The organism is Bacillus sp. X1(2014), from assembly GCF_007678255.1.
The window spans coordinates 173014-226807 of record NZ_VEED01000009.1; the positions used below are offsets into that span (position 1 = coordinate 173014).

General features: G+C 35.9%; 48 protein-coding genes (1 of these 48 cut by a window edge). 6 read left to right on the top strand and 42 right to left on the bottom strand.

Going from position 1 to position 53794, the window contains the following annotated elements:
* The 18 genes from FS608_RS17710 to FS608_RS17795 form a co-directional block, all read right to left on the bottom strand.
* Positions 1-16: the 5' end (the start) of a P-loop domain-containing protein gene (locus tag FS608_RS17710; RefSeq protein ID WP_144553383.1), read on the bottom strand. Its footprint begins 3182 nt before the window's first position; only the first 16 of its 3198 coding nucleotides appear in the window; the start codon lies at positions 14-16; its stop codon lies beyond the left edge, outside the window.
* Positions 17-22: 6 nt separating this feature from the next.
* Complete coding sequence (locus tag FS608_RS17715; protein ID WP_144553385.1) at positions 23-841, bottom strand: hypothetical protein; 819 nt, start codon at positions 839-841, stop codon at positions 23-25.
* 98 nt (positions 842-939) lie between these two features.
* On the bottom strand, positions 940-3522 hold the full coding sequence (dpdF, locus tag FS608_RS17720) for a protein DpdF (RefSeq protein ID WP_144553387.1): 2583 nt from the start codon (positions 3520-3522) through the stop codon (positions 940-942).
* Positions 3506-6829 (bottom strand): SNF2-related protein, encoded by a 3324-nt coding sequence (locus FS608_RS17725; RefSeq protein WP_186328789.1) that lies wholly within the window; start codon positions 6827-6829, stop codon positions 3506-3508. Before FS608_RS17725 ends, dpdF (FS608_RS17720) begins: the two co-directional genes overlap by 17 nt.
* Positions 6830-6951: 122 nt before the next feature.
* The gene (gene dpdD, locus FS608_RS17730) at positions 6952-9198 is read right to left on the bottom strand and encodes a protein DpdD (protein WP_144553391.1); all 2247 of its coding nucleotides are present in this window, start codon (positions 9196-9198) and stop codon (positions 6952-6954) included.
* A complete protein-coding gene (gene dpdK / locus FS608_RS17735) occupies positions 9191-9727 on the bottom strand; it encodes a phospholipase D-like domain-containing protein DpdK (protein ID WP_144553393.1) in 537 nt (178 codons plus the stop codon). Before dpdK ends, dpdD begins: the two co-directional genes overlap by 8 nt.
* Positions 9724-14262: a protein DpdJ gene (dpdJ, locus tag FS608_RS17740; protein ID WP_144553396.1), complete on the bottom strand. Its 4539-nt coding sequence runs from the start codon at positions 14260-14262 to the stop codon at positions 9724-9726. The genes dpdK and dpdJ overlap by 4 nt, the downstream gene beginning before the upstream one ends.
* Before the next feature lie 20 nt (positions 14263-14282).
* Positions 14283-14993 carry a hypothetical protein gene (locus FS608_RS17745; protein WP_144553398.1) on the bottom strand — a complete coding sequence of 237 codons (711 nt, stop codon included), beginning with the start codon at positions 14991-14993 and terminating at the stop codon, positions 14283-14285.
* On the bottom strand, positions 14983-18054 hold the full coding sequence (dpdH, locus tag FS608_RS17750; protein ID WP_144553400.1) for a protein DpdH: 3072 nt from the start codon (positions 18052-18054) through the stop codon (positions 14983-14985). Before dpdH ends, FS608_RS17745 begins: the two co-directional genes overlap by 11 nt.
* A gap of 2 nt (positions 18055-18056) precedes the next feature.
* Positions 18057-18926: a protein DpdG gene (dpdG, locus tag FS608_RS17755; protein ID WP_144553402.1), complete on the bottom strand. Its 870-nt coding sequence runs from the start codon at positions 18924-18926 to the stop codon at positions 18057-18059.
* On the bottom strand, positions 18923-21475 hold the full coding sequence (dpdF, locus tag FS608_RS17760) for a protein DpdF (protein WP_144553404.1): 2553 nt from the start codon (positions 21473-21475) through the stop codon (positions 18923-18925). The genes dpdG and dpdF (FS608_RS17760) overlap by 4 nt, the downstream gene beginning before the upstream one ends.
* 4 nt (positions 21476-21479) lie before the next feature.
* Positions 21480-24770: a protein DpdE gene (gene dpdE, locus FS608_RS17765; protein WP_144553407.1), complete on the bottom strand. Its 3291-nt coding sequence runs from the start codon at positions 24768-24770 to the stop codon at positions 21480-21482.
* Positions 24771-25340: 570 nt separating this feature from the next.
* Positions 25341-26165 carry a hypothetical protein gene (locus tag FS608_RS17770; protein ID WP_144553409.1) on the bottom strand — a complete coding sequence of 275 codons (825 nt, stop codon included), beginning with the start codon at positions 26163-26165 and terminating at the stop codon, positions 25341-25343.
* Positions 26166-26252: 87 nt separating this feature from the next.
* On the bottom strand, positions 26253-26444 hold the full coding sequence (locus tag FS608_RS17775; RefSeq protein WP_144553411.1) for a hypothetical protein: 192 nt from the start codon (positions 26442-26444) through the stop codon (positions 26253-26255).
* A gap of 470 nt (positions 26445-26914) precedes the next feature.
* On the bottom strand, positions 26915-27097 hold the full coding sequence (locus FS608_RS17780) for a hypothetical protein (RefSeq protein ID WP_144553413.1): 183 nt from the start codon (positions 27095-27097) through the stop codon (positions 26915-26917).
* 124 nt (positions 27098-27221) lie between these two features.
* The gene (locus tag FS608_RS30850) at positions 27222-27362 is read right to left on the bottom strand and encodes a hypothetical protein (RefSeq protein ID WP_222127374.1); all 141 of its coding nucleotides are present in this window, start codon (positions 27360-27362) and stop codon (positions 27222-27224) included.
* 539 nt (positions 27363-27901) lie between these two features.
* A complete protein-coding gene (locus FS608_RS17790; RefSeq protein ID WP_144553417.1) occupies positions 27902-28120 on the bottom strand; it encodes a hypothetical protein in 219 nt (72 codons plus the stop codon).
* 130 nt (positions 28121-28250) lie between these two features.
* Positions 28251-28475, bottom strand: a complete 225-nt coding sequence (locus tag FS608_RS17795; protein ID WP_144553419.1) for a hypothetical protein — start codon at positions 28473-28475, stop codon at positions 28251-28253.
* Between the two features lie 199 nt (positions 28476-28674).
* On the opposite strand from FS608_RS17795, the gene FS608_RS17800 reads away from it, so the two are divergent.
* Entirely contained in the window at positions 28675-29319 is a 645-nt protein-coding gene (locus FS608_RS17800) for a helix-turn-helix domain-containing protein (RefSeq protein WP_144553426.1), read from the top strand.
* A 642-nt stretch (positions 29320-29961) separates the two neighbouring features.
* On the opposite strand, the gene FS608_RS17805 is transcribed toward FS608_RS17800, so the two are convergent.
* The 12 genes from FS608_RS17805 to FS608_RS17855 form a co-directional block, all read right to left on the bottom strand.
* The gene (locus FS608_RS17805) at positions 29962-32661 is read right to left on the bottom strand and encodes a hypothetical protein (protein ID WP_144553428.1); all 2700 of its coding nucleotides are present in this window, start codon (positions 32659-32661) and stop codon (positions 29962-29964) included.
* The gene (locus tag FS608_RS17810; RefSeq protein ID WP_144553430.1) at positions 32658-33401 is read right to left on the bottom strand and encodes a hypothetical protein; all 744 of its coding nucleotides are present in this window, start codon (positions 33399-33401) and stop codon (positions 32658-32660) included. Before FS608_RS17810 ends, FS608_RS17805 begins: the two co-directional genes overlap by 4 nt.
* Positions 33401-34294, bottom strand: a complete 894-nt coding sequence (locus FS608_RS17815; RefSeq protein ID WP_144553432.1) for a tRNA-guanine transglycosylase — start codon at positions 34292-34294, stop codon at positions 33401-33403. The genes FS608_RS17810 and FS608_RS17815 overlap by 1 nt, the downstream gene beginning before the upstream one ends.
* 111 nt (positions 34295-34405) lie before the next feature.
* Positions 34406-35206 carry a DNA sulfur modification protein DndB gene (locus FS608_RS17820; RefSeq protein ID WP_144553434.1) on the bottom strand — a complete coding sequence of 267 codons (801 nt, stop codon included), beginning with the start codon at positions 35204-35206 and terminating at the stop codon, positions 34406-34408.
* 51 nt (positions 35207-35257) lie between these two features.
* Complete coding sequence (dpdA, locus tag FS608_RS17825) at positions 35258-37318, bottom strand: tRNA-guanine transglycosylase DpdA (protein WP_144553436.1); 2061 nt, start codon at positions 37316-37318, stop codon at positions 35258-35260.
* 157 nt (positions 37319-37475) lie between these two features.
* Positions 37476-37661 (bottom strand): hypothetical protein, encoded by a 186-nt coding sequence (locus FS608_RS30855; protein ID WP_144553438.1) that lies wholly within the window; start codon positions 37659-37661, stop codon positions 37476-37478.
* A 688-nt stretch (positions 37662-38349) separates the two neighbouring features.
* Positions 38350-38517 (bottom strand): hypothetical protein, encoded by a 168-nt coding sequence (locus FS608_RS30395; protein ID WP_186328791.1) that lies wholly within the window; start codon positions 38515-38517, stop codon positions 38350-38352.
* Between the two features lie 165 nt (positions 38518-38682).
* On the bottom strand, positions 38683-38904 hold the full coding sequence (locus tag FS608_RS17835; protein ID WP_186328792.1) for a hypothetical protein: 222 nt from the start codon (positions 38902-38904) through the stop codon (positions 38683-38685).
* 455 nt (positions 38905-39359) lie between these two features.
* A complete protein-coding gene (locus FS608_RS17840; protein ID WP_144553442.1) occupies positions 39360-39911 on the bottom strand; it encodes a competence protein ComK in 552 nt (183 codons plus the stop codon).
* A 714-nt stretch (positions 39912-40625) separates the two neighbouring features.
* A complete protein-coding gene (locus FS608_RS17845) occupies positions 40626-41045 on the bottom strand; it encodes a hypothetical protein (RefSeq protein ID WP_144553444.1) in 420 nt (139 codons plus the stop codon).
* Positions 41046-41107: 62 nt separating this feature from the next.
* The gene (locus FS608_RS17850) at positions 41108-42346 is read right to left on the bottom strand and encodes a replicative DNA helicase (protein WP_260871732.1); all 1239 of its coding nucleotides are present in this window, start codon (positions 42344-42346) and stop codon (positions 41108-41110) included.
* A gap of 2 nt (positions 42347-42348) precedes the next feature.
* Positions 42349-43368: a DnaD domain protein gene (locus FS608_RS17855; protein ID WP_144553512.1), complete on the bottom strand. Its 1020-nt coding sequence runs from the start codon at positions 43366-43368 to the stop codon at positions 42349-42351.
* 495 nt (positions 43369-43863) lie between these two features.
* Between FS608_RS17855 and FS608_RS17860 the strand changes: the two genes are divergently transcribed.
* On the top strand, positions 43864-44097 hold the full coding sequence (locus FS608_RS17860; RefSeq protein WP_144553448.1) for a DUF3892 domain-containing protein: 234 nt from the start codon (positions 43864-43866) through the stop codon (positions 44095-44097).
* A gap of 195 nt (positions 44098-44292) precedes the next feature.
* Here FS608_RS17860 and FS608_RS17865 read toward each other — a convergent pair whose 3' ends face one another.
* Together FS608_RS17865 and FS608_RS17870 are read right to left on the bottom strand one after the other, a co-directional pair.
* Entirely contained in the window at positions 44293-44751 is a 459-nt protein-coding gene (locus FS608_RS17865; RefSeq protein ID WP_144553450.1) for a DinB family protein, read from the bottom strand.
* 91 nt (positions 44752-44842) lie between these two features.
* Positions 44843-45262 (bottom strand): GNAT family N-acetyltransferase, encoded by a 420-nt coding sequence (locus tag FS608_RS17870; RefSeq protein ID WP_144553453.1) that lies wholly within the window; start codon positions 45260-45262, stop codon positions 44843-44845.
* A gap of 459 nt (positions 45263-45721) precedes the next feature.
* Between FS608_RS17870 and FS608_RS30400 the strand changes: the two genes are divergently transcribed.
* Positions 45722-45868: a hypothetical protein gene (locus FS608_RS30400; protein ID WP_186328793.1), complete on the top strand. Its 147-nt coding sequence runs from the start codon at positions 45722-45724 to the stop codon at positions 45866-45868.
* A 611-nt stretch (positions 45869-46479) separates the two neighbouring features.
* Here FS608_RS30400 and FS608_RS17875 read toward each other — a convergent pair.
* The 4 genes from FS608_RS17875 to FS608_RS17890 all read right to left on the bottom strand — a co-directional run bounded on the left by FS608_RS17875 (position 46480) and on the right by FS608_RS17890 (position 48221).
* The gene (locus tag FS608_RS17875) at positions 46480-46824 is read right to left on the bottom strand and encodes a short-chain dehydrogenase (RefSeq protein ID WP_186328794.1); all 345 of its coding nucleotides are present in this window, start codon (positions 46822-46824) and stop codon (positions 46480-46482) included.
* Between the two features lie 117 nt (positions 46825-46941).
* Positions 46942-47430 carry a hypothetical protein gene (locus FS608_RS17880; protein ID WP_144553457.1) on the bottom strand — a complete coding sequence of 163 codons (489 nt, stop codon included), beginning with the start codon at positions 47428-47430 and terminating at the stop codon, positions 46942-46944.
* A 137-nt stretch (positions 47431-47567) separates the two neighbouring features.
* Complete coding sequence (locus tag FS608_RS17885) at positions 47568-47843, bottom strand: DUF3986 family protein (RefSeq protein WP_144553459.1); 276 nt, start codon at positions 47841-47843, stop codon at positions 47568-47570.
* 162 nt (positions 47844-48005) lie between these two features.
* Positions 48006-48221 (bottom strand): hypothetical protein, encoded by a 216-nt coding sequence (locus FS608_RS17890; protein ID WP_144553461.1) that lies wholly within the window; start codon positions 48219-48221, stop codon positions 48006-48008.
* Positions 48222-48443: 222 nt separating this feature from the next.
* Between FS608_RS17890 and FS608_RS30405 the strand changes: the two genes are divergently transcribed.
* Positions 48444-48602, top strand: coding sequence for a hypothetical protein (locus tag FS608_RS30405; protein ID WP_186328795.1), 159 nt, complete (start codon positions 48444-48446; stop codon positions 48600-48602).
* Between the two features lie 217 nt (positions 48603-48819).
* On the opposite strand, the gene FS608_RS17895 is transcribed toward FS608_RS30405, so the two are convergent.
* From FS608_RS17895 to FS608_RS17905, 3 genes are all read right to left on the bottom strand, one after another.
* Positions 48820-49317, bottom strand: coding sequence for a CDI toxin immunity protein (locus FS608_RS17895; protein ID WP_144553463.1), 498 nt, complete (start codon positions 49315-49317; stop codon positions 48820-48822).
* Between the two features lie 192 nt (positions 49318-49509).
* Positions 49510-49713 carry a cysteine-rich CWC family protein gene (locus FS608_RS17900; RefSeq protein ID WP_144553465.1) on the bottom strand — a complete coding sequence of 68 codons (204 nt, stop codon included), beginning with the start codon at positions 49711-49713 and terminating at the stop codon, positions 49510-49512.
* Positions 49714-49766: 53 nt separating this feature from the next.
* On the bottom strand, positions 49767-50189 hold the full coding sequence (locus tag FS608_RS17905) for a hypothetical protein (RefSeq protein WP_144553467.1): 423 nt from the start codon (positions 50187-50189) through the stop codon (positions 49767-49769).
* Between the two features lie 268 nt (positions 50190-50457).
* Between FS608_RS17905 and FS608_RS17910 the strand changes: the two genes are divergently transcribed.
* On the top strand, positions 50458-50673 hold the full coding sequence (locus FS608_RS17910; protein ID WP_144553469.1) for a hypothetical protein: 216 nt from the start codon (positions 50458-50460) through the stop codon (positions 50671-50673).
* 659 nt (positions 50674-51332) lie between these two features.
* On the opposite strand, the gene FS608_RS17915 is transcribed toward FS608_RS17910, so the two are convergent.
* The gene (locus tag FS608_RS17915; protein ID WP_144553471.1) at positions 51333-51596 is read right to left on the bottom strand and encodes a hypothetical protein; all 264 of its coding nucleotides are present in this window, start codon (positions 51594-51596) and stop codon (positions 51333-51335) included.
* Entirely contained in the window at positions 51580-51726 is a 147-nt protein-coding gene (locus FS608_RS30860) for a hypothetical protein (protein WP_222127375.1), read from the bottom strand. The genes FS608_RS17915 and FS608_RS30860 overlap by 17 nt, the downstream gene beginning before the upstream one ends.
* 239 nt (positions 51727-51965) lie before the next feature.
* Between FS608_RS30860 and FS608_RS17920 the strand changes: the two genes are divergently transcribed.
* Complete coding sequence (locus FS608_RS17920) at positions 51966-52712, top strand: AAA family ATPase (protein WP_144553473.1); 747 nt, start codon at positions 51966-51968, stop codon at positions 52710-52712.
* Between the two features lie 414 nt (positions 52713-53126).
* On the opposite strand, the gene FS608_RS17925 is transcribed toward FS608_RS17920, so the two are convergent.
* The gene (locus tag FS608_RS17925; RefSeq protein WP_144553475.1) at positions 53127-53465 is read right to left on the bottom strand and encodes a hypothetical protein; all 339 of its coding nucleotides are present in this window, start codon (positions 53463-53465) and stop codon (positions 53127-53129) included.
* Between the last annotated feature and the right edge of the window lie 329 nt (positions 53466-53794).

Below are 53794 nucleotides of genomic sequence, written 5' to 3' on the forward strand. Positions count from 1 at the left end.
ATTGTTTACTATCCATTTTCTATCAACCTTTCACCATGATTTCGGTTACTTGATTCGTTATTTCATGCGTAGGAACATCCCATAAATACCATATGTCTTCCACATCTCGTGTATTTTTTAAGGTAATGACATTTAAATCATGTAACGTTCTTAAACCAAGAGATAACGCAAATGAAAGTTGTTGAACAGCAATCTGTTCATTGTATTTAAGATTTAATTTCCCACCATCCAACTCAGGGCAGTTTTCACCAAGCCATTTCATAAACGTTTTAAATGGGATAAAATCTCCTTTGCGAAGTTTCTCGTCAGATTCTAAGATACGTTGAATTCTTATGGCTGGATTACCGATAAACCTACCATCCATAGTATGTCCAAGCCCAAAATAATTTGCCCAAGTCATCCAAGCAGTTATATTTTCTGTGTTAAATTCATTCGTTAACTGAACTTTTTTTGTCACTTCATTAAAAAAGCTTTCAGCTAATTCTTCCTTTGATTCATTCATCGCTTTCTCGCTTCTTGTAATAAACCAAGCAGAAAATCGACCGAAAATAAAATCTGTATTATGGAAGGCCTTAACCGCTAAATAACGCTCAAATCGCTTAAGATCACGGACATCCTCTTCAGGTACATTCAAATGGGCAAAATTCTGTTTATCTACAGTGATTAAACCACCATTTTTTGCAAGATTCATCACTTCATTTGCTTGAATTTTATCAGCAGAATTTGGCTGAACAAATTCCTTTACTGTATCCACGTGATACGATCCCAACAGTAAAAACTTGCATAATGCGTGTACCCTTCCAGGTGTCTGCATATTTTTCATCCTGTTATCAAATGGCATATTCCACCATCCTCTCTATTATCAACTTTCAATTTAAATATCCTTAGATTCACTTTAACAACATGGTCAATAAAGTAAGAAATCTAAGGATATCATCTTTACATAAACTCAGAAATAAACATGTCATCCTGTCGTTCGAGAAAATCATGGAGATCTACTGCTATATTATCGATTATGCTGTCTAGTGTTTTTCCCTCTGAAGGAATCATGATGTCCGGAACTGAAATATGGACCACTTTTCCAAGTGGATGTCTTGCTAGAAAATTCCTTGACCAAAGGAATAACCTATCATTTTGCTTTTCATCACTTCTATAGAAAATGGCAACCGAACCTTTTAATAGGCCTAATGGATAAGTGGCTAATTCTTCAGCCGTTAAGAATGTATAATTAATCGTTCCTTCACCTGTTGGGGCTTTCTGAACCACCTCTGTCAAGTCCAATCCATTTTCATCTGGTAAAATCATCGAGGATACGTTGCTATCCGTTAATTGCTGAATAACCTTAACCAACTCTTCTGAGTTCCATTGGTTTTCGTTAACCTTTAAGATAATCTCCTGGAATCCGCCCGAGAATTCTTGCAAGCTGCCTGTTAATTCGCCATTTGCCACCATAATTTGATTCGTAAATGGAATCGAAAGTTTTGGACGGTGATACCGGATATCGATTCCTTGTGCACGGCAGGAAGGACAACCGCCACATGCTTCTAGTGCATATGTGTAGGTGTCAATAAAGTATTCAGAAACACATTCTTCTTCTCTATCAACTACCAGTTTTCTTATTTGTCTAAGATTTTTATTTACACTTTTTCGTTCCTTATCACGGTCAGGTCCTAGAATGTGGATAAACTGTTCCTTATCGTTAACCATGGAGAAGTGTAAGATCTTCACCAATAATCGTCTAAAGGATTCACCCGTTTCATACCAGGTATCGAGAATCTCGATGACACCATGTCTTGCCAACATGAGACAAACGGCTTCATTCCATGCAGCATTACTTTTACCTGATTCTCCAGAGAGACCTTTATGCTGCGAATTCATATACAGCCAAAATTCATCTGATTTCTTTGATGACTCTCTCCGTTCAAACATCGCATGCCAACGATCCCATAGCATATCGATGGTTAGGACCGACTGGGAAGTCAAGTTATTTTGAACAGCTGTATCATACTCATATACATAATTTAATAAACTAATTGACCCGAATCCATCGCGCCCTCCTCTACCTACTTCCTGATAGTATCTATTGACACTTTCAGGAAGACAGCAATGGATGACCGTGCGGATATCTCGTTTATCTACGCCCATTCCAAATGCGGAAGTAGCAACGATCATGTCAATTTCATCATTGTTCCATCTTCGAATAATTCGTTCGCGTTCAGTATCGGATGTATTGCCAGAAAAAGTTTCAATACTTTTATAGCCTTTTTCGTGCAACATAACTTTCCAAAGTCTTGCGTCTTCCAATTTTGAAACATAGAGAATAATCGGTCGCGGCAAGTAAGGAATGATTTGGGTAATTTTTCGATATCTCTCGGGATTTGATCTGCTCTCACTAATAAAATAAGTAGGTTCTAAGCGCAATTCGTCCCCGCGAATTTCTGTATATTTGTCATTGTGAGAAAAAAGATGCCTTAGTAAACTGGTCGCATCATCTGTCAACGTGGCCGACAAAAGAATGGTTTTCAACTTTCCTTTTGTCGCCTTCAGCAACCGTTTTTGGAATACTGTTAAAAGTTGAAAATCTGTTCGGAAGTGACTCCCCCAATCGAGCACGATATGAGCTTCATCAATAACGAACCGAGTGATATTCCCTCGCCAACCAGCATCTTCGATTACAGTGGCCAATGATCCATTGACGATTGACTCAGGGTTGGTATATAAAATGGGTAAAGAACCTTCTCGTAGTCCTTCTAAAATGATCTGCTTTTCTTCAATCGGCATTCCACCATAGTAGGCCTGGGGATGAAATTTTTCTTCCCGGGCATTAGGGAAAAATTTTTGTGCCGACATTTTTTGATCCAATGCTAACGCTACAGTAGGAACTACAACAATGGTCGTTCCTGCTGTTTCTCTTAGTGAACCCACGATGGTCCCGCCTTCTGTTTCATAGAAAGAAGGAAGTAAGAAAACTAAACTTTTGCCTCCTCCTGTTGGTAAGGCAGCCACTAACGTCTCGCCTTCTTCCATGTTCAGGCAAGCCTTCACCATCACTTTCTGCGCCTCTGAGCGATAATTTGTGAACCCCGCCATGTGGTGTAAGACCCCGTCCCCAATGGGTGCATTTACCACTCGTCTTTCAGGTAAGCGGTAAATCTCATGGATTTTCTCCATATCTGGGAGATGTTCAGGGTATTCGGTGTTCACTTCTCCATCCGACCTCACATATAAACCAACTTGGTCGGCAATTCTCATGAGTTGATCACGTAATGCATAGGAAACCTGGACCTTCTTCTGAAACATAAGAATAAATTGACGTAAATGTCCTGCAAAATCGAAAATCGATGTTTGCTTATGGTTGGAATATAGTTGTGTAAGACAACGAAATAAACGCTTCACGCAACTAGCGGTAGATTGTAAACGAATATCGGCATTTTCAAGCAGATGATTCAATTTTTCGATGCCTTCATCCATATCCATTTCCTCAAGCAAGACCCTCTGCGTTAAATCATATATTTTTTCCAACCATGTTCACCATCCTTATAAAGGCCACAGATTCCAATCGGAAAATTGGATTCTCAATCCCTTCCTGAACAGCATTATAGATTTTTTTCAAATACTTAACATTGCTATCATCTTGGTAACCGTAATAAAGGTTTGATGCTTTTAGTGAGTTAATTCGTTGTCCAAAATCTTCTTTTGCTTGTTCAACATGAACTTCTAATGTAAAGTGGTCCCTTACCTTTTGTATACTGCGTTCGTAACTCGTTTCAATCATATTTTCCCAGATGTCACGCGGATACTCTTCTACAAACTGTTTGAAATTTCCTCCGCCACGTTTCCCCATATGGCTCAATACTTTATCCGGCAAATGACCAGACATTACCGAAAGAATCGTTCTTTCATCAACCTCATCTCCACCGACCTGCTCCACCGTTTTAAAGTGCTGCAATGGCAGATAGCCTTGTGCATGATAAAGATGATCCATACTTTCATCGATTTCAATCAACGGTTTCGGATTTAACGAAATCGACCAAGTAAAAAGGAAACCTTCCCAATCCACACTATTGGTTCGAATTTCAAGGGCTGTTGACCGTCCGGCGTAAAGTTCGTAGGCATTGTTCACGATGGAATCAAATAGTAAATCACCTGGAGCGAAAAACATAAGGTCTTCTCGTTCAATCGCTTTTTTCCGGATGAAGGTACCTCGTAATTGCTGTGAACGTAACGCTCTTTTCCTGGCTTCATTTAAATTAGGCACAAAATATTGAGCATTGTTCATGGATTTAAAATTAAATGATTTTGGTGAGTACATCACAGCTGTTCCGTTTTCGACACTTTCTCCGTGTAAACCGCATAATGCCGACCAAGTCATCATTGTAGAAGCCAGAACCCCGCCATCATCCTCATCAAATTGCTCAATTAAATATAGCAGTTGTTGTTCTACCGATTGATCTAATTGCCTTGCTACATCAAAGAAACGTTCTTCTTCAACTTTTTCTCTCATTTTCGCGAGAGATGCGTTAATTTCCCCTAACTTTTTGCTTAAACCATTTTCTAAATTGGAGGTAATTGCATTGGTAATGGAATTTTGAATCTCATATAGGGCAATTTCAATCCCGCTTAAACTTTCATCAAATACTTGTAACCCTTCATCCCATAAACGGAATAATTCTTCTTCAATCGTTTCTTCGGAGCAAAAGACAACAGACAGCACATCTTTTTCCCGATTTAAACGGTCAATCCGGCCAATACGCTGTTCAAGGTCCGTTGGCGACCATGGGATATCAATATGGACGAGAAAATCTGCCATTTGGAAATTTCGTCCTTCCCCACCTAGCGGGTCGCAGACCATAAACCGACAGTCTGGTTTACTCTGGAAATCGTCAACTGCTCGCTGAAGTTCTTCTTCATTTTTACCATGGTAAAAGCTACGAACAGTGGCCTCACCAAATCGAGATACAAGTAGTCGTTCTAACTGAGCAATCGTTTCTTTCCATTGCGAAAAAATCACGACCTTTTTATTTTCCGCATTTTCGGTTAAGTAGTCTAAAACATACATTAATCTTCCCTTAATTAAATCAGGATCATTGTAGAGATCTTCCGTTTTGCTAAATTCTACTTCTGCTTGTCTTTTCCACCTGTTTGTCAAGGCTGATAATTCATGTAAATAATGTTCCTCGTCAGGTGTTGCAGGCAATTGCAATAATGGTTTTAATGCCTCCCTATCGACGGTTATGTTATTTTTTAAGAACTCAAGCCGTTTTGTAATGATGGAATCCAATGCCCAAGGTGAACTATACATGCCGGATAAGAAGATCCGGTGGTAGGCACCTTTTAATTTGGCATCAAAACCTTGTCGATTGATACTATCTAAGTAATTCAGTAAGGTTTCGTTTACATCAGCTTCATAATAGAGCATATCTGAGCCTTGCATTTGATAGGTGACAACCTCTTTATATCGCTTAGGAAGTTGCTGCTCTAACTCTTTTCTGCGATGACGGATGACCTTACGCTCAATTTGGTAATTTTCCGCTAGATAGGCAAGCGCTAATTTAACTTGCTCCAATCCTTGGTCTTGTGAATCAGCATCAATCTTGTCAATTAATTGATCAAATATATCATCATCTAGGCGTTTTGAGATTTTCTCAAAATTATCAATAAAATCGTCCACTAACTCATCTTCTTGATAATCCGAGAGCTCTTGCATCATTTGATACACACGTCTACGGATGTAGGATTGTTTTTCTAATAATTCATCGAAATGACTTTCTGACATCGTTAAATATTTATTCGGTTCAAGCAAGCGAACAAGTTTCAAAAACTCATTTGGACGTGATTGAATCGGCGTTGCACTCAATAGTAAAAGGTTTTCAACCCGCTCGCTGACTTGGAGTAATTTTTCGTATTCTTCATCCAGAAAGAGCAAGCGGTGTGTTTCATCCACAATTACCAGGTCCCAATTTCTCCTCATGACCTTATCACCTATTGCTGTATTTACCTTCTCTAACGGAAAGAGCACATTGGAGTGATCACCTAGACCATTCGTTTCACCGTACACGTGAAAATTTGACCAGAACTTAAATGATAATTCATTTCTCCACTGGTAAAGTAGGGATTCCGGTGTAACAATTAAAATTTTCATATCGCCAATACGTTTTTGAAGCCCTTTCATAATGACGATCGCTTCAATCGTTTTCCCGAGACCTACCTCGTCAGCCAACATAAAACGACATGGTCTTTCTGAAATCGCTCTCACAATGGTATCCACTTGGTGCTTTAACAAATAAACGCGGGAGCCTACCAATGTATCAAAACCAAATGTTGCATTCTTTAATGTATGGAGCGAGTTGGTAACGATTTCACGTTTCATGTACCATCTCGGATTGTTTAACTCATAATGCAGGATCTGGTTTACTGGATCTACATCTGCTCGGTTAAATGAGACTGTTAGTCCTGATTCACAAAGAATCTTGATTCTCTTTTCTTTACCTGATGGGACTACAACGTAGTACCAGTAATAACCCTTTTCATCTTCATGTGAAAATTGTATGATCTTAACTTCTTGATTCAGATTGTGAAGCTCCGCCCTAGTATCTGGTAGAATCTTAACGTGTTCCACTTGGGTCACGTGATACTTCTCTTGTTTAGGGACTTTATATAGAGAAAAATAATCAAATTGCTTATCTAAATTAAAAAACTGCACAGAAACCTGTTCTTCATATGTATTTATGGAATCTGCCTGTCCTAGGGCGAATCTCCTAGGTGTGTCTGGATGCTCATAATCTATACTACATCTAATATACATACCAACTTTGATTTCCCCAACCACAGCAATCAACACCTTATTACAAATTATGACATACTTTAAATTTAACATATATGCATTTAGTATTCCTTTTTAAAGTTTTATTTCATCAGTTTTCTAAAAAATGAGATGCAATGAATTGCATCTCACATTTTTTCAATATGCTTTTCAAGTTCTCTTATCATACTTGAACTTCCCTTTGCATGACAAAAAATTAAAGGTAATTTACTTGGTCGTTCATCTTGTATAAACAATGTCGCTGCATGCTTAGCACTAGCTGTAGCTACAATTAAAATATCTGTAGACTTTGAAAGAATTCGCAAGGCATCGGTTCCCACCTTGTCATTATTGGTTTGAACATGAATATTATTTTTAACTTTTGAATCAAGATAGGATTTAACACGTTGAGAAACCCGATCCATAAGAGTATAAATCCCAACTGATTTTCCCTCTAATTTATCCCAAAAGGATTCATTAGCTGCGTCCTTAACATTCTCTTTTGTCCAATAGGCTTCATTGATCCCTTTCCATGCTTCAATCTCATTCAGATCCATATGCAAGAGTTTAATCATTTCCCAGTCGCTAGTCTTCATAAATCTAGAGAAAGTACCCAAATGCTGATTGAGTTCCTTTAAAAAGGCTATTCTCTTTTCTTCGTTTAAGCAGGGATAAAGGATTAATGCCTCAATCACATCGATTGCCCAACTAAGATTCGTGTAAGAAGCCGCAATTTTCCATAAGCTTATACCAGAGGAAACAACATCGTCATATTCCTTCTTCGACAAGCCAACCGATAAAACAGCTATCAATAGATCTTGATAAATCGAAAGTTCCATTTCTCCTATTTCCTCGGAAAGAGTCAACAATTCCAACAAAGTCAGATAAATCGTCTTACACTCTTTTCTTGGCCACACAGGATCATTTTTAAAGAAATCAAGAAGATGTGGATAGCTATAATACAGGTTCTCTAAAGTATATTGTTCAGCGATGCAGTCTTCTAACTTTAGTTTAAGTGTTTCAATGCCATCCTTTTGTGCAAGAATGTCATCTACACTCCATTCTTGTGCACCTTTTTGCGCCAATTGGATGTTCTCCCGGTGAGAACGTTGGTTAATTTGTTCGAGCCAAACCACCCAATTGGTTGGAACCTCAATTGAAGGTTCATTATTGGTTTGTGATTCTTGATTCGATAAATAGTCAAGAAATTCTTTATTTCTTCTACTTTTTAAGAACAATTGTTGTTCCTCAGCAGCCAACAACTTAAACGATTGTAACGCCAATCTTTCTGACTCTAATGACTGAATTTCATAGGTACAATCAAAAAGTAGCATTGTTTTTTCAACCGACTGTGGCAAGGATTGAAGTATATTAAACGCCTCTTCAAAATTCCCTTCATAAATTTCCTTTCTAACTAAGTCAAAGCTTACTGGTTCCTTTTCTTGAGGTTCGACTGTAACTTTCCCAGCAATTTTAGATAAGAATCGGCCAAACTCATCATCAGCATCTACCTGTTCCAAAATCGATTGAATCCAGTCCTTTTTCTGTGGTTCAATCACTACCGCACGAAGCCAGAAACAGGTGATCGCTTCACGACTTGAAAAGTTTCGCTTATTTGTAAATAGACTTTGATAAAGAGGATAAATTTCCTCTTTAAAAGTTTGCAGAAGTCCCGCAATATCTTCAAGTTTTGGGACGAGATGGACATGGTATACCGCTTTAATCATTGCCTCTGTTACTGCTGGTGGTCTGCGCATATTCATTAATTCAGGAAAACGTTTTAAGTGTAGAATATCCTGCCAGCGTCTAAAAGCTACAAGCATTTCAACTTCTAAAAATAAAATGTTTTTTGAATCTAAATAATGGCCTTGTTTTAATTGTTCAAGTTCTTTTTCCGCAATAGCGCGATTGCTCGTCTGCAGGGCAAGATGAAAATCCCTTAGTAATTTCCCCAAACTTCTAATGGTTTGGACTTCAGTTTCAGGCTTTTCACCCCATAATTTTCTCATCGTTTCTAAGGTATCCCAAATGTATTTATTATCAGCTTGAAAACGATAATAACGCCCATTCGATAACCTATTAACCTCTTGGTCTATCAGATTATTATGGATGGGCACTGCACGAATTCCACTGAAGTCTGAATACGTAACACCTAGAAAATGAACCAGATGTTCACCTAAACGACGGAATTGGAGATCAGAAAAAGCAATCCCATACCAGATTACTTCATTCGTTTTTGGAACAATGACAGGTAATAGTGTTTCTTTGGGCTCGTCTCGACGGATTCTTTCCACCCAGGGTAAAATTTTGTGCTGCGCGTTACCTTCTGTATGGATTTTTTCAAGTGAACACTTGTTATCACTTCCAAAAAACACATCTAAAAATGGCTTAACCAAGGTGCTCGTCCCCCCAGCGGTTGGCAAATTCAATTCGATTTTGCGAAATATCCTGTGGGTCCGTGATCAATTGGACAGATTCCTCGTTAACCGTAATCCCATTAAAGGTGAAATTCATCGAACCATTTAAATAAAATTGATCACCAAGCAGCCCCTTTGAATGAAGCAAATAGCTAGAATAGATATGCACACGGTCCTCGTATTCTTTCGTTGCTGCTTTAAGTTTTTCCAGAAATCGATTATTATGTGGGTCTGGCCGGGTGGCGAGACGGATGACCGTTCCATTCTCAACCAATTTCACCAGCACCTCTGAAAAGGTAACCTTTTTCCTGGACCAATGAGGTTCAATCGTTAAAAATTGATTCGCTTCATTGTAGATAATCGGAATATCGGATATCCAAGGAGAAACAATCCAGAGACAACGGCTTGGTTGAATGATCTCCATTACGAACAACGATTGCAGGACATCAGCAATCTCTTGTGAATAATTCGTTGTATGAATAAATCTTGATGGATAGTTTGTCTTCATATTTCCTCCCTAATATCAACCGTGACGATGTAATGGTCCGAGTCTCTTTTCATACCTTCTACACGAGGATATATGTGTAAATATCCGACATCAATCGGCTCTGACGCCAAGCGAAGCAAGGCATTTCGTAAATCATCTTTATTTTCAACATGTGCGTAAAGTTGGACATGAGAAGATTCTTTTAGTATCTCAACCGTTTTTTCATACCAACTCTCATCGGTTATCCAAACTTTCCGCTCATGATTGATGCTTTGGCTTAACAGTTCCCTTTCCATTGGAACATTTTTTGAAAAAGGATTATAGTAGTCCAAAGCTTTTGCGCCTATTATATTACCCTTTGGCCATAACAAACCATATATTACTTGATAACGCCAGTTTTCATCTTGCAGTGCTTGGGGATCGATATGTTGCAGCGAGTGCTTAAATTGATTAACGATCGACGGATTTGAACTGAACATATAAGCAAAAACACGTCCGTCCGTTTCAATCCCTAATCTCTCCTCTTCTTGTTTCCATAATTCCATGATACTCCGTAATAAATCATCTGTTTCTTTTGTACTTCCTGGTTTTAAAATACGATTATAAATCGCATTTCTTACCGAATGAGTAAGTAAGATGCCGGATTCACTTAGTTTCTGGTTTAATTCTTCAAGAAGTTGATTGATTACTTTGTAATTATCAGCAGTTCTAACATTCTGAAACAGCACTTGAAGATCAAGTTGTGTATCCATTAATTTTAAACAACGAGTTAATTCTGAATCAATTAATTCGGCGTCTGAAGGGTCTAACGCACTTTCGACCAAGCGGAAAAACCGTTTCGGATCATCATGATACTTTTTAACAATCTCTTCAATAATCCCACTGCCTCCAGAGGTTGTTTCCGTAATCCAAATTTCACCAACGCCTTCAGGAATCGGATTCATTTCCGGTGGACGAGGTCCGCCATCCACATCGACAATTAAGTCGCCGCTATTAAATTGACCGGTCATTTGTTTACAAGCTAGCAGCAATGCTCCTCCGAGGGTTGTTTTCCAACGTTCCAATGCCCACTGTTGCCAATTGTCATCCATTTCTCCCCATAATACTGCAGCCAAATCATGCATGGTATTTACGACGATATCCTGTTCACACAAGGAAAGAAGGGATTGATGGACTTTCTGGCGATTTTTTTCACCGTTCTCATCTGGTACTTCATCATTTTCTGACAACCCTTGAAAGATAACATCTAATACTTCATTAATAACTTCTAAGAAATTTGCGTTCTTCCATTCTCGATGGGCTTGTTCAAGGGATTGATTATTTTTCATTGCTTTTGATGAGATAGCTGATAAATAGACTTCACCTAAACGCTCGCGCTGAAAAATATTTACGATCCCATCTAATCGTTTATCCGTCATCATCAGATGGCGGAAATAAGCGGTTCGGAATGAACGTAGAGTTACAGGATCGGTGAACGATGGAGAGATGATATCCCCTTTAGGAATGACATAACGGAAAACAATTCCATCCACTTGAAGTGTATACCCTAAAGCAGTTGGATTCTTTACCTCATCTGTAAAACTAATTTCCGTTTCTAGTTCATTAGTTTGGCCATTTTCATTTACTCTTATATTCGCTGCGGAACCAAGTGCAAAGCGACGAACGGTAACGGTCGAGCGTAGATTATGGCTATGGACGACAATCTCCTTTAACGTTTTGTTCCATGCTGCACCTCGTGGAATAGATAGCGTCAATCCATTCTTCTGGTCCTGATTCCCGGAAAATTCAAAGGTCGGGAATAACTGGCTTTTCCATATCAACTGGCTGTTGGATGTTGGAGCAATTTTGTCATCGACACGAACAGGATGAATTACCCATGGTCTAAACGCAGAGATTCTCATCACTCGACCATCTTCAACGACTTCAAATTCGCCCAATGGTTCAAGTTCAGGACAGAAAGTTGATAATGGTAATTCCTGTTTACCTGCTTCTAATACCGGTGGAGCGATCCAGTGGCTTTCGTTACTAGTATGAATACCAAATCTCCTTGTTACCTTCCCTGGTGAAAATGTATTTAACGCCTGTAGAATCGGCATCATTTCTTCATTATCATTCTGATTGAATTTGGTTTCAGGTAAGTCAATCATGACTTCCGGTAAATTTAAGTCGCTAAACAAGTTGGACGGAATAAACTCAGGTAGCGGTGATGTAGTCTTATAACTTTCTTGTTTTCCTGGTTTATTAAAAACGCTCCAATTCATTTTTAAGCGGCGTAAGATAGTAGGAATTACGGAATACATGATTGCTCTAGGTGGTTCCCAAAGAATAGAATGAACATCCTCGCGGGTAATGTTTAAGGCATCTTCTAAATAAGCCGCAAACTTATTTCGATATCTTTCATCCTTCATCAAGCGTAATAGAAGTTCACTTTCCTTTTCTTGTCTTTGCTTCTTCTTTGGCGCATTATCTCCATAAGGACTACAGAAATCATTCCAAACATTTACTGGACCGTGAATTTCTTCGGAAAGCCATTCCATTAAGCAATAAACTGCCTGCATTCTTAGAACATACCGATTGTTAATCGGCAAGTTTCTCTTTTCAAGGACAGGATCAAACAATGTTTCATAGCTTTGATAGACCAGACGATCGCGCCCATAATCAGACAAAACCGTTACCATCCATGGCCGCATCACACGATTACGGCCAGCACGACCTTTTCGTTGTAAGAAAGAAGCTAAATCCATAGGCGCTTTGTGCTGGACAACCCCACCAACATCCGGGTCATTATAACCCACTTCAAGTGAAGCCGTAGACACAACAATTTCCGCATTCGCCGCTACACCAGCATCTTGAGAGCTGGTCCGTCCAATGGGGATGCTTTGACTTAAATCATGACCTATTTGTTCGGCATAGAACCAGGATTGCCCTAATCGCAACCGTTCTTTTGCCTCCGGTGCATTATGTTTCCGGTGAATGGCTAACGGTTTTTTGTTTCGTACCGGTCTTCCCCAACTGTTTAGACCTTCGGCGTCTAGAATATTGTGGTAAAGTCGATTTGTTACATCCAAATCATCGGTAAACACAAATATTTTCTGTCCAGCCATCCCCTCTGAGGGTTCACCATTTCTGTCTAGCATTCTTCTTAACAGCATCGAAGTTTGAATGGTAGTTGAAAGCAAGGATGTTCCAGATACGGGATCTCCACGGAGAATAAGTTGATACTCTTTCCCCTCTGGAATCATGTCATCTTCCAATGGTACAATCTCTTCAATCTGTGGTACTTCTAGTCCCGTTAATTGGCTAAAGAAACTCGCTGCTTCCTCTAAGGTAGCCGATAAGCCGGTAAAATGAATTGGGCTGTTAACAGCACGTCTCCATCTTCGAATTAATAAGGCTACCTGAGCACCATGGGCACCTTCATAAGTATGAACTTCATCGAGGAGCATCATCAGTGGTGGACGATTGGTAAATAACCCGATTAATTTCCCATACCAACTATCACTCATGGTTCGATTTAACATTTCTGTCGTTGTAAAGACCACATCCGGTAATTCTTTACGCATGCTATCTCTTGTTAAGAGGACTTCATCGTTTCCAATTACACTGTGACATAAAGGCAGCGAGCAGGTTAACCGTTCAATTTTCTTTGTGATATCTTTTTTCTTCCAAACCATAGGTCTATCACAGTTCGGACATGTAATGTAGGGACAGACATAGCCTTGTTTGTCACTTGAAAGGCTCCACTTATTATCAATGTCTTGCAAATTGATTGATTTCGGTGTTGGCCCAAAGAAAGCACCTATTTGTAATTTCCGAGCACCTCGTTTTAATAAATACGTGTCCAGTCGGCGTGCTTCCTTATACGTTTCCATGAATTGGTCTTTTAACAATTCATTTCTTGGGTAAAGTGCTAATGCCTTAGTCCAGTGATCGTTTTTTTCGATTTGGCCGGCAATATGGGTTAAGGCTGGTAAATAGAAAGACAGTGTCTTACCCGTACCTGTACCTGAGCAAACAATCATTCCTCGATTGCTGTTGCTTTCTAAGTCCTTTAACATCGTCTTTACTGCCCGAATTTGAAATTCTGAAAGGAGAAAACGCTCACGATTCAATAAATGATGAACGGCATCCATTCCATATTCATTCAAAAGTGGCGATAATTCATCCTTTGCAGTATCGACCGAAATGTCCCTTCTAGGATATTTTCTTGGCCTCGTCTGGAAGCGATAATCAGATACGAGAGTCGGTGACTCCTTCCATTTCTCAGCAGAAAATATTTGTTTTAACCTGGCTAATAACCGAACCGTCTCTGCCATTCTTGTTCGAATTAAAACTCGATTATTTGCCTGGATATCTAGGATCATTCTTTTCTCCCATAAATCATCCACTAACTCATTGGGAGAAAAGTATTGGTCGTGTTTTTCTAACCACTCTTCAGCCATTTCAAAAATCTCTTCTTCTGAAAACCCGCCATCTACATAGCCCCAGGATAAAAGTTTAGCTTCTCGGTCTTCTATGAAACTAAGAAATTCTCGTACGGCTTCCTCTAAATTCATTGAATCCCTCTTCTCGCAAATTATTGAATCATTTTAATAGAAATGAATGGGTCTAATTTATGTTGTTTTAGCCAACCTATCACTTCCACGGTTAACATCGATAACGTAGCCCCTCTATGAGTACCAGTACCTCGTAAAAAGGTTAGGACTTCTTGTGGAACATCGTCTGCTCCAAGATGATTCCACTTCGCTACTAAGTTTTTACATTTTGTTTCGATGTTTGCTATATCTTGTGTGGTCGTTGGTAATACCCGAATTTCAGTTTGTATACTTTCATAAATTCGGTTGATCTCACTGGTTGTAACTCTAAAGGAAGAAATTTTCCCTAATATCAATAATATCTCCGTATTTAACGCAGGAACTTGCTTATTTATATACGCTATCCAGACATCAAGGAAATTTCCAGTCATGTCATTGGTCAATTTATCAATCTTTCTCGAAAGCTGATCCAGTGCATTTTGATCTTTTATCCAGCTCGGATCCTCTAAATACTTTTGATTCACTTCTTGCAATTTTCTTGCTGCATCGGCAAGTTGTCCGTTAAAATCTGCTGTTTGAATTCCTTTTTCTTTTAAAACCTGATATGTCTGAAATATCTTTGCTAATTTGGTTGATAGTCCTGTTAACAGGTTTTTCCGAGAGTTAAAGGCTTGGATGTTTTTTCGTTGCAGGAGCATGGTTTTCTTTTGTTCAATCCGACCCACAAGCTCTACAGCACTATTACTTAACATGGACTTCAGCTCCTTGCATAGCATCTAACATGTTCTTTATCTCTTCAAAATTAGTCTCAATTTCCTTCTTCAAGCGATCAAGTTGTTGTGTACCTTGTTGAGTTGATAAATCTGAAATATCTCGCTCCACTGCTGTGCTTGTTTTTTGTAAAAATTCATTTACTTGCTGAAGAATGGAAATGGTGTTAAATAATAATTCGTGATCAAGTTTTCCTAATTGATTGAGTAAGTCTAGTAATTTTCCATCCTGACACAAAATGGTTAATTCATGCATACACTCTTTCAATTTCAATTCATCCAATTGGGTAATTTTTTGAACTAAGCTCATCCGCTCAGGTCCTACATAACTACCTTCTTGCGCTGAAACTTCTATCGCTTTTATCAATTCTGCTTTGATTTCAGTCAAGGTAGGCTCCTCGCCAAATGCCGTTTTTAACATCCCTAACTGCTGTTCTTTCAGCATTCTTTCTTTTTCCATAAATGCTGGAAGGTTCTTTTGCAGGTATTGATACGTTTTCTTCAAGTGTTTAAATTCACTATGTTCGATGTTGATCTCAAGGGTTAACTTACCTTCCGTTAGAAGGGTCTGTAACGGCTCGATAAATTGGGAAGCATCAATAATTTTATAGTCTTGAGAGTCCCCTTTGGTACACGCAATTTGAGCTAATAAGATGTCGTGAATATCCTTTTGTGTTTTTACCAATTCTCCCTGCACTTTATTCCAGTCATCTGAGTAAGAAGAACCTGAAGCGATAACCTTTGAGAGCAAGGCATTAGCTTGGTTTTGCAATGATTCCTTGTCGAGTTTCCCGTTCATTGCTGCTCCGACCGCCAATACTTCTACCGCAAATGGAACAGGATTAAATACATCTTTTTCTTTTAGTTCCTTGATTTGACGGAGAATACTCTCGCTCCATTTGGCTATGTATCTAGCAAAATAACGGAAGTAGGTTTTACCTTCTTTAAAATTCCAATGTTTGTGATGCTTATATAAAAGGATCCCTGTTAACACGATGGACGTATCGTTCCATTCGTCTTTTTCTAATGGAAGCACAATCTTAATGAGCGACTTTGGAATCACCGTTGCCTGTTCATGAAAGTTGATTCCTTTTACTTTCCAAAGGTCTTTTTTAAACCATGGTTCTGAAAGAAATTCAGAATTCCAATCAATATATGAATTGATCGCCTCATAAAGATGCTCGCGCAAATCTTGTGATAGCGTTTGTGGGAGTTTCCCACCATTGTTCCAGTTCTCAATCAAATTCACTTGGTCCTGAACCTTTTTTGGAAGTGTATTTTCCGGTTCACGAAAAACTTTTGGACCCTTGACCGGGTTATCAGGTTCATTTACAGGAGGTTCTTCGTCTTTAACTGGCTCCACAAGTTCCATTCCACCGCCAATTTGCAATTCTGGAAGGGAAAATGCTTCATGTATACCAGGGTGAAGATCGATGATATCACTCGTCGTACTCCACAACTCTAATAAAACCTCACGTCGTTCTGAATGCGTTGGGTCTAATTTTTGTAATTCATTATATTTGAGTGCATTTAATCGATTTTTGGTTTTACCCCCAAAGACTTGAATTAATGCTTTAGGCGGGAATGTTCCTTCTTTTATATGATAGCCATAGTTTGCTAATGTTTGTTTCAAGATATCTTTAATTAGAATACGCGGATTGAAGCTCGGCGTTTCTGTAGAATTAAAGCGTTTATTCATCACATTAAAGGCATCGGAATTAAATGGGTATAAACCAAATCCATCTGAACTTCCAAATGAGCTATGACATTTATCGATTAATGGACAGTCCACACACTTGGATGGAAGCACCTCAGGAGAATCTAACTCCAAATTTTGCTCATACCAACTGATTAATTCGCTATTTTGATAACGAATGGCATTCATATAACGGCCGACAAAAATATCCATGTCTGCTTTTGTGAATAAACTTTCATCCGCCCTTACATCAAGACTAACCCTTAATTCAACGCGATGATGTACGGTATCAGGGAGTGTTTGGAAGTAACCACTCGTACAAGCCATTGCCACCCGTAAATTACAAAGTTTCTTGGTATGCTGATTTGGTCTTACTAACAGGGCATCAAGTAATTGAAAATCGATGCCTTGTAACATCGCAAAATCCTCAATTAAGATGACGAGTTCGATACCTTGTATTCCTAGTTCCTCGCGAATGTCTGTCATCAGGTTAACTAAGTCAGCACCTCTTAAACTTAACATTAGCGTAATTGCTTCGTTCAAGTTTTTATTAATCCACTTGATTGCGGCTTCCTTTAACTCTGAATCATTCAACGCTGCATAAATTTCTTGTGCTGCAAGACTTGCTTTCGCGATATCTCTTACGTTTAAAGGAAGGTCTGCTTCTGTGAATTCCCGCCTTGTTTCTAGTCGTAATGTCTTTTCGTTTTTCCCTAAGATATGCTCGACTAATAGATCGATGATTCCCCCTTCTTGCAGCAGTATTTTTCTAAAGAATGAATCATGAAATAAGTCTGGAAGTGCTTCAACAAAGTATTCTTCCATCTCAGATAGATTTTGTTTTCCATGGGCACCATTGGGTCCAATCGCAACAGCAATGTTATGTAATAGTGTTTCTCTTGCTCTTTCAGGAGTTAAATTTTCTGAGGCACTATTTATTTTTTGATGGTATTGATCAAATTGTGGTCCCTCTACCCCCTCAAGAATCATTTCTAGGATTCTCTTTAAATTGATTCCAGAGCGAGGAATAAGAATGACACGGCGTTTTTCCGTAGTCGGAAGCTTTGAATGAAGCCAGCGAATTAAATGAGTTTTACCCGTTCCGGCGTCACCAAGAATACTGGAGAAAATATAGTGCGGTGGCCTCAAAAATTCCTTTAGAAAGCTATCTTCATCAAATTCTATTTTGGCAGATACAGTGGTATCAGTTGCCGTTTCTTTATACATTTTTATCGGGTGGTGTGTCGCAAGAAATATATGTTCGGGAATTTCCAGTGCATCTGGCTCCATTACTTTGTCAATCATATCTTCGTTCCAACACATATACGCTTTCATACTTTGACTCATTATTACGACACTCCTTTCCCGATCCATTTAATTTCCGAAATACGTTTCTCACTTTCTCCATCAGCTAGAACATAGAGATCGGCATCCGATTTGCTAGCTAGTGCAATCGTTCCTTGTTCATTTAATTGAAATAAGGCAAAAGAAGTTACTTTTGATAAATGTTTAGGAGGTAATGTCTCAATTTGATACTCCTGATTGATTTCATCACGAATCTTCCCTTCTTCAAAGACAGGACATAATGTTGCCAATTTTCCAATGAATTCATGGATACTTAAAACCTCTTTATTTCCAAATATAAATGGTAATAACGATGTGATAAGTTTAATAGGATCCGGTGTGATCCTGTCCCGCTCTCCCTTTAAGGAATAGCGCCAGCCAAAGCCGAGAAAAACAAGCCAGTGCGTAAATTGGCCAAAACGGTTATCATTACATCCGAGCATGCTTCCACCAATTTGCTTTTCTAGTGCAATATTGGCTTCATCCCATGTTCCAGGTGCCGCAAAGGGATCCTGCATTAAATACCAAGCCAACAATCGTAAAAAATCATCATTTTCCTTATTCTCATCTGAGGTGAATAATCGAAAAATGTTTACTGCCAAGTTTTCGTCTGTTAACCCCTCTAGTTGTTTATTTAAAGATATTTCTTCACCACCAGCTTCAAATAAGCCCATTTTTATCGTTTCATTGATGACGCCACGAATCATTTTGAGATGCTCTGACTTTTCGTGATTTACACCCGGTTGAAGTGATCGAGGTGAAAGAATCTCTTCTGCTGTTTTTCGATTTAATTTATGTTGATCACTGTTTAATAACAGTCTGTACGCGCCTTTTACTCTGCTTGGTGTTGCATATATTTGGTTTAATACGCTCAAATCAATCCCACCTCTAGCTTAAATTCATCAATTGTATAATGTCGCAGTGATAGTACATCTTTTAAACGTCTATTTTGATTAGTCGGATCTTTGATCATGTCTGGTAAGAAATAAATTTCCGCCAATGAAGGGGTATGGTCCCCTTTTAAACGTCTTTGAAATGGCCTTATTAGTTGTGAATGTACTGGATGAAAAACGAAGGTTCGAACATTTGGCCAAACAAACCACGCCGGAATGCTGTCAATATCTGTTAAAAACACAATCTTATCCTTCAACAACATATGATCTTGCTGGACCATTTCCAGAAAGTCATGATTTCCAACAATATGTTGCACTCCTTGCTCTAAAAACCAACCTAACAACATTCGCCATTTATGCTGTTCCCTTTTCGGGAGTGACATAAAGTTTCCAACTGTAGATGGATAAAACATTACGAGTCGTTGGTCTACATCTCCCAAAAACGTATGTAAAAAGTCATGTTCACTTGCTTTTGTAGTAGGCCATTGGATGACATTCGAAGATGCAGGATTTGCAAAAGGTGTAAGGTCTGATTTTCGGCAGGATGGGCATCCCCCACAAGCAATGGCTACATTGATTTCTTTTCGGTATGGCAATTCTCGTTTGGAAATTCGATAAATGTTTAGCAGAATTTCAGAAACGCAAGACTCCCCTTTTAAAAATTGTTTCATTAGGTTAAGACTCTTAACCTCTGATTCTCTACTTTTTTGGCGAATGGGTTCAATTACTTGTCCCCAACGTGATTCATTTAAGTGCTTTTCATCGATAATTTTCACAAGACGATAATCGCTCCCGACTGCTTCCTTGTCCTTACTTCCTGCTTCCCACATTAATTCAATCAAGCCGGCACGTGACATTAGATTAAGAGTCCGAACATTCCATACTTGATTTTCCCGAGAACTCATATCGATATCCTTTTCACTGTAACCAGGCGAGAGGTTGATAGGAACAAAAAACTCATCGGACTTACCTTTAACAGGAAGTTTATGAGAAAACATTTGCTGCCATCGCTGCATCCCTCTATCCACGCCGATGAGAATCGTTCGATTCATCCCTTCTGCCGTCCGTAAATCTGCGTCGGTATAAAGTAGTAATGAAAGGGACGCGCAGCCATCACGTCCGCCTCTGCCGATTTCCTGATAAAATCGATCGATATTTTCAGGGATACAGGCATGAATCACAGCTCGCACTTCAGCTTGATCCACACCCAGGCCAAAAGCAGAAGTTGCTACTATAATATCAATATCACGATTTTGCCATTGCTGAATAATCTTATTCCGATTTTGAGAAGTTGTATCACCGGTAAAGATCTCACAACGGGTATAGCCATGGTCATCGAGATCAAATGCAATCTCATTTGCATCCTTTACTTTACTTGTATAAATAATTAATGGTCTTGGTAAATGGGCTAAGGCTTCTAGTAAATAAGTTCGCTTACTATCATCATTCTCACATTTCTTTACCCAATAAGAAGGTTCCGGTCGTAGTTGAACGGATGAAAACGTTTGAAAAGGTCCTGGTTTTGAAAACAGCGTTTCAATGGTATCCAGACACACATCACTGATGGTTGCCGATAGGAGTAACGTCATGAACGGCTCATCACAAATAGACAACAAGTAATTTCGGAAACCAGCTAATTGCTGAAATGCTGGTCGAAATTCATCTCCCCACAAACCGACAATATGGGCTTCATCGATGACAAACATTTTTAGGAAACCACGTTCTGCCGCAACTTGTAAAGGAATATGCAGCGACCCTATCAAACTTTCAGGTGAAGTAAAGACAATACGCTGGGTTCCGTCCATAATCCGCTCTCTTATTCCCTTTTTAACATCACTTTGCTCAGTCCCACCATAATAGGCAGTAGGATGAGAGAAAAAGGCTGACATCGCTCTTTCCTGATCAATACAAAGAGCGACCGTCGGAACAACCACCAATGTTAAACCAAAATTTTTCCCATGAAGGACACCTGGTAATTGTGCACATAAACTTTTTCCAGTTCCAGTAGGTAAATTCACTACTAATGTTGATCCCGGAGTTGCAGATAAGATAGATCGAATCGCATCTTTTTGACTTGCACTTCGGTAAGTTTGTCGACCTACTTCTGTTAAAAACGGATCGCCTGAAACGGGAGCATAATTGTTCCGTTTTGTTAAGGCAAAAAGATCTTGGTCTGGCGGATTATCATTTGCCTCAGGCAACCAATTTGGCATCCAGCGTTTAGCTTGGATTAGATAGCCATCCTCATGTTTATCCACTACCTCAATACCAAATTGACGCCATTCCATCTCGTCGGGCCAGATACCCTCTCCCGGCACCTTAAGCAGCATACTCTCACCATTTTGCTTTTCCGATTCAAAACGTAAGATATTTCGTATGAGCGAAGCTAAATCCATTCTCCCAAGTGAACGAGGATTTTTCATCGCCCTTACCCACCTTTTATAATAAGAGGATGTAAAAGTAGTTTCATCAATTTCAGTTATGTTTTCCGTATCATATAGTAACTCTCTAAATCTTTGAAACTCTTCCATTTTATTATCTCACCCTTAATTCTTGTCCTGACAATATGATTAACCCAATCGAATCTAGTTTTATTTTCGGCGTAAGAATACCTTTAAGAATAGCATCTGTCAACTCGCCTTCAAATTCTAAATCCTTATTAAAATTCATTTGGTATTTGTACTGTAATTGTTGCTCTTGATTTATGCGTAACTTAAGTTGAGTAAGTTTCATTTCCATTTGGGCATGAGCGAAATTAGCTTTTTCCTTACATAATGCTTCTAATTCCTTACTAGTTTTTAATGCACTCATCGATTTCTCTTTAACAGTAGTGACCGTCTCTTTCCAATAAGCACTAGGTATGACCCGATCAATGATTCCTATTCGATTTTTCGTCAGATTTAAATCTGTCCCACGATTTTGGACTTTGACAAACTCTTTTGAAAGATGACCAAGGATAGTTGGATCATCTACTACCTTTCCATTGATGTCGATAAACATTTGCTGATAGATGGGAGGAAGATAGTGATCCATGATACGTTGCAATGCTTTGGGATTCATTTGTGTATTTTGGTATTTTTTTAACACCCTTTTTGCAAATCTGGTGTCTCCTTCAATTACATACTGTAAAGCAAATCCCGCCCATTCCATTCCTTCTCTTGAATCCATCCCAGGCACGTAGCGCCAGTAGGCAAATGTTTGACCCCGATCGTCCCAATGAATATATTTCTCTAAGAAGTCAATCAACGGGTCACCAATGCGGAACAATGAACTCCCAGAATGATAGAGAACTTCATCCCGATCATACGATCCTGGTTGATTCATATAGCTTGCCAACTTCCTTAAGTACTTTGCGGGTACTAACGTGCGATCTTGGTTTGGACCATATTTAAAGGTAAACCCGGGCATCACTGTATACTGCTTTTCAAATTGAAGCGCTTTCGTGATCCATGGATCAAGTCCATTTTCGATTTCGTCAAACTCTTGTTCATACTTTATTAAAGATTCATAGAATTGGGCCCCTTCAGGATTATTGGCTTCCATTTCATCTAATGCATTTTGTTCCCCTATTTGTACTTTTTCATTCTCAATTTCGTTACTTATGCTACATAATGTTTCTTGAATGGCCTGATTTCCTTTGATATAAAATTGCTTAAGTACTTGAATCATCTTTCGGTCAATAAAGAATTGCAGTGATGCAATGGACGAGTAAAAAATTTTTAGACCCTCACTTAAGTATTGATACCAAGCCTCATGCAGTGAGTTTTCAACATCCGGACCTACTAAGACAAATGATTCAAAAGGTTTATTTCGGCCAATCCGATCAAATCGGCCAATCCTCTGTTCTAATCGATTAGGGGACAAAGGCAAATCAAAATGGATCAATACATCTGCGAATTGAAGATTCCTTCCGATTTCTCCCGTATGATCACAAACTAAAATCGTACAATGGTCATTTCCCTTAAACTGTTCAATGGTATCCTCCACTTGTTGGTCATTTAATTCATGATGGTAACCACTAACAACACCTTCACCAAACTTTTCCTTCAAATGGGTGAGTATTTCTTTACATACTGACGTGAAGCCCGTAAACACAACAATTTTTTTGGATTGATTCTCTGCTTTTCGCTTGGTATGAGTGATGATCTGTGAAAGCAATTCCAAGCGATCACCATCCTCAGAAAATGATTTTACTTCTTTAAGCATTTGCTCTAAAAGGTGCTCTTCACCTGAAAATAATGGTGTTTGGATGAGCAATTCAACATTTAGCATTTTCTTCTCGCTTAATAAGTCTGCATTCATTACTTTTGTCAACCTTGATTGAATCACTTTTTGAAAGAAGGTTGGACTCGTCCCAAGGGATTCAAACAGCAGATAGAAAATCTTTAATAGATCCGTTGATTCTACTTGTTGATTTTCCCATACAGAACGTTCGCTTGCCCATGCTTCATTTCTCCACTCATCTAGTAACATTTCAAGAGTTGGTGTTCGTTCATCTAGGTCATATTCACTATGAATAGTAGGTTGAAATTTGAGTTGGTCTCGACTAAATTCCAGGATATCGGTGACCGATTCCCTTCTATTTCGCAATAAGCGACGGTGTAAACGGTAGGTATCAGACATGTGAACCCGAATGCGTCTAATCAGGTCACGTCTTTTTTCATCATTGTCTCGATTTTCGGCTAACACATTTTGAAGTTTCTCTGCCAATTGATGAATAATAAAATCATTTGGAAAGTAGTCAAATAGTTTGGCAACGTTTCTTTTTAATAAAAAAGCACTCGTATCTTCACGGAATGATAGTAAAAAGCGTCCTACATCTTGTCTTTTAGCAATCCGTTCTTTGAAACTATCAATATCAGATAATTGATAATAATTTGGGTCTAATAAATAGAGCATGGCTAGAAATTCTTGTTCATTATTTAGGACTGGTGTTGCGGATAACAGTAATAATCCTTCCGATTGGTGCACAAGAGAGGCTAATTTTTTAAAATCGTTGCGTTCGTTCTCATCAGAATGAAAAGCTTTTGTCGCAATTTCATGTGCTTCATCAATGACAACCATCCCATAAGACTCTGATAGTTCATGGAGAAAATCAATTTGTTCTGTTGACAACCAGGTAATCCGGTCGTCATAATAGTCAAATTTAAATTTTTCATCCATTTCCTTTTTCCATTGGTCCAATAAATAAGGAGGAATTATCATAAGTATTTGCTTATCTTTATGGTCAAGGAGGTACTGCCGGATGATGATACCAGCTTCAATCGTTTTGCCTAATCCCACTTCATCTGCTAACAAATAACGAGGAATGGGATCTTCCAATACCCTTCGAACAACTTCTACTTGATGCTGATAAAGTTGGATATTAGATGAAACTAATCCAGTCATTCCTCTCGTAACCGCACGCTGCTCTAATATCGTTTTAACAAAATTAGATCGGTGTACATGATAAAAGGTGGTATCATGCCCTTTATGGCGAAGAACTTCACTCGGGTCCTCAATCGGTACATTACAACGGACATATATGTCTGTTTCATTTATATAGGCAGCATAGGAATCTGGAAAATGTACTTCATATGTATAGCCTTCTTTTCTTATAATACGTCCCATTACCCAGCGTTCTTGCGCATCATGATAAACATAACATCGTGTTTGTTTTTGAAGAGCAACTGGAGTAACTTTTTTGGTTGGAACTTGAACGATTTCTCTATCTGCTACTGATTTAAAATATTCTATCGTAATATATGTATTAGAAATTTCTTTTACTTTTCCTGTTCCGTATTTATTCAATTTGGATACAACGAAGCTTCCTATTGTAAGACTCATTCTATCGACCACCCATTCTGTGTCAACATCTCTTTCGGTAGTTCTATTATACTATTAAAATTAAATTTATGTAGTAAATTCCGAAAATTGTAAGCAGACAAAATTTTAAGTAGGAATTCCCGATTTCAATAAAAACATGCGTGAGTCTCAACTTCCAGCCCAGGCATGGAAATGAATTTAATATGAGTTGTACACCAACAAAATAAAGGCAGTGTGATTACAGCCACACGAATGTACCACTTCTGCCATGTTTTGTACCATCAGTTGCCATGGAATTTACCACTTGCTGTCAACGCATTTACCAATAGAAAAGCTCTAGTGATATTGAATTGAAAAAGCCTAATCCTCCTATTTTTACCGAGGAATTAGGCTTTTGGTAAACTTTCCGTAATCGGGCCAGAAAGTCTACTACCAACTTTTATTGCACAGTATCCTTGTACTGTTCAGCAATAAATGTTTAATTTATAAATTTTTTTCAGATTAATTCCGATTGCTAAAATTATATTCTTCATTTACTTACTTGTGATATGGTTCACCGTAATGAATTTATTTGAGGTTTTTACTCCTTATTTATATTCTAGAGAAGCACCATTTCATAGATTTTATTATAAGTTTTTCCCGAATCCCAGGTTTATTACTTAATGGACCTTCATTATAAAACCAACTGGGATGATATAAAAATATATTCTTTATTGTTCGTTTGTTACCATTAGGCCATATATAATCCAACTCATATATTTTTCCATGTGAATAGTTATTAATTAAATCTTTTTTATAAGGGGTTAAATTAAATGATTCTTTTTCTATTTTCCCTAAAGCATAATTAGAATGTTTAACATAACCTTTTGAGCTTTCACATTTTACTAATGCACTCAAAGCCTCATTTGCCCAATTTCCACAAGAAATAATAATCTCCAAATTTGGTAAATTATTAATTTCCTCTTCTAAAAAGTTAAAGCTGCATATTCCAATACTGTTAAAACCACTAAAATCTCTCCACTCACCTATTTCTTCTTTCACTTTTGCCCGGCATTTCACCGCATCAGAAACATAGATTTCATCCATTATGTCTCTTCCAATCCGAGACGGAAATTTAGAAATAAAACCTTTTCTATGTAAATGAAGGCAAATCTCCCTAAAATATAAATAGTATTTACCTGGCCACTCTCCAAAACCATCCCTGTGAATTTTAGCTACCTCTTGGGGACTTTTATTTCTTAGTTCATCAAGACGCGCTTTACTATCAATTTCTCCACCAGGATTTTGAAATAACAACATAGCCTTTATTTTTGATTTGTCTTGGATCGTGTCATAAAATACTTTTTGTTGCCTACTACTAAATTTACAAGACCCGCAATTATAAACCCTTCCCGCAATAGGCGTTTGTTTTACCATATTTTCCTCCTTAACCAAGTAAATAACAGCGCTAAAAAATCTTCTATTCTCCTTTTAAACCAAGTCTAGTTCCCCCATATAAGCCAGTTATTTGTTTGCTTTCCTTACTCCAGGAACAAAATCATTTCTACACCATCTTACAAATGTTCCAGAATGACGAAGGTACGTTTTTGCAGTTTTCTCTTCAAGTAAACCTTCTTTCATTTTACGATTTACTTCTTGTTCATAAGTTTGATACAGTTCTTCTAATTGCTTAATAAATTCCTGTGATGCCCTCACTATTACAACTCCCTTTACTTTTTAGCCTATTATAATGGAAATGTAAAATATATGTAAGTAATGAGTGGTGTGATTTAGTGTTGTGCTTGAAGGTATAATTTCAAAAAATAAGGATAGGCGAATACCCTTGTTAACCATTCGCTACCCATTTGCTTAGGTGTATTCCTTTACACTCTCACTCCGCAATAATCCTGAGACTGTCTTAAACTGCTCATTAATTTAAGTGAAATACTTTACATAGCCTCTAAACTAGAGGATCTTTATTGCGCAGTTTACGTTGAATAAGAAAAGACGATCACTTTGAATGCAATCGTCTTTTAGATGGTTAATTTAAAACCAGTATTGTTGTACTGTGTACAAAATAACTTTTATTGTTATTCATCTCCTTAATTCAAGCTTTACTGCTCAAGTATCCCATGTTCCTTAAATGATACTCGTGCACGGGAACATGTCCACAAAGCACGGCGCTGTTATTTCTTGCCGCCTTTCCAGTAATGTTTTCTATTTAAAAACTGCCGCAGCCCATCTGATAAAACACCGTAAGGAATAGTAGTATTATTCTTTTTAGCCCAAAACACATGAAACACCGTATCCAAAACTTTACTCTTAGGCCAGTGATTCAACATCCAATCGTTTATTATACTTTTTTTCATTATAATTCTCCTCTACATTTATCTACTAATGCTTATCCTTTATCAGTCTTCAGAAGGTGGAACAGAGTTTCTTCATTACGTTATTTTCACTTAAATTAATAAAGATATATACACGGTAAAGTTCTCAACTATCGTCATAATCCCAATGTTCACTACCTACAGCAAAGTCAGCAAACTCACGTATAGCCCGATCAACATATAACTGATAGTCAGCATCAAGTTGATTAGATAAAGTTTCAAAATCATTTTCGTCCATTGTTTCCATATCATTAATAATTTATCTGCAATTCTTTTCTACTCCTTGTTATCCATATTTTACACATCTCATCTCCCTTTGTTAGAATATCTATATTATCTTTATTCATTTTATTTTCGATAATCTTCATGAGATTCATAGATGTTAGTGCTTGAGATACTGTTTTTATGTCCACATTCTGTGCATTGCCAAAGGTATTTATTGTCATCAAAATTAGACTGACTATTTAAATATGTATTGCAACGATCACACCACCAGTCAATATTAGGAAACCTTTCACCCATTATTAACAACCTCCTTTCTCCTAATACACTATTGAGCATAGTAAATTGTCCATCCTTAAATCCGAGATCATATTAAATATAGACGTAGTGAAGTGAATGAAGCGGTTGAAGCCGTGCTTTATGGGGAAAGCAACAGTTAGTACAGAATATTGACTTTATTGTATAATACCAATTATTACAATATTATGTAATTTGCTCAATTATTTTATTGCAGAATCTGACCCGATTATTGAACAGTATAAGTCTATTGACTCAATGTTGTTTTTATGCTGCGTGTTTTGTTACTTTCTTTAATACTTTAGTTGCTACTTCTTTTGTTGCTTCAGGATTTTTAACTATTGTGTATACAATTCCTCCAGCGATTCCTACCAAAGATATACTTGCAGACACTGAAAAAATAATTGCTGGCTTACCTCCTAATCTAACCGTTTTGTTTTCATGATTATATTCGACATAATCTTTATCATTTTTGTTATTATCCATTTCAATAATCACCCTTAGCTATTTGATTTAGTATTTCTTGCAATTTGCTTGAATCCAGAATTCCTAAAATTACTGCTCCAACAATAGAGATAATTGCCATTGGTTTGAATAGAGCCATAATTGCTAATGATTATTTCTTTTTCAATTTATTAACCATATTTTCATCCCACGATAAAACTGACCATGTGCGTCTACAGAACCCTCCCTCTCCATTATCTTTTTGCGTCACTTGACCACCAACTTTCTTACCTAATTCGGTTAAGGACCAATTGCCTTCTTCGCCATCTAGGAAGCCCTTGTCTTTCAAAAGCATATATACTTCTTTAACTGTCATTCCTAGTTTTTTTCCAATCATTCTGGCAGACATCCTCATATAGTATTTACCCCCTTTAGTCCCTTTTTTATGTTATTACGTTCCTTTGGAAGAGAAAGTTTCTATTCTCATTTTTCTGTTGTTTATTATGCTTTAATAACATAATATTACCGCGGAGTTTTATGTTGTACAAGCCTTACGTAAGGTATATAATCCATCTTGGATGGAGGTAATTTATAACATGGATGACTTATTAAAAAAAAAGGCAACTTACTGGAAAAATAGATTAAAAAAGTGTATGGATGCACACAGATATACTCAAGCATCCTTTGCTGAAGCCTTAAACAATAAATATGGAACTAGCTATGGCCAAAAAGATGTTAGCCGATGGATGAATACAGGAGCCAAAATTAAAAATGGAGAAGTCGGCTTTCCCAAATACGATACTATGCTTCTAATTGCAGATTTCTTTAATGTAGATGTTGGCTACCTTACCGGTGAAACCGATGAGATTTCATTTTCAGTGGAGAAGGCATGTTCTTATATGGGCTTGAATGGCGAAGCGATAAAAGCCATAAGGGAAATTACACACCCTGAAAATGAAGCCAGCAACATGAGGAAAGATTTGAGAGAGACTTTTAACAAGTTTCTCTCAGCAGAGGGCTTTCCTATTTTTTTTGATAGACTACATGATCTTCACCTTACATCTTTATTACCAAATCAAGAGAATCGCGTATTCGACAACCTAGATTGTGCGATTGAATATATCCGTGGTTTAGAGTACCAAGGGAAAATTGCACGATATGAATTGAATGAAGCTATGGTACTACTAGTTAATGAATTATACTCTAACCCACCTGAAGTAGATTTGAACATAAAAGAATGAATAATTTAACTTTATTTGATTATTCAAAGGTTTCCACCACAACAAAATACCAAAATTCCTAGGATGAACTATGCTGGTATTTAATTAATCATTTTGAACGTTGTCTTTTGTGTTTTTGTAATACACAATCAATTATTCAATTAATAAGGGCATAAAACCTTAATGGTTCTATGCCCCTTTATAGATTGGCTTATTAAACTTCTACCCATTTGTATAAGTAAAATATTTCACAAAATCCTCTAAAACAGAGGTTGTTTATTGCGCAGTTTAGGTCTACTACGTAATACAAGAGTTACCCTAAAATCATTCCCGTTTGAGCAAGGCTGGTCTTGTTTTATCAAATTTTTTAACATTCTTGAAACTCCAAACAAAAAGATTTATTCCTCCTAATACCAGTAAGATTGCGCGGTAAGCGTCTTGTCATTATTTGGTAAACTTAATGTCATTTAGTAGTATCTATAATGTCAGAAGTGTTACATTTCAATGTCTGTAATCACGGTGAGAGCAGAGCTAAGCCACACCTCATCTATCCCCGAGAATTTGTATTCTTACTACGACTGGTTAAATTGACTACTTATCGGATCTCCGCCCCTCTTCCAAAGAAAAAGGCTGTCGAAAATTCGACAACCTGAGAGACCTTACCTATTTATTTAAATTAATCCTAATCTGAAGATGCTCGAAAAATTCTGGATTTACCTCTTCAATATCCCTTAAGATCCCTTTCCACTGTTTTCGTGGCAGCTGGGTTTCCCCTTTTATCATTAATTTTAGAAGATGTTTCCTCACTTGGCTCCGCATTTTTAATTTATCTTTTAAGTATTCATCAAAATCCATATCAATATTATTAGTCGGAATAAACTTATTTATATTGAACAAATATACTTGCTCATTTTGAATTTTGGCAATGATTTCATTGTTTACTTCTTTTGATAGCCATATAATAATCTCATTTATTTCATAAAGATCATTAATCGTGCGATTCTCTTTGTGAATCAGCATGTTTACTTGTTTTACTTTCTCCACCATATCACTGGAGAAATAGCGTGAAAATCTAATTAGCGTCTGAATTTCAGATGACTTTTCTTCTATTAATGGTTCTAAAGCATTCAAATAACTTTTAATCCCTTTTTGAAGTTCAGCGATGAAATTCATTAAAGGGTAATTCCTGATTTGGAACTTATTCAATGACTTGACTGGCTTATAAGATAAGAAATGTAAGTCAAAATCTTCAATATTGTCCTTCTTCTCATTCACATCAATGATATTATCACGTAAAGCGAACCAATCTAAAAACAGATCCTCTGCCATTTCAACCCATTCTTGTTTGATTGGATTATTTATCCCGGATGTCCAATCACTTGCACTAATCGTTCTTATTTTGTACAGAAACTGTTTTAGATTATAAGCAAAATCTTCAATTTTATATCCTAAACCTTCTTCCAATTCGTTCTTCCATTGTGTTTTTAAGCGCTCAGAACTGTATATCCATTCAGCAATATTAAAATCATTTGATACTAATGCAAACTTATCTCCTCGATCTTGCATTTTCAATTGTTGGAAATTAGCAATTTGGAGAAGATTGACCTTCTTGTCAATCACAATTTGAGTGTTCTCCGTCTCGGTAAATGAAATGGGATATTTATAACGATTGACTACTTCACTTCGTTGGATTGTTGCTGTTGATTTTGTAGCTCTCGACGTATTTGATCGAATAAGTGATGTTCCTTTTACAATTTCATGAATAATCGTTGCCACCCCAGACCTGACGGGCTCTAACAGTTCTTCCTTTACTTTCTCTCCTTCAATCCAATCTCGGATATGTGTATTCACCACGCCTTTTTTAACATGAATGGTTTCGATATGAACTTCTTCTCTATAAAGATCAAGATTTCTAACGGTTACTGTAATATCACCAGAATCCTTCTTAAAATGCTCCAATAAGGACGCGGACAAAGTATATTTCTCTTCCTTCGGATTTGCATACATTTCAGCCAAAAATTTAACCGTTTTGTTTTCGTGTTCAATATACACATCTCTGTTTACATAATTAAAGACCTTATTTGCTGCTTTAGCATCTCCCTTTATTAAAAAGCGTAATAATTCTCTTGAGTGTAGAATGAGATACCTTAATGCTCCCTTCCCATTCGGGATTCCATCGTAAATTCTGTTGATGAGCGGAACATTAAAAGGCAAAATTTCCAATTGAGTTTGTGAATCTCTTAATAAATCCTTGCAAGAAGTTGCATGTGGACATGCTGTTGAACAGGAATAGCCATTTGCGTCTTTCAATGCGACTAAATAATTGTGCAAATAGTTTTGTGCCTGCTCTTTTTCTAATGAAAAGAAATTGGACCCGGATTCGTCTGATAACCAAAGCTTCTTGACGCGATCATCAATAGTATCTAAATTTCGGATACGATTCATTAATTCTAGGGTGAAGGCTTCTCCCTGTTCCACACCAGGTGTTAAACCAATCACCACATCCCAGTTTCCTTCTTCCAATGTAATAAAATAATCTAACAAATCTGCTGCATAAAGATTAATGGACTGGACCAAATCATCAATTAATAGTACAGGTCTTATTTTTTTCTCTAATAATATATTCGATAACTGTTTAAAGATAGTTTTTATATCTGTTCCTTGAAAGAGGAATTGATCTAACTTCTTTAGCAGTGAAAAACGAAACTTATTGTAGTTAATATCAATGTTTAAGGTGGTGCTTTCGAGCAGTTTCTCGTACTCCTCTTTTTTGATGATTTCTAATGGTTTGTTAATTTGACCTTGACTAATTTGCTTTGTGAACTCTAGGATATTTTTTTCAATTACCGGACGAAGTAACAAGGTTGCGGGGACGATATCTTCATCACGTTCGAACAATTCAGACATGGTGGACCATACCATTTGATTGATAATTGTAATAGGTTTACTAAGCAACAGGTCCCACTTATTCTCATCAATGATTAAATCCTCTAATTTAACACCGATAGAATCATAACATTTTCTTACCAGTACTTGTGGATTTAATTCATTCCTAGAAATACGGATAATAGGCCTTGGATTGTGTGTAAGTTCCCATTGATCTCTTATCCAGCAAAGGAGTTCAGACTTTCCCGATCCCGTTGAACCAAATATCATATAAACCCGATTCCCAAAGGGGTGATTCTCCTCCAACTCTTGCATTAGTTCTTTTTCTGTGACACTTTCAATTAATTTATCTTTATAATATCGATTTAACGATTGAGGAAAATGAGTATTTCGGAAAAATTCATTTGAAAAATTGTATCTTTCATCCGCTGTACCATATAAATAGCTAATATTTTTCTTAGATATGCATGGAATCATGCAATTTCACCACCTATTTTCACCCAGTTCCATTCTTTCTTTTCTCCAAACGATGTATACGGTAAATCTTGCTTCTTAGAAAGTCTCAGGATAGAGTCATTTCCTAGGTTTAAGACGGCAAATACCATCCCATTAAACACACTTCCATTATGAACACACGGAATAATCGAGTTTATTTTTTTCTCAAAGAATAGTTGCAATGGACCTTCCCATGGCCCTATCTCTTTAACAACGCTTTTCATTAAATTCAGTTGTGGAAGTGCATAAAACCCTCCATAAACTCGATAACCCAAACCAAAGTACTCCATCATCCTTTTCCAAGCATTTACTTTTTCTTGACTAATTGCTAGTTTGTCAAATTTCAGGTTAGCTTCATAGTGTAAGTCTTTTATGTAAAGTTGATTGGGTACAACAAACAAATAATAATACATGGTTGAAAAAATATAATTGGAATCTGCAGGATTATTAGATTCTTCTGCTATTTCTTTTAATCGCTGAAGATAATGAAAATCCTTTACTTCTGAATGATGCAGTGGCCAAATATGTTTTAACTCATCCAGTTTAATAAAGTGTAGATTCATTAAAAAAATAAGCGCGGCATCCATCAAAGAGGAAATATCCCCTTCTGGTTGGTACTGATACTTGGCGATTAACTCAGATCTGGCTATCCCAGGATTCTTTTGAACTGTTTGAAGAATCGAGCCTATTTCAGGGCCATAACAAATTTGAAATAAGGACACTATATCACTCCTTCATTGATTTTTATTTCGTTTATTGTTTTTGCTAAATGATAGTAATTATGAACCGATCTCAACTTCATATAGTCACGATGAGAGATATTTAAGATATCTTCAGGATTATCATTACATACAGGACATTGACATGGTAGCGGTTGACTTATAAGAGCATTCCTTCTTTTCACATTTGATTGGGAGATCACATATGTGCGGAAAGGATTACTATAAAAGACTTGGTGAAAGGCAGCAACCATAGTAGGCCTACTTGAGTCAAACGATAAAATATTCAACTTCGCCATTTCTTTTATTTGTTGAATTCCTGTTACCCCGAAAATATGTAGATGTTCCGGACCCACTATTTCTGTAACAGACTTCATGTACCTCACTTGCTCAACTGGACTTCTTGCTAACATTGAACCCAATCCGAAATATTTAAACCCCATTTTCTTTAATTCATCAATACAGTAATTCGTACTCGGCATATCAAATCCTTGTATGACTCCCATCAGCGAAACATTTTTGGGCAGATTATTTTCATTTATTAAATGTACGTATTCATAGGCATTAAATAATGTTTTTTCAACGGAGGAAAACTTTTCTGAAAGTGTGTTTTTATTTAGTAGGGGTTCATCTAGGTGGACTAACTTTATTGGAATGTCTGATGGAGCAGATTCGATAATAAATTTTTGGATATCCAATATATCTCTTAAATTATATTTTCCTGGGTTTTTCGAGTAGAAGAGAGCACCAGAATCAATTATTAGTTTTTTCGGTTTCTTTTTGAATTTCTTGATTCCGTATTTGTTATCAGGGACAGCTGAGATCAGCATGCAACATTCATTAAAATAATCGCAAAAAATAGCATCACTATGTGACCAACTAACATAAAAATCCATTACATGCCTCCGTTCTTAATTAAATCATACGTGAAGATACGTGATTCATTAACATTATATCATCATTGTGGACTTATGGGAAATTTTATAAAACAAAAAGCCTCTAAAATTTTAGAGACTTGAGGAGAAATATTTCCATTTTTCAAATGCCCTAACTAGATTATTTCTAGTGGGATAAAACTTTCTATTTGTTATAAACACTTCGTTCCAGATTGGATTATCTTTATTAAAAAAATTTCCGCTCCAATCATCAATGGATAAGAAGAAATCGAGCCTAGGAATTGATGGATATGTATAGAGATTTGTTTTATATGTTTCTTCAAAATACTTGAGAATGATATACCATGAAATTGAAGAATTAATGATTGTGTATTTTTTATTTTCTTGAATGGATTTAACACTTTGTACTTTAAAGGACTCATTGCTGTTTAAAACATCTTCAATATAGCAGGTAAAACATTGTAACATCGTAGCCGTTTCATCCAAGGTGATTTTATCAAAAACTAGTGAAATAATATTTTCTAGTGTACTTAACGTCATAATTTTAGTTGAGTTATTGCTAATTTTGTTGGTTTTAATCTCGATAAAACTTTTAAATAAATCAATTTCTAATAGTGCATTCAAAATAATTGTAATTGGTGATTTTTTCGAAATTAGAACTGGAAACTCATCTTCTAATTGTGCTTTTGGAAGTATAGATAACAAATAGCCATCATTAATAGTTACAATGAAGTTTTCATCTGCAGTAGTAACTTCCATATCATTCGATAGAATATAAATAAACTCGTTCAATGTTTGATTTGAGAAATTCTTTAGATTCCAGGAATGAATTTCTCCGATCGTTGCAGTACCTATATATATTTCAGTATCTTTTCTGTTTAACTTTTTTGTCTGGATTTTAAAGCTATTCACAGTGGTTGCTCCTTACAAATAAAATCCTTTTTTAGAAAAAAGGCTGAAGAATTAAATCTTCAACCTTTCCTTTTTACTTTCTTTTAATTGTTCATAAAAAATATGGGTGTTATGGAACCCTCTTCTTCGATTGCGATTATTCCCTCTAAAGATGTTGACCTCGATGCCAATATTCTTACAAATTTCACAACCACACTTTTTCCATGGGGTATCTTCAAGGACTCGTCGGTACAGTGCTTCATTATTAGTTTTCTTGCCCGTATTTATTATATGATCATACTCTAAAATGGTATCGAGGGTTTCTTCTAGTCCTAATTGTCCTTTATCGAACAATCTTAGTGCTTCAAGTGATTTTTGTTCTAACTTTTGGAACAACTCTAAAGAACCGATACCCTTCTCTAATAACTTCTTTATTTTTGAACTGCTTTCTGTGGCTTGTGGAACTCTTATTGCCGCATACTTATTACCCTCTAAAGTAAAATAATTGTTTTTTGCACTCATCCATGCTTGGCGGAGAAAACTAGTGGAGTCAAAAGAGGTAACTCCAAATTGATTAAATATATTAATCGATTCTAATCGTGCTGCTCCGAATAAATGAACCTCCATGTATTCAGGCAAAATTGGTGCAACATTCTTCAAAACATCATAAATGACTTCATTTGGAGAAAAAGCCAACCCACCTAGTGAAATGTGCTGATAGCCCATATCAATTAAGTTTTGGACGGATTGAACATATGTTTGAACATCCCAACCTTGGGCAATCCCGGATGGTTTAAAGCTGTAATTACCTTCTTTATGCATTGTAATGAACTGCTGAGAATTTGACTCCGTAATGTGTAATCTTCTGAGTCTTTCTTGCATCTCCGTATGTTCGGGCAGGATTAAATGGTCAATCGAAACACCAATATCAAAGCCAAGCATTTCGTAATTATCAAGGATTTCCTTCGTTTCAAAAAGTGGTTCGAATTCATTCCGGTAAGAGTAAGCACCGCAATCACCTAAGACTGGAAAGTCCTTTGGAACACGGACAAAATTATGGATACCACCAGTATCAGCGACCTTTTTGAATTTTTTATTTTTAGGCGAATCTATTTTTTTCTTCGGATCAATGTTCATCATCGATACCAGTATGCCATCATAATTAGGTTTATGATAGATTTCATGTGCATAGACATCATCCAGATATGGGTCACGATTTTCAGTATGTTGATCATGGATAAAATCAAAATTAGGATCTACGCGGTCATCGTTTTCAGGCATATAATACCGTAAAGGAAAGTTGGTATAATTTTTCGCGAAAATATCAGATTTAATGATAACTCCAATATTTTTTTCTGCACCGGAACTATCTTTCTTAGGTTTACTTTCCACCTGATCTAATGGGAACAGATCCAATTGTTCAGAATGTTCTTTTTTTACACGATATTTTGCTAAAGTTCCGATAATCTCATTCGGTTGTTCATGGAGTTTCTTAAGAAAATCTTTATCACAAACTTGCTCTTGTGCAAGTAATTTAAATAAGAAGCCTTTTAATTCAATATTACCTGCTCCAAACTCTTTTGTATCTTCCTGGGTAATTTCGATACGATGATAAGGTTCTTTATTAGGAATAACTTTTTCACTAGATTTACTAGCTAGAAAAATTAGTTTTTGACCTGGTATTGTTCTATCTAAGGGAAGTTGAATCGATTTTAGATACTTATCCCCTAGCAAAAAAAACACGAGATCATATTCTTTTATTTTTTCTGAAACCGTTTGATTTATTTTTAATTGACTTGCCCACTCATTTATTTCTTTTCCATTCATGTCATTAAAGGTAACTTCATAAGGGACTATTTCTTTGTCCTCATCGATTAAACCATAACCCGCAGACACGATACTTACATCAATTATTTCATTGCCATATTTCTCACGTAGTAGTTCTACACCTTCCATAAGCCTTTTATGCTGCTTGCCCGTATACATTTTGCCAGCAGTAGACTTATACTCTTGAAGACTTGCTTCTTTCATTTTTAAAGTTTCTATATCTTTAAAATCACTCAAAAGTAATTGATTGTCAGGTTTAAATAATTTTTCCCCAGTACATGAGGTTATAACTAATGTCTTAGCCATTGTTACCCCTCCATAAAAATAGAATCTATTTGTTTTTATAAAGAAACATAATAGGAATAAATTATATCTTATAATAGTGATGATTCCAATAGTCAATAAAATGGTAAGAACAATTCTTTTTCATAACATAAAAAGCAGATAGCTCTCATCTGTAACTCTACTCTTTCGTTTTATATAATAAAAATGTTTTTTTCCTTTTCAAATGATTTAAAAAATGTCTACAACCCAATTTTTCCCCATTCTCTAATTCCTGCAAACTTACAAAGGCAATTTTCTTTTCTTTGAATAGGTTTTGTGAGTAATGGTTTAAATTCTTCATAAATTTAGGATCTTTATTATCCATTATTCCATTTGGGAGAATTATTCTGAAATGATACTCATTTCGGTTGTGATAAGTCAAAAATCGACATAATTTCAAGTTGCCTTGATGGAGATGAAGATTTAAGAATGGTAATAGCCCCGTATTGATAATGCCCACGAAAATAATTTGTGAAATAGAACTTGATATGTGGTCAGTCATTTGTTGGATGGTACCATTTTGCCTGAACATGGTTGCCTCGATCTAGCAAGTGGATTCCAAGATAACGAATAAGTTTACATAATAATATTATTTTATTTAAAACAAAATCAGCACACCCCAAAACGGTGTCAATTAGCAATATCTGACACACCTGGATTGTCTGCCACCAAACATGTGAAAAGAGTTCTGAACATACGTACTAATGTTTATTCTTTTATCGTTAATCTTTTATCGGAAATCATTAAATTTCTAATCCTGGGTAGTGGGTAGTTTCTTATCATCATGTATTTAACGTCGTCACCAAAAGGTTGTAAAAATCTGACTCCCAGATTAACGCTTTAGGTTTAAATTGATAGAGTTCACCCCCATGCCGAAGTTTGAAATCCTTATTGATATCAAAATCATCTTATTGAAGGGTAATCATATTATTTCAGATAATACGACAAGCACGAAGTCAAGATAAGCGATATTCATACATAAAGCCCCACTGATTGCTGTGGCTAATTTATTTCTACTGACTTTCCTCCATTAGTATTTCATCTATAAATATTTTCAGTTTATAAAGAGCCATTTCCTTCGCAGCTTCCCGCGTGCTGCCGTAACAATTCCAAACCGCTCGATCTCCGTCACTTGCCATTGCAACATATCCGTCCTCTTCAGCAACCCAAACCCTTACCATTATGCGATTCTCTTTCCGGAATTGTAGCACCGATCATTACCTCGCTTTCCTATGTTAAGACTTCCATAGATTACGGGCTAGTTCCTGCAAGTAATTGCAACACCTTTGTGAAAACGGATAGTTGTTAATTATATCAAAGTTGAAGAAGTCAGCAAAAATATAATATTATTTGTGATGCTTCCCATTATAATGCCATCTTCCGTTCTCAATTTCCGGCAAAATGCTCGATATGTAATCCTTTAATACCTCCTGCAGCTCATCCTTTTCAAGCTCATCCAGCGTGAAGTAAATAATTTGTGGAGCTGCCGTATCCATCACTTGGACTTGAATTTGTGATTGACCTTTTAAATTAGTAACTTTTCTTGTAAGCATAATTTGATATGACATAGAATCACCTTTGAATCATTATATCAAACATACGTTCCAATGATTAAAAAACTTATATCGCTAAAATTGATTGACATATAATTAAAGCAATTAAAATAGTGAATGTAGGACTTACTACATACTAGGCTGTTGGAACCTTTTCACACTTTCGGTCATACAAACCCACATAAATCACTGGTTATACATAAATAGCAAGAAGCAACAGTTTCCTAAACTGTAAGACAGGATATGGAATCCCTTTTGGTAAGTATTTAATAACCATGTAAAATTAACCTTTCGGTGGTTTTACATGGTTATTTAACATTTTAATACTAAAGTAACATTATGAAGTTCTTTCAAAGTATTTAATTTAATCGTTTTAATCTGACTTTATCTCTAAATAAATTATTTGATGAAAAACTACATAAAAAGTAAAGATTCATTCCATTACGTGATCGCCCAAATAATAATTCATCCTATTTAAAAAAGGAACATTTATTAGCCTTAGAATCCTCACTAATATAAAACCCTTTTTGAGATTCAAAGTTATTCATTAATTGGCTACAGCTGTTTTTTATAATCAAATCTCTTAAATCTTTTGCTATTTGAACCCTATTGATAAAAGCACTTTTCCTCATATCTATCTCGACGATATGTCCGTAGCTTGTATACACTATAGTTTTTCGAATTCCAAGACATTGCATATTTTTTATATGTATTAGTGAAAACCAGATACAATCTCTCTTTTTTAGGGATTTTGTTGGAAGTAGATAAATACCTAGTCGTGAATTAATGGTAAGTGGATACATATACAATTGACCCAGAAGATTTTTAGAACTATTTAATGACCCACGAAGATTAGATCCTACAAGTAATAAATTTGCATCAATTACTTGGGATGGAGTCAAATCTACCAGAAAAGTTTCTTCCCCATCTATCACTCTTGTTATAAGGTTACCATTATAATCATACTCTCCTGTCAACAAGACAGTCTTTTCATTAATCAAATAATCTTCTCTTATTTTCATAAGTAACCCTCTTTCTAAGGTTAAATATTGATTTATTTCTGAAAAAGGGTATACTAACAAAGTTGGTATACCCGACAGAATTAATCCTCGGAAACTGTCTTGCCGGACTACTGACCGAGGGTTTTTCTTTTAAGTTCCTTATTTCCCATACCTCCTTTTTACAGTAACTATTATTATAGTTTATTAACTTTAAATTATCCCTGGACTCATACCTTCTAATGTATAAAACCTTAATTCGAAAGTTCCACATTATCCCACTCGACAATATTATAGGTAATTCGACACATGAAAGTAAATTGTTATTTTGGAGTCTAATTCATTTAATTCTATCCCAATTTAATGACGGATTTCTCCTTTCTATTAGAATCTTTACAACCTTTCATTATTTAAGTATAATAAATAGCTTTTAAAATATTGGATGCATTTTCAGAGTGTTTTTTTATAAAATTTTTATATTTTATTAAGATAATTTGTTTTTATAAAATTAAGATCAATATTCTATAAAAATATACTTAATTTTTAACTAAATGTTCAAAATTCAAGAATTATACATATTTAGGAATTCTCAAGATTTTGCTCGAATCACATGCTGATTTGTATGTGTACTTTTTTTGTTGCTGTGATTTTCTCTGTGATTTGTATTCATGTTCACTAGGATAGTTAGTCATGTACATATTTAACTAGTTACGGTTCTGTCCCTCCTCACAGTCATCCTCACTTCTGAAAATACCCCGCTATAGCAGGAACACTTTCGAATTCCTTCCTCATGTCCCGAAACGAAATCCCATCATTTCCTCTATCGATCTGGTAATCTAGAGAATATTCATGACAGTTCAATGGGTTTTGATTAAATGTTTTACAATAGAATTGTATGGCTTCTTGCTTGTTGGCTGCAAAGATAAAGACAAAATCCTTCTGGTTCATCTTCAGTGAGTAGATTCCCACTTTATGAAAACCTAATACATTGTTTTGAATCAATTCCTTTACTTTCTGATGGTCCGCTTGTTCTAAGTCTTTTATGGAAAAATCGTCATCCAAAGAAATTTTCTTCTCTGCAAGTAAATGGTAGATGTAATGGGCTAATGTTGATTCTTCATAACGGAAACAATCCATGTAAAGATCTTTCACACTCATGTGATTCACACCTCGTTAATATGATTTTATCAGCGAAATAGCGGTCATTCCCCAGTTGGATTCTATTCCTTCTGTTCCTCAATTCTCCCTGTATGCTGGTTGTAATTGACTGCGACGCTTCCAACTGGACCATTTCGGTTTTTCGAAACAATGATTTCAAGAGATGTATTCTGAGATTGCTTGTTATAATACACTTCACGATACAGGAACAAAATAACATCGGCGTCCTGTTCTACACTCCCCGATTCTCGGATATCAGACATCATTGGCTTTTTATCGGCTCTGGATTCTACCGAACGATTGAGCTGCGCCAAACAAATAACGGGGCAATTAAAATCCTTCGCCAGCGTTTTAAGAGATTTCGATATTTCCGTCACTTGCAGGTGGGAATTTCCACCGTAGGATTGACCACAATGGATGAGCGTTAAGTAATCGATAAAAATGATTGGTTTTTTGTACGGGAATTGATGGATCATTTTTCGTGTTTTGGCTCTCATTTCGGCTATACTTTGGCCAGATCCATCAAAAATTTGCATATGGGTTTCAGAGAGTAGACCCATCACATCAGACCAATTATTTTTTTGTTCTTGATTTAGCCTTCGTTTCGGATCCCGCATTTTACTTCGATTGAAGTTTCCTGTCGAAGCAATCAGTCGAGAGGTGATTAATCTTTCTGGCATTTCCAGAGAAAATACCAGCGGCAGATACCCAGCCCAGCCCGACATTTTGGCAAAATGAAGCATCACATCGGTTTTTCCCATCGATGGTCTAGCGGCGATAATCGTCACTTCCCCATCTTGAAACCCTCCCGTCAAATTATCGAGCTTTTGGATTCCTGTTGTTGCGGTTATCAACTCTTTTTGATCCTCCCAAGGTGCCTCAAAGATATCTGACAACGCCTGTGTTAACGACGTGTGATCCTCCACTTTTAATTGGTTAATTTTATCCAATTCAGAAATGACTTTCGCAATCTCCCAATCCTTCATGGTTGCCAAAGTTAAGATGTTCCTTTTTTCTCGCTCCTTCCACAAATCAAGGATTAGCTTCTCCGTATTGTCGAACTTCTCGAGGTCAGCATAGGCTAACAACTCGGAAAGATAGGACATTCCGCCAAAGGATTCAAGGTCAGGCATGGTGGTAAAGGTGATTAAATCAATATTCCTGCCAGCCTGGGTTAAATCCAGCATCCTCCGCATGATTTCTTTATGCCGGATACTTTCCAGCTGTTCAGGCTTAATTACCGTATCCTTGAGTAAGTACTCCGCCTTCATTAGGCTTCCTAAAAATGCTTTTTCCGCCATACTCACCAGTCTTCACCTGCCGTAAGATCGAAGTCATATCCGCTTGGAATATCTCTTCCTCGAGGAAAGAAATCCTTCGATTGCCAATTATTTTGTACAGGCTTCCGGCTCTCAATATAGGAATCAATTTCTTCTACGGACAGTAAAGATTCATTTTCCCAGTTTTTCAGAATACCAACCACATAGGTCAGTCTTCGCTTGTTATTGGCACAGGCAATATTCATCGCTTTTAAAATCACCGCTTTGGGCTGTAAAAATTTAGAATCATCTAACCAGGCTAACAGCTGCTGTTTCCCATTCATGTTACTAAAACCAAATCCATTGTTATCCCAAAACTCTACAATTTCTTTCACATCTACAAGTTTTTGATGATTATGTAAGGTATGGTCACTATCTGGATTACTCTCCATTTGGGAGTAAAGAACTTCTTGTTGTTTATCTTTTTCTTTATCTTCTTCTTTATCTTCATCTTTATCTTCTTCTTGTCCACGTATCGTATCTGGATTGGTCGACGTATCGTCAATCACATTGCATTCTGTATTTAGATCGTTATCATTCTGAACTTCGTCACTATCTTTCTTGCCGAAAGTAAACTCTTCTTTTTTACAAAAAGATTCATAAAGGCTGCGGAATTCCTGTTTTTGAATCAACTCTGAAACATACTGAATTAATGAAACATCCTTGACTGCTTTTAATTCGGAGATAATACAATCCATCATTGGTTTCCCAGCTTTATCAAAGTTATTTTCTCCCCAGTTTTTAATGGCAAGTTCTCTCGTTTCAGGATTGTAGCGAATCAGCTGGTGATGCGTGATGAATCGTTCCATTAATGAATGAACACTTTCAATGGAATAGCCCATATCAAAGGCCATCTGTTTTTTCGTAATCTGATAGATTCCAATTTGAGTAGTACGCTGATTCGTTAAAAGATATAAATAAAAGTATCTGTCCTCTGGTGTCATTTCCTCCGAAACCATTGGATCCATCCAAAAATCCATTCGCACTTTTCTAAACTTTGCCATCTTCAACCACTGCCTTTCTTCTAATAAAGTTCCTTCATATTTCATATAGAAAGAAATGAAGAAAAAGGTCATAGTATTTTCACTAGAATGTGAATTTTTTATGACACTCTTTCCATCTCCATGTCCTTTACGCGGGATTTAGGTGAAAACCCATATCCTTTGCTCTTCTACGATATCGAGTTTGGCAGGGTAATGCGAATCACCAAATTTCAAATTTGAGGGCATTTTTGATGCTTAAACGCCAAAAAACGCCTCCAAATTTGAAATTTGAACGCGTTTTTTGATGTTTTGATGATTTTTTAGCTTATTTTTTGTAAAGGCGTGTATTGTTCTTATTTCATATAAAAATAACTGTTCTTCTGTTTTTTTTAATGGCTCTGATATAATCATCCGACTTGAAATTTTAATTCACAGCTAACTTCAGTTGCAAGGTTCATAGTAAGTGTATTTTTTTATTTTTTTAAGTCATCCTATTTTTATATAGGAGGCGAAATTATGGAAAAACGTCAAGAATCTGTCATCGCCGTACGCAAGAATGGAGATGACGATATTATTGAATTAAAGTTGTCAAACGGTCGGGTTGTTGATTACAAAGAAGCACAACAAATGGCAAAGAGTGGGATGATTGTTAACGTAAATGTTTTCAAGGGTGGCGACGGCGAGGAACATCTTCGGAGCAATCCGGATGGGGATTCGACCAACAATCTTGATAACCTGCCACAGTTCTAACGGAAATATAAGTAACACAATAATCAGCATAAAAAAATGCTCAGTGTATATAAACTCTGAGCATTTTTTTATATCGGCTTATTGAACTAAAGCACCCCGTGTAGCCACCCATGCAGAAGAGCTGCACTACAAAGAATAAAAATGATTCAGAACTGTCAATACTGATACTGCCTTAATCCAGCCAAGCTATTGATATTAGTTGTTATTTTTAATTAAAATTTGGTTGTTAATATGATGTTCCATATGTTCAAGGTAGTCCTGTATAAGCCAGTCTAAAGTTTTTTGATGGTTATTCCCAATATCACAAAGATAAGATAATTTCTCGGCAGGAATTTTGATAAGTATATTTATGATTTGATAATTTAGTGTTTGAAAGAGAGTTAGTATTTCATCAAGTGGTCTTTCTTGATAATTCTGAACTACCACCCATTCTTCTTGATTATACGACTGGATAAAATAAGGTTGTTCTTCATATTGAATTTTTACAAACCTCTCAATATTATTTATTGCAGAGTCACAAAGATGTCCTAATATCTCTTTTTTAGACCATTTATTTGGTGATGGTCGATTAGATATTTCTGTTTCTGACATTGCATTGTATTCTTTTGGTAATGAGCGTATCCAGTGGTTTATTCTATTAATTACATTCTCCATCCTTTTTCTCCCATTCAAAATTTTTGTAAACAATATTCGTCTAATAACCTTAATTACCCTTTCTTCTAATAAAATTAATGGTTATAACTGCTTAAATCAACTTCTTTTCTAAATAATACTGTTTAAATCCTTTTGGGTGATCATCTACTATCCCAACTACATTAAATCCTAACTTTTGATAAAAGTTTGGTGCCTGGAAGCTAAAAGAATCTAATAGTATTAGACGGCAATTATTTTTTCTTGCCGTTTTTTCAATATGATTTATTAACTCTTTACCATAACCTCTACCTCTTAATGAAGGATCCACCCATAGATAGTCAATATATAAATGGTGCCAGAATATCCTTCCAGTAATCCCCCCAACTATTTTTTCATCATCATTTCTAAGTATATGGCTAACATTTATTGTTGTTTGTTTTACTTCATCAGGTAGCTTCGAAAGGTTATATTCAATTACTTTTTTTCTAATATAATCACTATCTTCATGTATCCATTCCTTTGAAATTTCCATAATTCTCCTCCGCATGATAATAATCAAAAATAAAACCTTTATAATATATTACCTTCTTTAACAATTAAGTTCCTTTTTTAACAAAACTGCTTCGTAGTTCAACAAGAAAAAGTTGTCTCAATGACTGTTCAGATCTTAAACACAAGCTCCTGTTAGCTTAAATACAATTCATCACACTTCTTAAGATAACCTGCACAATAGTTCAAAAAGAAAAAGGCTACCGATAAAGGCTACCGATTTTGGCAACCATTTCTTAAAGAAAGCCCCCTTTAGTCTCACAAGGGAAAAATTTTTAAATTGAAAAGGATATTTGTTAAATTATTAACTTAGAATATTCCTTAAAAGTTTCAGTTATAAAAGTTTAATTCGTTCTTCCATTTACCTGATTACATTACTTGCAAAAACAAGAATAAGAAGTGGGGCATGACATAAACTATGCTAAAAAGGAGAGTGTATATCATGGATGAAAAGGGTTTAAAACAGAACGTTAGTAATACTTTACCTACGAATAAACAAAAAACTTTAGATATAACAGCAAGTGTTGATGAGCTGAAAAAAGAGCATGAACCAGAGTATGTCTTTTTATATTGGGATGAATTGAGATAAGGATCTTAAGAAGAGAAAATGAAATGGATATTGGATAGAATAAAACCAAAATAAAGCAATTCTCTTTATTGAGAATTGCTTTCAATCCAGTAGGATATTCAAGTAATCCACCCGTTAGTTTAAATACATTCCTTCACAATCTTTATTTTTGTCGTTTAATAGTTGTATCTTACCATTCTCCATACTCTGTAATAATGAGTTTCTTGATTGTTTTATTATAAAAATCAATCTTAGGATTTAAGTCGTAATTCGTTTTTTTAAAATCAATCACATCGTCATTGGAAATACAAAATCCGGCAATATATTCATCTTTATTATCAATGATTTCAAATTCATTTTTAATTTTTAAATACAGAAAAATTAAATTGCATTACAACTTTCTAATCACTCGTTAGTTTGTATTCTTCATAAGGATTGTTTTGTTCTTCCCCTATTTTATTTCCTCCTTTAAATTAACCATCATTTTTTACATATCAATCTACTTAGAGTTTAGCATACCTGTTTATTAAGCTAAACTCACCGTTAATTCAACATGAAAAAAAGACCGCCGCAGCGACCTTCATCTTAAACTAATGCACCCGTTAGCTTAAGTATATTCCTTCACAAAAGGATTATATTCCAAAGTGTATCATGTATTTAATTTCTTCTTTAGCCTTTATTATTTTAGAAGCTAACTGATTAAGTTCAGCAGAATTTTTATATATCGTTGCAGATGTAATCACATCATAAAAAATTGATAAAGATTCAGGTGGAATAACTGTAATTCCCCAGTAAGCTAACCCGAACTTTGGACGTTCAAGCGAATGAAAGTAGGTTCTCATAATAGATAAATGCTCATTTAAGTGAATAATAATTTCATCATCAACAGAAATACAATTATATTTTTGTGGTTCATAACCAATATTTCTTTTCACATTTTCAGTATTATCAATTATTCCAAATTCATGAACAGGCATTATTATCGACCTCCTGATTCACATAGTATAATGCTTTTTTGCACTATACTGCCATTTAGTTGAAAAAGAAAAAGACCGCTGCAACGACGATCATCTTGTCCTAGTTAAACTGTGGAACTACCTTAAATAAGGAGAAATGAAATCTTCAACATATAATCCAGACTTTTCGACCTTTTGACGTGCGTTAGGACAATCGTTTATCGCCCCAATAAACATATAATATTCGTATCCGAAATGAACAAAAAACTTGTTTTTGTAACTTAATTTACACCAAACAACATTCCGTAATGTTAACTTTGCTAACTCTTTGATCTCTTGCATAGATATGCTTTTGCCCACCCACATTTTTGATAAAAAGGGAGAAGCATTTTGATTTTCAACCTCGTCAGACCATATCTCCAAAGCATTTATATATAGTTTTTTTAAACCCATCTCATCCATAAAAGTAGTAATGGCGTTTATGTAGTTTGATTCTGTTCTCAAATAATCTTCTTCATTTACTTCAGTTCCTACCTCTGAAAAAAAAGTCCATTCCTTGTCGTCAAGATAATTACCTTTTTCATCTCTGTTTTTTGGGTTATATTTTGTTATTCTCCAAGAAAACAATTGGTTACACACCTTCTTTTTTATTTTTATTATAAGGGTATTGTGTAGATTTGGGATAATTTCTAATTACACTCTACTGCTCAGTTAGTCGAGTAAGAAAAATAACCGTCACAGTGATCATTATGATTAACCTAAATTTAAATTATTTTTTTTGATAATAACCATTGTTTAAACCGTTGTACCCCAATATTGTAATCAATCTCTTTATTGTCGATAGAAAATATTCTTGTTCCAAATTGATCTAATGTTAATTCATCTTTAGGGATAATATTTTTAAACCCATACCATTTAAAATCAAAGAATATATCCCATACATCCTCAAATTGTCTTTTAAAGGCTATCGCCTCATAATCGCAGTTATCTTCGTAGTAACCTAAATGCAGATGATATTTATCATCATACGAAATATCCATTCAGCACCTCTTTTTCATTATATAAAATTATCAATTAGGCAGTTGGAAATCAAATTCCCTTCTTCAAGTAACCTGCCCCGTTAGTGGAACAAAAAAAAGAGCCGCCGCAGCAACCCGTTGTTAAAAATAAGCACCCTCAAGTTGGAGTACATAAACTTGTAATCATTTTCTTTTTTTCTTTAAATACAATAATTCAAAGATGAAAGCAAATAGACTTAGTACCATTACTAAATCAATTATATTTTGAACTAAGATCGAATCAATTTTTAGGATACGAGTGATAATATCCGAAAATAAAACAATAAAGAAAATTGACCACAATATTTTTTGCTTTTTAGAAAGATTAGAAACAGGCTCAAAAAAAGTCGTTAATTTCATAAAAAAATCTCCTATTTACCTTTTATTCATCTATTTCAATTATATCAACAAAAAGTGAAAATCCACATTTTTATTACATGCAACCCTTTTCCTTCTTCAACTAAACTGCTCCTTTAGTACAATAACAAATAGGTTCATCGTAACCATCTTTCAAAGCGAGGGATGAGAATATCTATAACACGCATGTCATACATTTAGATGGGAAAGGGGTTGAAAAGCGAAATGATTGCCGCATGGATTTCCGCTGTGATTGGCGGAATTTATTCAGGAATTTACTATGGTCAGGCTCCAAGTGCAACGGATGTATTCACCGGTTTTATCGCCGGCATTCTTATTGACTTTTATATCCTTTATCGACAGAAAAACGGGTCAGAAGGCTGATCCGTTTTAGTTTTTTTATTAAAAACATTCATATGGGGCTGGGCTGAATCGTTGATGCAGGAAATCTCCAATGGACTAGACATTCCTGAACATTGTAGACAATTAATAGAGCCATTACACAAGCAACGGATTTAGTAATAATTTCCGGATTTTTATTGAACTAAAGCGAAATAACATATGAAAATGGTCAGGAACTGATATAACAAAGTTTAATATATCAATTCCACCCTAATAAAATTTCTCCACTAAATTTTATTTCAATTACAAACTTTTTATCAATACAATATAACATTTGTTCATCATATTTTAAGTCATTAAAACTCTTAATTATATTATTAATGGGAGTTACTAAAACTGGTGAAGTACCTGGATAAATTGATCCTTTTTTTAAACTATATACCTTAGCGTCATCATATCTTTTTTCACTAATAAATTTTTGTATTTGGCGAGAGCTAGTAATTTCAACTTTATTTTCCATTAATCCCCAATCAATGCCACCAATACCATATGATACAAAAGGATAATCATCCTGTATTTTATCATAAATTATTTTACTTTCTTCTTCAGATAAGATTTCTACTAAATTTATATCACGATAATACTCTTTAAATTCTAATGCTACTGATGTATATAACCCTTCTAAACGTTTTTTCTCTTTTTGTTGTACAAGTTCTTTCAATCTTTGTTTTCTTTTTTCTCTTTCTTCACTATCCAAATAAATCACCTTTTTTAATAAAAACTTTACTTAATTATACCATTTAGAAAATATTTCTTATTCAACTAAACTGCATCCGTTAGCACAAGAAGAAAGCTACCAAAAATGACAGCCTAGATCTTCAACTCTAGCACCCGATAGTTCAATAAGCAGATTGTCTTCTATTGCTTATGATCCTTGTAGAGTTCACTCCTATTTTTGTTCATTTTTCTGCTCTTCTCTAAATTTATTTAAACATTTTTTACATATACAATGTTTTCTTTTACTTTCCGAAGGAACCAATTCAAAGATTTCATTTGGAAATTTTTCTAGGTTACACCAGCAGTTACCGTGTTCTCCAGCACCTATCATACACCCGTTTTCTTCTTCACATATAGGACAATATTTATTAGCCAATGGCAACCCCTCCTTAATCCTTTATAATTTCAGTCAAATAAAAGTTGAATAACCTACTTTTCTAATCTAACAAGATATTTTTCATAAATCTTAATTTCAGCAAGATTATAATCCTCTAATTGTATGGTCAAGCTACCTAGTTTTGGTTCGAGTTCCTCACCAAGCCAACAGGGATAAATTTCACAAAACTCACCAGGATTAAGATGTTCTTTTAGAAAGTTACATAAAGCAATAAAATCCTTTTGCGATTTTTTATAATTACATGGATTTTTCTTTTTTTGATATACATTTAAATTATATAGAGGATTGGGTATTTCAATTTCATAGACATTTTTAGTTGAGAAATGCTTTTCCTTAACATTCTTTCCGTTTTCTTCTTCTGAAAAGATATATCCTATATCAATAGAGTTATATGTTGTCAATTCGTCAGTGATTTCCATATTAAAATTGCATCCTAGATACGTCGCTAAACTCATTAAAACTCCTCCTAAGAAAGGTGTTTACTCCTTTTAAGGTTATCATATTATCTATTGTATTATAGGAAAAAGGGAGCAAATTTCTTTACAATAACAACTCAGTCAAAAACACTTTATCTGTATGAATATCGAACAAGAAAAGGACTGCCGAAGCAGCCCCTATTCTTCAGCATAAGCACCCTTTAGTTGAACAAGAACATTCTTTAATTAATCTTTGTGGTATATAATGAAATTAACAAAGAAAATAAAATCGAAGGCAGGGAAATGAATGGAAAAGATTTGGCACACAGAACAAAATGAGCGAGTTGCTAAAATCCATAAAAAAACCAATAATTGGCATAGTCAGCATAATAAAAGGGTTTCAGAGTTTCATAAAAATCACGCCTCTAAAATAGAAGCTGGTGATAATGGAAACGGCTTGTTTGCACGATGGGAAAGGTTTGTCTACAACCAAGGTAAAGCTTTATTCAAGGCAGCTAAATAACCCTTTTTTGAAATTGGCTGTTCCTGTCGGGACAGTTTTTTTGTTAATTTATTGGAATAAATTATACAATTAAAACGTATTTATTGTTTCTCTTCTTCAAGTAACCTACCACGTTAGTCGAAAAAGAAAAATGCTACTTTTTTAGCAGCCAGATCTTTAAGGAAAGCACAAAGACTATACTGCAAGGGAAAATAGTGGATATTGTTTGAACCTCTCTAGCATAGGTGACGCCTGTTCTATTAATAGGAGTCCAGATTATATTCAAAGATTTTCTAAAAGGACCATTCCCTCTGAGTTCTCTTTAACGAATAATATAAGATTCTTTTCTCCACAAATAGTTCCAATGATTGTATCTCTGTATACCCTCTTAAACTCATTGCCTATTCTTCGCGCGCGCCCTTTCTCCATTTTTATTTCAATCATTTTCACTCCACACGTAGGGTATAACCAGTCCTCAATGAGTGAACAATCCTTTCTTTCTATCTGATCAAGGAGTTGGCTTTTTTCTTTTTGTATGTTAGTTTCATAGGATTCCAATAAATCACACCTCTATTCAATCAAATATGCACACCAGCTCTTTTCCCTCAACTGTCGTACGAACTCTGTCCAAGCCCTAAAAAGGTTCACTCTATGTTCAGAGCCGTTTTTATATATTTTGTCTATAACTCTACTTTTGTTATTATTCCCATAGCTTGTTCATACTCTTGCTTTACATCCTCGGGTTGCCCGGCACTAAACGCGTAATAATCTCTTTTCGAGAAATCTGTTCCAATAGTTAGCCTTAATTCATGCAGTTTTTTTCGACGCCAATCCTCAAATGGCAATCCTTTTTCCAACACAGAACGTCTATCTTCTGGCCATGGGACTAGTTTGGCTTTTTCTGGATCTCTAATAACACCTGATGGATCAAGCCCTTTCTCCAACTGCTTCTAAGTTCGCCTTTAAGCCCTTTCTAAGTGCGACGATTCCTACGTCTGAAGCCCCGAGATGTTCATTGTTTCTGTCTGTAATAGTTCCTTGCCCTACCCATCCAACAATGTCCTGATTGAGCACGGAGTGAAAACGGGGTCAGACCCTCAGTGCGCTAACACGTTAGCAAGTTGGGGGTCTGACCCCGTCAGGAAAAAAACGACTCCAAATTTGAAGGCGTTTATTGATGTTTTGGTGATTTTTCTGCTTATTTTTTGTAAAAGTCTGTATCGTCCAAAATTAATTTTCCAAGCTAATTTTTGCTTAGGTTAGCCTTCAAGTATGATAGAATGATGGTAAAAAAGTTAGGTAGGTGAGGTAAGGTGATAAATTCCCCTTATTTAAGAAGTGTAGTTTTAAAGCGAGAGGATGTACCTGCATTTACCAAATATCCATTTAATCTTCCTAGTATAAAATCATTAGATCATCTTCCCTTTCATCCCAAGGTTACCTACCTGATTGGTGAGAACGGAATGGGGAAATCTACTTTATTGGAGGCGATCGCCGTTTCATTAGGGTTTAATCCCGAGGGTGGATCCTTTAATTTCAACTTTTCTACGTTTGATTCCCACTCTGAATTAACAGACTATCTCAAATTGATCAAGGGGATTGATAAGCCAAGAGACGGTTTCTTCTTACGTGCGGAAAGCTTTTATAATGTGGCTTCGAATATTGAAGAATTGGATCAGTGTGGTGGAGGTCCGAAGATTATCAACTCTTTTGGCGGACAATCCCTTCATGAACAATCGCATGGGGAGGCCTTCTTCTCTACCTTTGTTCATCGTTTTGGAGGGAATGGTATCTATATCCTTGATGAACCTGAAGCTGCCCTTTCTCCCTTACGGCAAATGTCAATGGTTACTAGAATCCATGACTTAGTGAATCAACACTCCCAACTCATTATTGCAACCCATTCACCAATCATAATGTCGTACCCAAACTCACTCATATATGAACTGAGCGAAGATGGCATTCAAGAGAAAAAACTTGAGGAAACCAATCATTTTCAGATCATGAAACAGTTTTTAAATGATCCTAAAAGGATGCTTCATCTTCTTCTGGAATCATAAGTAGCGTCTTAAGAAACAAAGGAAAAGGAAGCACGCGTTCCATTAACGGGTTCCGTTTCCTATCGCAAAACGTGAATTTACAGCTAAATATGTAAAGTAAAATGCCTATCTATTTGCACTGTATTTGCGGTGCTTTTTGTTTCCAAAAAAATAGCCAAGTTTCTTATGAACTAAGGCTACACACCGTATTAATTTCGAAGGGATAATGAACTAAAGCCCCAAAATTCATAAAGAACCCTCTTTGGATCAACAATAATACAACTAATTCCTACATATTCTGTGTCATAACTTATTTTCTCCATAGATTATAAAAAGGTTTGTAATAAGAATAAACTGCGAAGCAGTAAACGTTCTCAAACTCTTGCACCCGATAGCTGAATATGGTGGAAACCGATTTTGGGGAATAAAAATCACCTAATCTCCAAAAGCGTATATGTGTTTCTTTTGTTTTATTGCATCTTCACATAGTTCTTTAAATTCTTGTGCAAAAGCCCTTATTTCTTGTTCCTTCTCACCAGTCAAATTGTAAATATTAATTAAGGCTTCACATATTACTATTAAATCTGGAATCTTATCTCTATATACTATTGTTTGACGATATGGGTCAAGATTCAAAAGAAGATTAAAGTCATTACCATTGCCCTTTTCCTTTTTAATTAAGTACGCGTGTATTCTCTCGTTAAAATGTACATATCTTTCTGCCTTTGATGCTTCTTTATCGGTTACTCCAATTGAAAAATCTATTCCACACATAGCTATCACATCCTAAAACCTAATAACAGTAATTATTATTATTTTTATCATTTCTTCTTCAACTCCCTCAGTTTAATACGATTTTCTCCCGAATACTCGCTTATTCGCAGGATTTCATAACCTTTGATATAGGAATAACAATTGAATGCAATGAGATTAGATTATTATGGCTTTCGTGTAGGCATAGTTAAATAGAGGAGTAAAGTACAACTCCACAATTCACCATATAATGTACATGCTCCACGCCGCCCCTGGAGGCTTTCCCTCCCATGTCTCAACGGGTCATTTGCCCTATCATTCCTTCGTCATGCCTATCCAAGGGGTGGAGG

What these genes read in the sequence shown, in the direction of transcription:
- FS608_RS17715 (WP_144553385.1), bottom strand. Translation starts at nt 841, where the DNA reads ATGCCATTTGATAACAGGATGAAAAATATGCAGACACCTGGAAGGGTA.
- dpdK (WP_144553393.1), bottom strand. Translation starts at nt 9,727, where the DNA reads ATGAAGACAAACTATCCATCAAGATTTATTCATACAACGAATTATTCA.
- dpdJ (WP_144553396.1), bottom strand. Translation starts at nt 14,262, where the DNA reads ATGAATTTAGAGGAAGCCGTACGAGAATTTCTTAGTTTCATAGAAGAC.
- FS608_RS17745 (WP_144553398.1), bottom strand. Translation starts at nt 14,993, where the DNA reads ATGTTAAGTAATAGTGCTGTAGAGCTTGTGGGTCGGATTGAACAAAAG.
- dpdH (WP_144553400.1), bottom strand. Translation starts at nt 18,054, where the DNA reads ATGAGTCAAAGTATGAAAGCGTATATGTGTTGGAACGAAGATATGATT.
- dpdF (WP_144553404.1), bottom strand. Translation starts at nt 21,475, where the DNA reads ATGGAAGAGTTTCAAAGATTTAGAGAGTTACTATATGATACGGAAAAC.
- dpdE (WP_144553407.1), bottom strand. Translation starts at nt 24,770, where the DNA reads ATGAGTCTTACAATAGGAAGCTTCGTTGTATCCAAATTGAATAAATAC.
- FS608_RS17770 (WP_144553409.1), bottom strand. Translation starts at nt 26,165, where the DNA reads ATGGTAAAACAAACGCCTATTGCGGGAAGGGTTTATAATTGCGGGTCT.
- FS608_RS17780 (WP_144553413.1), bottom strand. Translation starts at nt 27,097, where the DNA reads ATGAAAAAAAGTATAATAAACGATTGGATGTTGAATCACTGGCCTAAG.
- FS608_RS30850 (WP_222127374.1), bottom strand. Translation starts at nt 27,362, where the DNA reads ATGGAAACAATGGACGAAAATGATTTTGAAACTTTATCTAATCAACTT.
- FS608_RS17790 (WP_144553417.1), bottom strand. Translation starts at nt 28,120, where the DNA reads ATGGATAATAACAAAAATGATAAAGATTATGTCGAATATAATCATGAA.
- FS608_RS17795 (WP_144553419.1), bottom strand. Translation starts at nt 28,475, where the DNA reads ATGATTGGAAAAAAACTAGGAATGACAGTTAAAGAAGTATATATGCTT.
- FS608_RS17800 (WP_144553426.1), top strand. Translation starts at nt 28,675, where the DNA reads ATGGATGACTTATTAAAAAAAAAGGCAACTTACTGGAAAAATAGATTA.
- FS608_RS17805 (WP_144553428.1), bottom strand. Translation starts at nt 32,661, where the DNA reads ATGATTCCATGCATATCTAAGAAAAATATTAGCTATTTATATGGTACA.
- FS608_RS17815 (WP_144553432.1), bottom strand. Translation starts at nt 34,294, where the DNA reads ATGGATTTTTATGTTAGTTGGTCACATAGTGATGCTATTTTTTGCGAT.
- dpdA (WP_144553436.1), bottom strand. Translation starts at nt 37,318, where the DNA reads ATGGCTAAGACATTAGTTATAACCTCATGTACTGGGGAAAAATTATTT.
- FS608_RS30855 (WP_144553438.1), bottom strand. Translation starts at nt 37,661, where the DNA reads ATGGATAATAAAGATCCTAAATTTATGAAGAATTTAAACCATTACTCA.
- FS608_RS30395 (WP_186328791.1), bottom strand. Translation starts at nt 38,517, where the DNA reads ATGGTAAGGGTTTGGGTTGCTGAAGAGGACGGATATGTTGCAATGGCA.
- FS608_RS17835 (WP_186328792.1), bottom strand. Translation starts at nt 38,904, where the DNA reads ATGTCATATCAAATTATGCTTACAAGAAAAGTTACTAATTTAAAAGGT.
- FS608_RS17840 (WP_144553442.1), bottom strand. Translation starts at nt 39,911, where the DNA reads ATGAAAATAAGAGAAGATTATTTGATTAATGAAAAGACTGTCTTGTTG.
- FS608_RS17845 (WP_144553444.1), bottom strand. Translation starts at nt 41,045, where the DNA reads ATGAGTGTGAAAGATCTTTACATGGATTGTTTCCGTTATGAAGAATCA.
- FS608_RS17850 (WP_260871732.1), bottom strand. Translation starts at nt 42,346, where the DNA reads ATGGCGGAAAAAGCATTTTTAGGAAGCCTAATGAAGGCGGAGTACTTA.
- FS608_RS17855 (WP_144553512.1), bottom strand. Translation starts at nt 43,368, where the DNA reads ATGGCAAAGTTTAGAAAAGTGCGAATGGATTTTTGGATGGATCCAATG.
- FS608_RS17860 (WP_144553448.1), top strand. Translation starts at nt 43,864, where the DNA reads ATGGAAAAACGTCAAGAATCTGTCATCGCCGTACGCAAGAATGGAGAT.
- FS608_RS17865 (WP_144553450.1), bottom strand. Translation starts at nt 44,751, where the DNA reads ATGGAGAATGTAATTAATAGAATAAACCACTGGATACGCTCATTACCA.
- FS608_RS17870 (WP_144553453.1), bottom strand. Translation starts at nt 45,262, where the DNA reads ATGGAAATTTCAAAGGAATGGATACATGAAGATAGTGATTATATTAGA.
- FS608_RS30400 (WP_186328793.1), top strand. Translation starts at nt 45,722, where the DNA reads ATGGATGAAAAGGGTTTAAAACAGAACGTTAGTAATACTTTACCTACG.
- FS608_RS17875 (WP_186328794.1), bottom strand. Translation starts at nt 46,824, where the DNA reads ATGCCTGTTCATGAATTTGGAATAATTGATAATACTGAAAATGTGAAA.
- FS608_RS17885 (WP_144553459.1), bottom strand. Translation starts at nt 47,843, where the DNA reads ATGGATATTTCGTATGATGATAAATATCATCTGCATTTAGGTTACTAC.
- FS608_RS17890 (WP_144553461.1), bottom strand. Translation starts at nt 48,221, where the DNA reads ATGAAATTAACGACTTTTTTTGAGCCTGTTTCTAATCTTTCTAAAAAG.
- FS608_RS30405 (WP_186328795.1), top strand. Translation starts at nt 48,444, where the DNA reads ATGATTGCCGCATGGATTTCCGCTGTGATTGGCGGAATTTATTCAGGA.
- FS608_RS17905 (WP_144553467.1), bottom strand. Translation starts at nt 50,189, where the DNA reads ATGAGTTTAGCGACGTATCTAGGATGCAATTTTAATATGGAAATCACT.
- FS608_RS17910 (WP_144553469.1), top strand. Translation starts at nt 50,458, where the DNA reads ATGGAAAAGATTTGGCACACAGAACAAAATGAGCGAGTTGCTAAAATC.
- FS608_RS17925 (WP_144553475.1), bottom strand. Translation starts at nt 53,465, where the DNA reads ATGTGTGGAATAGATTTTTCAATTGGAGTAACCGATAAAGAAGCATCA.